The organism is Bacillus sp. FSL M8-0166 (genome assembly GCF_038008825.1).
GTDB lineage: Bacteria > Bacillota > Bacilli > Bacillales > Bacillaceae > Bacillus > Bacillus safensis.
Genome location: NZ_JBBOZZ010000001.1, coordinates 1,089,887 through 1,147,557, shown reverse-complemented (window position 1 = coordinate 1,147,557; position 57,671 = coordinate 1,089,887). Strand labels below are relative to the sequence as shown.

47 protein-coding genes (1 of these 47 cut by a window edge) are annotated in these 57,671 nt (G+C 41.2%); 46 read left to right on the top strand and 1 reads right to left on the bottom strand.

What is annotated here, in order from left to right; translation table 11 throughout:
• From NSS92_RS06185 to mutL, 46 genes are all read left to right on the top strand, one after another.
• Window positions 1–194 carry the end of an inositol-3-phosphate synthase gene (locus NSS92_RS06185; protein ID WP_267586297.1) on the top strand. It extends 889 nt beyond the left edge of the window, so the window shows 194 of its 1,083 coding nt (coding positions 890–1,083); its start codon lies beyond the left edge, outside the window; the stop codon is at window positions 192–194.
• Window positions 195–197: 3 nt separating this feature from the next.
• Complete coding sequence (locus tag NSS92_RS06180) at window positions 198–1,049, top strand: HAD hydrolase family protein (RefSeq protein WP_340867151.1); 852 nt, start codon at window positions 198–200, stop codon at window positions 1,047–1,049.
• Window positions 1,050–2,186, top strand: coding sequence for an aminoacyl--tRNA ligase-related protein (locus NSS92_RS06175; RefSeq protein ID WP_340867150.1), 1,137 nt, complete (start codon window positions 1,050–1,052; stop codon window positions 2,184–2,186).
• Entirely contained in the window at window positions 2,173–3,303 is a 1,131-nt protein-coding gene (locus NSS92_RS06170) for a nucleotidyltransferase family protein (protein WP_340867149.1), read from the top strand. The genes NSS92_RS06175 and NSS92_RS06170 overlap by 14 nt, the downstream gene beginning before the upstream one ends.
• A gap of 4 nt (window positions 3,304–3,307) precedes the next feature.
• Window positions 3,308–4,564, top strand: a complete 1,257-nt coding sequence (locus NSS92_RS06165; RefSeq protein ID WP_340867148.1) for an ATP-grasp domain-containing protein — start codon at window positions 3,308–3,310, stop codon at window positions 4,562–4,564.
• A complete protein-coding gene (locus tag NSS92_RS06160; RefSeq protein ID WP_340867147.1) occupies window positions 4,551–5,861 on the top strand; it encodes a type III PLP-dependent enzyme in 1,311 nt (436 codons plus the stop codon). Before NSS92_RS06165 ends, NSS92_RS06160 begins: the two co-directional genes overlap by 14 nt.
• Window positions 5,827–7,020 carry an acyl-CoA dehydrogenase family protein gene (locus NSS92_RS06155; protein WP_340867146.1) on the top strand — a complete coding sequence of 398 codons (1,194 nt, stop codon included), beginning with the start codon at window positions 5,827–5,829 and terminating at the stop codon, window positions 7,018–7,020. Before NSS92_RS06160 ends, NSS92_RS06155 begins: the two co-directional genes overlap by 35 nt.
• A gap of 25 nt (window positions 7,021–7,045) precedes the next feature.
• Window positions 7,046–8,041 carry a hypothetical protein gene (locus tag NSS92_RS06150; RefSeq protein ID WP_340867145.1) on the top strand — a complete coding sequence of 332 codons (996 nt, stop codon included), beginning with the start codon at window positions 7,046–7,048 and terminating at the stop codon, window positions 8,039–8,041.
• Window positions 8,010–8,564, top strand: coding sequence for a hypothetical protein (locus NSS92_RS06145; RefSeq protein WP_267586305.1), 555 nt, complete (start codon window positions 8,010–8,012; stop codon window positions 8,562–8,564). Before NSS92_RS06150 ends, NSS92_RS06145 begins: the two co-directional genes overlap by 32 nt.
• A 12-nt stretch (window positions 8,565–8,576) precedes the next feature.
• The gene (asnB, locus tag NSS92_RS06140) at window positions 8,577–10,544 is read left to right on the top strand and encodes an asparagine synthase (glutamine-hydrolyzing) (protein ID WP_340867144.1); all 1,968 of its coding nucleotides are present in this window, start codon (window positions 8,577–8,579) and stop codon (window positions 10,542–10,544) included.
• A gap of 62 nt (window positions 10,545–10,606) precedes the next feature.
• Complete coding sequence (locus NSS92_RS06135; protein WP_034281978.1) at window positions 10,607–10,879, top strand: YlmC/YmxH family sporulation protein; 273 nt, start codon at window positions 10,607–10,609, stop codon at window positions 10,877–10,879.
• Window positions 10,880–11,001: 122 nt separating this feature from the next.
• Entirely contained in the window at window positions 11,002–11,904 is a 903-nt protein-coding gene (gene dpaA / locus NSS92_RS06130) for a dipicolinic acid synthetase subunit A (protein WP_267586307.1), read from the top strand.
• Window positions 11,901–12,494, top strand: a complete 594-nt coding sequence (dpaB, locus tag NSS92_RS06125; protein WP_267586308.1) for a dipicolinate synthase subunit B — start codon at window positions 11,901–11,903, stop codon at window positions 12,492–12,494. The genes dpaA and dpaB overlap by 4 nt, the downstream gene beginning before the upstream one ends.
• 139 nt (window positions 12,495–12,633) lie before the next feature.
• Entirely contained in the window at window positions 12,634–13,653 is a 1,020-nt protein-coding gene (gene asd / locus NSS92_RS06120) for an aspartate-semialdehyde dehydrogenase (RefSeq protein WP_024427010.1), read from the top strand.
• Between the two features lie 92 nt (window positions 13,654–13,745).
• Window positions 13,746–14,960 carry an aspartate kinase gene (dapG, locus tag NSS92_RS06115; protein ID WP_034662253.1) on the top strand — a complete coding sequence of 405 codons (1,215 nt, stop codon included), beginning with the start codon at window positions 13,746–13,748 and terminating at the stop codon, window positions 14,958–14,960.
• A 30-nt stretch (window positions 14,961–14,990) separates the two neighbouring features.
• A complete protein-coding gene (gene dapA / locus NSS92_RS06110; protein WP_024427012.1) occupies window positions 14,991–15,857 on the top strand; it encodes a 4-hydroxy-tetrahydrodipicolinate synthase in 867 nt (288 codons plus the stop codon).
• A gap of 171 nt (window positions 15,858–16,028) precedes the next feature.
• Entirely contained in the window at window positions 16,029–17,696 is a 1,668-nt protein-coding gene (gene rnjB, locus NSS92_RS06105; protein ID WP_012010007.1) for a ribonuclease J2, read from the top strand.
• A 119-nt stretch (window positions 17,697–17,815) separates the two neighbouring features.
• Window positions 17,816–18,544: a ClpP family protease gene (locus tag NSS92_RS06100; protein ID WP_340867143.1), complete on the top strand. Its 729-nt coding sequence runs from the start codon at window positions 17,816–17,818 to the stop codon at window positions 18,542–18,544.
• A complete protein-coding gene (locus NSS92_RS06095) occupies window positions 18,541–18,777 on the top strand; it encodes a YlzJ-like family protein (RefSeq protein WP_008344712.1) in 237 nt (78 codons plus the stop codon). Before NSS92_RS06100 ends, NSS92_RS06095 begins: the two co-directional genes overlap by 4 nt.
• A 110-nt stretch (window positions 18,778–18,887) precedes the next feature.
• Entirely contained in the window at window positions 18,888–21,263 is a 2,376-nt protein-coding gene (locus NSS92_RS06090; RefSeq protein WP_267586309.1) for an FtsK/SpoIIIE family DNA translocase, read from the top strand.
• Window positions 21,264–21,428: 165 nt separating this feature from the next.
• Window positions 21,429–22,154, top strand: a complete 726-nt coding sequence (locus tag NSS92_RS06085; RefSeq protein ID WP_024427014.1) for a GntR family transcriptional regulator — start codon at window positions 21,429–21,431, stop codon at window positions 22,152–22,154.
• Window positions 22,155–22,256: 102 nt separating this feature from the next.
• Window positions 22,257–23,486 (top strand): MFS transporter, encoded by a 1,230-nt coding sequence (locus NSS92_RS06080; RefSeq protein ID WP_267586479.1) that lies wholly within the window; start codon window positions 22,257–22,259, stop codon window positions 23,484–23,486.
• 310 nt (window positions 23,487–23,796) lie between these two features.
• Window positions 23,797–26,913, top strand: a complete 3,117-nt coding sequence (locus tag NSS92_RS06075) for an MMPL family transporter (protein WP_267586310.1) — start codon at window positions 23,797–23,799, stop codon at window positions 26,911–26,913.
• Between the two features lie 145 nt (window positions 26,914–27,058).
• Window positions 27,059–28,339: an EF-P 5-aminopentanol modification-associated protein YfmF gene (gene yfmF / locus NSS92_RS06070; RefSeq protein WP_340867142.1), complete on the top strand. Its 1,281-nt coding sequence runs from the start codon at window positions 27,059–27,061 to the stop codon at window positions 28,337–28,339.
• Window positions 28,336–29,628 carry an EF-P 5-aminopentanol modification-associated protein YfmH gene (yfmH, locus tag NSS92_RS06065; RefSeq protein ID WP_267586312.1) on the top strand — a complete coding sequence of 431 codons (1,293 nt, stop codon included), beginning with the start codon at window positions 28,336–28,338 and terminating at the stop codon, window positions 29,626–29,628. Before yfmF ends, yfmH begins: the two co-directional genes overlap by 4 nt.
• Window positions 29,629–29,779: 151 nt before the next feature.
• Window positions 29,780–30,256 (top strand): MarR family winged helix-turn-helix transcriptional regulator, encoded by a 477-nt coding sequence (locus NSS92_RS06060; RefSeq protein WP_044330511.1) that lies wholly within the window; start codon window positions 29,780–29,782, stop codon window positions 30,254–30,256.
• Entirely contained in the window at window positions 30,234–33,353 is a 3,120-nt protein-coding gene (locus NSS92_RS06055) for an MMPL family transporter (RefSeq protein WP_340867141.1), read from the top strand. Before NSS92_RS06060 ends, NSS92_RS06055 begins: the two co-directional genes overlap by 23 nt.
• Before the next feature lie 28 nt (window positions 33,354–33,381).
• On the top strand, window positions 33,382–34,113 hold the full coding sequence (gene ymfI, locus NSS92_RS06050) for an elongation factor P 5-aminopentanone reductase (protein ID WP_267586314.1): 732 nt from the start codon (window positions 33,382–33,384) through the stop codon (window positions 34,111–34,113).
• A 73-nt stretch (window positions 34,114–34,186) separates the two neighbouring features.
• Complete coding sequence (locus NSS92_RS06045) at window positions 34,187–34,444, top strand: DUF3243 domain-containing protein (RefSeq protein WP_041109118.1); 258 nt, start codon at window positions 34,187–34,189, stop codon at window positions 34,442–34,444.
• A gap of 131 nt (window positions 34,445–34,575) precedes the next feature.
• On the top strand, window positions 34,576–35,367 hold the full coding sequence (locus tag NSS92_RS06040) for a DUF3388 domain-containing protein (protein ID WP_003211480.1): 792 nt from the start codon (window positions 34,576–34,578) through the stop codon (window positions 35,365–35,367).
• A gap of 23 nt (window positions 35,368–35,390) precedes the next feature.
• Window positions 35,391–36,290 (top strand): helix-turn-helix domain-containing protein, encoded by a 900-nt coding sequence (locus NSS92_RS06035; RefSeq protein WP_340867140.1) that lies wholly within the window; start codon window positions 35,391–35,393, stop codon window positions 36,288–36,290.
• Between the two features lie 76 nt (window positions 36,291–36,366).
• Window positions 36,367–36,948, top strand: coding sequence for a CDP-diacylglycerol--glycerol-3-phosphate 3-phosphatidyltransferase (gene pgsA, locus NSS92_RS06030; protein WP_046311022.1), 582 nt, complete (start codon window positions 36,367–36,369; stop codon window positions 36,946–36,948).
• 16 nt (window positions 36,949–36,964) lie between these two features.
• Window positions 36,965–38,215 carry a competence/damage-inducible protein A gene (locus tag NSS92_RS06025; RefSeq protein ID WP_340867138.1) on the top strand — a complete coding sequence of 417 codons (1,251 nt, stop codon included), beginning with the start codon at window positions 36,965–36,967 and terminating at the stop codon, window positions 38,213–38,215.
• A 178-nt stretch (window positions 38,216–38,393) separates the two neighbouring features.
• Window positions 38,394–39,437, top strand: coding sequence for a recombinase RecA (recA, locus tag NSS92_RS06020; RefSeq protein WP_267586317.1), 1,044 nt, complete (start codon window positions 38,394–38,396; stop codon window positions 39,435–39,437).
• A gap of 144 nt (window positions 39,438–39,581) precedes the next feature.
• Window positions 39,582–40,757, top strand: coding sequence for a serine hydrolase domain-containing protein (locus tag NSS92_RS06015; RefSeq protein WP_340867137.1), 1,176 nt, complete (start codon window positions 39,582–39,584; stop codon window positions 40,755–40,757).
• A 233-nt stretch (window positions 40,758–40,990) separates the two neighbouring features.
• Entirely contained in the window at window positions 40,991–42,553 is a 1,563-nt protein-coding gene (gene rny, locus NSS92_RS06010; RefSeq protein WP_003211958.1) for a ribonuclease Y, read from the top strand.
• Between the two features lie 89 nt (window positions 42,554–42,642).
• Window positions 42,643–43,437, top strand: coding sequence for a TIGR00282 family metallophosphoesterase (locus NSS92_RS06005; RefSeq protein WP_060699022.1), 795 nt, complete (start codon window positions 42,643–42,645; stop codon window positions 43,435–43,437).
• A 202-nt stretch (window positions 43,438–43,639) separates the two neighbouring features.
• Window positions 43,640–43,900, top strand: coding sequence for a stage V sporulation protein SpoVS (spoVS, locus tag NSS92_RS06000; RefSeq protein WP_003211281.1), 261 nt, complete (start codon window positions 43,640–43,642; stop codon window positions 43,898–43,900).
• 202 nt (window positions 43,901–44,102) lie between these two features.
• Window positions 44,103–47,147, top strand: a complete 3,045-nt coding sequence (locus NSS92_RS05995; protein ID WP_340867136.1) for an efflux RND transporter permease subunit — start codon at window positions 44,103–44,105, stop codon at window positions 47,145–47,147.
• A gap of 173 nt (window positions 47,148–47,320) precedes the next feature.
• On the top strand, window positions 47,321–48,385 hold the full coding sequence (gene tdh, locus NSS92_RS05990) for an L-threonine 3-dehydrogenase (protein ID WP_267586320.1): 1,065 nt from the start codon (window positions 47,321–47,323) through the stop codon (window positions 48,383–48,385).
• A complete protein-coding gene (locus NSS92_RS05985) occupies window positions 48,382–49,563 on the top strand; it encodes a glycine C-acetyltransferase (RefSeq protein ID WP_340867135.1) in 1,182 nt (393 codons plus the stop codon). The genes tdh and NSS92_RS05985 overlap by 4 nt, the downstream gene beginning before the upstream one ends.
• Before the next feature lie 149 nt (window positions 49,564–49,712).
• Complete coding sequence (gene miaB, locus NSS92_RS05980) at window positions 49,713–51,239, top strand: tRNA (N6-isopentenyl adenosine(37)-C2)-methylthiotransferase MiaB (RefSeq protein ID WP_024427027.1); 1,527 nt, start codon at window positions 49,713–49,715, stop codon at window positions 51,237–51,239.
• A gap of 1 nt (window position 51,240) precedes the next feature.
• Window positions 51,241–51,675: a RicAFT regulatory complex protein RicA family protein gene (locus NSS92_RS05975; RefSeq protein ID WP_047202216.1), complete on the top strand. Its 435-nt coding sequence runs from the start codon at window positions 51,241–51,243 to the stop codon at window positions 51,673–51,675.
• 255 nt (window positions 51,676–51,930) lie between these two features.
• Window positions 51,931–52,476: an outer spore coat protein CotE gene (gene cotE, locus NSS92_RS05970; protein ID WP_041084785.1), complete on the top strand. Its 546-nt coding sequence runs from the start codon at window positions 51,931–51,933 to the stop codon at window positions 52,474–52,476.
• Window positions 52,477–52,600: 124 nt separating this feature from the next.
• On the top strand, window positions 52,601–55,177 hold the full coding sequence (gene mutS, locus NSS92_RS05965; RefSeq protein WP_340867133.1) for a DNA mismatch repair protein MutS: 2,577 nt from the start codon (window positions 52,601–52,603) through the stop codon (window positions 55,175–55,177).
• 21 nt (window positions 55,178–55,198) lie between these two features.
• Window positions 55,199–57,094 (top strand): DNA mismatch repair endonuclease MutL, encoded by a 1,896-nt coding sequence (gene mutL / locus NSS92_RS05960; RefSeq protein ID WP_340867132.1) that lies wholly within the window; start codon window positions 55,199–55,201, stop codon window positions 57,092–57,094.
• 36 nt (window positions 57,095–57,130) lie between these two features.
• On the opposite strand, the gene bslA is transcribed toward mutL, so the two are convergent.
• Window positions 57,131–57,667 (bottom strand): biofilm surface layer hydrophobin BslA, encoded by a 537-nt coding sequence (gene bslA / locus NSS92_RS05955; protein WP_267586325.1) that lies wholly within the window; start codon window positions 57,665–57,667, stop codon window positions 57,131–57,133.
• Window positions 57,668–57,671: the final 4 nt, after the last annotated feature.

Here is a 57,671-nt window from a genome sequence, read left to right as displayed (position 1 = left end):
ATTCTCCGAATTCAGCTGGTGTTATCGCTAACGCAATGCGTGTAGCAAAAGCAGCTAAAGACATGAATCACAGCGGTGTCATACATGACGTCTGCCCGTTCTTATTCAAAAGCCCTCCAATTGGACAAGTAGATTCAGAATCATTGCGTCTATTCAATGAATATGTAGCAAATGCTGAGCTGAAAAAGGTGTGATCAGTGGAAGCAGAACTAAATCTTTGCGAGATAAAATTTGCCGCTTTTGACTTGGATGGAACATTAATTGATGACCGAGGCGAGCTTATTGGTGATGTCCATGGCGCAGTGAACATGCTGCGCCAAAGAGGCATTATTTCAATAATTGTCACAGGCAGAACCTATGATTCTTTCTTCTCTCTGAACTTAGATCCATCTTTACTCAATTTATTTCATCATGATGTTTTGCTGAATGATGGAAATGTGATTTGCCACCATCAAAAGAAAACATTTGACGTTAAACAATATCTAGATGCTGCTATATGCCGGCAGGTCATCTCATCACTTGATGGTCAAGCTGAATTTGTCATGGAATCACATGGAAAGCATGTGGCATCAAGTAAAAGCGCTAAGTTGAAATATTGCATGCTTTACACATTTCCACGAGAAAAAATAGATGTTGGTCATCAGAAAGAATTCAGATTTGACCGTGTGACAAAACTATTTATTTTACCGAAAGAAAAAATAGATATCGCTCATCAATTAAAAGATTGTCATTGTGATGTTGCAGATGCCCAGTTTTTAAATGCACAAGTGATATCCCCGAAAGGAATTTGTAAGGCAGATATGCTTGAACGTCATTTATTAGATTGTTTTGGAGAAAGTGATTTAAATCGTGTGATTGCTTTTGGAAATGGTCATAATGACAGACTGCTGCTCAAGAAGGCGAGGTGGGGGCTGGCAGTTCAAGATAGCCATCCATCGGCGATTGAGTTATGTGATGTTCATCTGGGGGAGTCTATTTATGACTATCTTGATAAAGTTTTACAACCATTAGAAGCACCAAAAGTGATCAATGAAAAGGGAGGAATTTAGTTGAGAACCCTTCAACTGCCTTTACCAGATGCACTAGAAGATACAATGATAGCGGATTTTGTGGAAAGAGTTTCTTTTCTATCTGCCCATATTTTGCACGTTGATCTTCTTGAAGAGGAATCGGTTATTGAAGTAACGGTCGATCATACGGGAGATACAGAGGCAATATCAGCTGCGTTTTTAAAGTTATCGTCAAATGTAGCTCAACTGCGGAGGTTTCGTGAAAAGGAAATGAAATCAAATATTCATTTAAAAAGTGAGCCTGTTCATTCGAAACTAAGCGGGGATGACCAAAAGAGAACCTTCTATGATGAAATTGAAATGGAACTCGCACACTATTTTGATCAATTATTCTTAAATATGGGGGCTTCACTTGGAGCCAAATTAAGAAGATACCCTTCTACGATGAGTAAAGAATTAATGGAAAAGTGTAAATACCATACAAATTTTCCGCAAAATATTTATTCTGTTTTTGAAATACCTCATGATTACCAAATTATTGATGACATTCGAGAAAAGCATCATGGTTTTCTGCCTGAACACTTCCAGCAAGCAGGCCGTTTTTTACAGCCGTGCATTTGTTATCACTGCTACGAGGAATGGGAAGGGAAGACCTATACAGACAATCAAATGATGACAGCAGCGGGGCAGTGTTTTAGACATGAAATTTCTTGGAAAGTAGATCCTCTAAGGAAACTAGAATTTAGTATGCGTGAAATTGTCTTTATCGGTGATAACGAATACATCAACGAAACAAGAAAAACACTTCTTGAACACACATGGCAATGTTTTCATCAGCTTGGCCTTAGTGGTAAGGTCACCACCGCAAATGACCCCTTTTTCTTTTATGATGATATGGATAAAGCGAATTATCAATTAATGGCGAACAGCAAATATGAGTTAGTAGCTGTGACAGAAAAGAAAGACGTTTCGATCGCTTCATTTAACGACTGTGGAGAGATGCTTTGTGAAAGGTTCCAGATCAAGGGAGAAGATGATATGCCGCTTCATTCAGGTTGTGCCGCATTTGGTATCGATCGATGGGTTCAAGTATTTTTACAAACTTACGGTCGAAATCGAAAGAATTGGCCGGATGAAATGCTTCATCTAAAGGAGGGGCAATATGCTGCAAAGTAATCTGACTCAAGAAGAGCACACAGCCCTCATTTTATCTACTCCTTTTTTAGAAGACAGCCAGATAGAAGAGATGAAAGAGCTTCTGCATCAGCAGCAAGACTGGAATGTCATTCTCGGAATGCTGCATGTTCATCGGACAGCCGGTATTGCATGGAAAAATATTAAACGTTACGCCATTCATTTAAGAAAAGATTTTAAAGCAACTTATTTTTTAAAGTCATTAGAGATTATGTATAAGGGGCAATTAGAAACGGCACGAGACAATATCACGTTAAACGATCAGTTATTCCAAGCACTTGATCAAAAAGGAATTGAGTATGCCATTGTAAAAGGAAGTGTGATTGGCCAGTGGGCATACGGCGATGTAGGGCTTCGCTTATTTGGGGACAACGATCTCTTTATCTCACAAGATCAGCTGCAAGAAACTGGACATGTATTAAAAGAATTAAACTATGTACAAGGTTCTTGGAATTATGAAACGGAGACAGTCACACCTGCGAAACGAAAAGACATTCTTTACCTCATCATGAACTCACATCAAACCTACACCTACATGAAGCCTACACCAAAATGCCGCTTTATTGATTGTCATAAAATCGATGTTCAGTTTTCAGTTGACCTCATGACAGGGAACCGGACAGATTCAATTGTCCAAGAAATGCTGTCTAGACGAATTCAAACGTCTGTTGACGAGCATCTTGTATGGTCATTAAAAGAAGAGGATATGCTGATTTTCTTATGTATTCATTTTTACAAAGAAGCGATTTATTTAAATGAAGTGGAGTCAATGAAAGATTTACTGCTTTATAAGCTGCTTGATATATATGGCATGTTTATGAGAGAAGACCTATTGGATGTGGAGTTGTTTGTCCGTCGAACGAAAGAGTATGGCTTTGAAAAGATGATCTATTTTGCTTTGCATTATGTGAATGAAGTCTTTCCTCATACGATTCCTGATCTTGTCATGGATGCACTTCAGCCTGAATCACTTGCTTATTTATCAGAAGTACTGGATGCAAATGATGTCGTTCATACCTGGAATCAGCCCATTCGCAAACGATTCTTTCACATTAATCGGTCTTTAGAAATACAAAAGCATTCTGTTCATAAGGAGTAGTGTGATGAAAGATCCGGCAGCGCTATTTGATTTTAAGGGAAGAAACGACGTGATATGGTTTGGGAATATGAATCAAGAACAAAGCTGGGATCAAACAAAGGCTTTACCTGTTATGACAGACCATGTTCAAAATGAACTGGTTCTTCAGCAAGAACAACAACTGCTTTTGATTGCTTCTAAGGATCATCATGTCATCATGCATCATCAGCCTGAACCTGCTTTTTTAGCCTATTTGGAAAAGCAAGGTGTTAAGCTTCCGCATATGGTTCAAAAAGAAGATGCGTTCAATTTAAAGGGACTCATTGTACCTTATCTTTTAGATGAATCGGTTGAACAAGCATCCTCGCTTGAAAAAAGAAAGATTTATGGCTCAAATTCAACACTCGTAAAGCGATTCAATCATAAGGTTTCGACTAGAAAATGGGCAGAAGAACATCAGTTTACCGTCACGTGTGGTGCTATTTGTCAAAATGCTGACGAGTTAAAACAGACGTATGAAGAATTAAGGGCGAATCATTTCTCAAAAATGGTTCTGAAAATACCTTATGGATCATCTGGTAAGGGACTTCGTATTTTAAAAAACGAGAGAGAATTCATGCAGCTAGTGACCTTTATTGAAAGAAGAAAAATCCAAACAGACCTCCTCTTAGAGGGGTGGCATCCAATTAAGCGATCTTTAAATGCCCAATTGCTCATTCAAGAGGAAGGATCACACTTACTTTCAATTACAGAACAGAAAATCAATGAGGACGGCATCTACTTAGGGACCGATTTTGCGCCTATTTATGAACAGGACAAAAAACGTGAATATGAAGTAAGCATGCATCGAATCATAGAGCTTCTATATGAAGAAGGGTATCGAGGCGTGGTTGGCGTTGATTCGATCATTGATATAAATGAACAGCTCATACCGATCATTGAAATAAATGCCCGGTTCACGCAGGTTACTTATTTACTCCCAATCATTTGCCGCTTTTTTTCAACCTACGAATATATTGAAAGCCGCTTTAAAAGATTCTCATGCAGTGCCGACCTGCCGTTTGAAGATGTGTTAACGGAGGTAACAGAAGCACTCGATCCGGGAAAAGATGGTGGGTTTTTTATTTATACTTTTGGTAAAACGAGAGCGGATGATATGTGGCACTATCGACTGTTTATATTGTTTTACCATATGAAGAAGGACAAGCAGATTCATATGCTGACAAAGTTTGATGATATGGAATTTTCAGCAGAAAGGGGGAGAGAATTTGCCAAAAAATGACTCTACGCTCTTAGAGAAAGCGAATGGTTATGGGACGCCGATGTATGTATACGATGGAGATGCATTAAAAGATCACTATGATCACATTACAGCATGGCTCCATCAATCAGCTGAGGTGTTCTTTTCATTTAAGTCCAATGGAAATGTCTCGATTGCGTCATTGTTACGTTCTTTTGGGGCTGGTATAGAAGTGGCTTCTGCAGGAGAGCTCCTTATGGCTGTAAAAGCAGGTTATTCCCCGGAGCATATCATTTTTTCTGGCCCTGGTAAGCAGAAGCAAGAGATCGATGTCGCTATTCAGCATGAGATCTATTGTATTATCGCCGAATCAAAGGAAGAGCTCATTTATATCGCTGAGTCTGCAAAGCATCAAAACAAACAGGCATCAGTAGGCATTCGAATTAATCCCGAATCCATTGAGTCACGAGCAAAAATCAAAATGGGCGGAGTTCCAAGTCCATTTGGGATAGATGAATCCAAACTGAAAGACGTATTTGACCTATTTCAGAAGTATGATCATTCGCTCTTATTTAAAGGGATTCATATGTATTTGGGAACTCAAGTTCTTGATGAAACATCGCTTTTATCATCGTTTGAATACACGCTCAACACAGCTGTTCGAATCAAGAATGAATTTGGACTAACATGCCAGATGGTTGATTTAGGCGGCGGGTTTGGAATTCCGTATTTTCAGCATGAGATACCTCTTCATGCTGAACGGTTATTTCAAAACGTAGCGGAATTAATTCGAGCGTACGAAACTGAGCTGGAATTTCCGAGGTTTATTATTGAGATGGGGAGATTCCTTTTAGCGGAATGTGGTGTTTATTTAACAACTATACAATATGTAAAAGAATCAAAAGGGCAGACGTTTTTAATTGCAGATGGAGGAATGCATCATCATCAAGCGATGACGTTTAGAGGCAGGCTGCTCCGCAATAATTATCCAATGCGGCTCATTAAACCTTCTAGCAAACCTTCGGCTGTAGTGAAACAATCGATTGTGGGTCCACTATGTACTCCGGAAGACTTAATTGGCCGGCAGGTGGAGCTTCCGCAAGGCGATGTAGGTGATCTTCTTTGTATTGAGAAATCTGGGGCATATGGACTTTGCTACAGCCCTACCTTATTTTTAGGTCATTCTTCTCCGCTAGAGCTGCTTTTGTTTGAAGGAAACGATTATGTCATTCGAGATAGAGGGACCCCGGATGATCTTTTATTGAAACAAAATAGATTATTCTTTAGACAAAGGAGGGATGAATATGACACTGGCGGAGCTTCGTCAAGAAACAATTGATCGTCTTGTTTTTCAATTTTTGGAAAGGGCGAGTCAGCTTGATGACGAATTTCAGTTCCCGCATCAAAATCTAGACGAGCTGATTGATTGTGGATTACATGTCGCCAATATGCCGAAACAAGACGGGGGTCTTGGGTATGGATTTGAAGAAACGGTGACTCTTTTGACACACATATCTAAAGGGTGCGCGTCGACAGGACTCATTATGGCGATGCATTACTATTCGCTCGGCGCATTCTCTGAAGTGCTTACAAGTGAGCAGCAGGCCGCAGTTTTTGAAGATATTCGGCGGTCAGGAGAGCTAATCGCTTCTGTTAGCGATCCGAATGTGATTTTTATTTATCAGCGTAAGCAAATGGACGGAATTCCGACCATTACCGCAGAGAAAACAGATGGCGGATATCTTGTGAGTGGAACTAAATTCACAGTGACTGGTGCACCACGCATTAAATATTTACCAATTTATTGTCAGTATGCGCCGTCATCATGTACATCTCAATATGGAATGACTGCGCTCTTAATGACATTACCGAGTGAAGGCGCTGCGATTGAGGAATCGTGGAATTATTCGGGCATGAGAGCATCGATGAGTCATCACATTCATTTTGACCAAGTGTTTATACCCGATCATCAGCTCATCGGGCGGGAAGGCTACGCGATAGAAGATACTGAAAATTTAATCTATTGGTTTCGTCTAGCTGTTACAGCTGTTTATTATGGCATTGCAAAAGCAGCATATGAACATGCCCTCGGTATGACATATAAAAGGAATGATCGAATTTCCAAGAAAAAATCAGCCTTTTTACCAGGCCAGCAATTTCGTATTGCAGATATGAAAATTAAATTAGATGTTGCGCATTCTCAGCTTATGGCTTGCGCTCAGCAAGCAGATCAAGAAAAGAAACAAAATCATTACTCAAGTGATTTATATACGAAGACGCTGATTACAAAACATTTTGTGACGCAAGCAGCAGAAGAAATCGTGCAGCTAGCTTCTCAGGTCGAGGGATTCTCTTCATTACAGCAAGGATCTTTGCTTGAACGTTTAAGCCGAGATGTGAAAGCGGCAAAATTTCATCCGCCTTCTGAAGATTTATTAAAAGAAGTGATTGCGAAAAAAGAGCTGGGCATTATCCCGTTAAAAAATCGCTGGGTATGATGGCAAGAAAAAGGAGGAGACATATGTGGCTACTGCAGCACCTATTTACAGGAACAATTACTTAAACTGTTCTCAATTAACGATTGCAGCCATGCTTCTTAGAAAAGGGATTGGAATTGATAGGATTTGGAGGCAGGCTGGCCTTGTTTATAGACCTAAAGATCAAGGGTTTGTTTTGATCGGTTCCTTTAAACATTTTCGTGAGGATATTCTCCATCATAATGGCATTCATTTAGAAGAAATTTTTTACACAGAAGAGGAATTAGACCTCTATATCAACCGTGTGTTTAAACAGCATCCAAGCACAGGGACTGTTTCTGTTTCCCTAGATATATTTGAATTACCGTACTGTCCATTTTACGAAAGAGAACATGGGTATCACACATTGGAAGTACTTGAGGTAAATGATGATCATGCAGTGGTCAGTGACCATGCTTACTCCTATCATGGCACATTGAGTAAAGACCATTTGATGAAAGCTGCCCGCTCTGTATATGAACATACACCTCGAACCGAGAATCGTTATAAGTGGATCAAACATGTGGAACTTCAGAAAGAACCGGATGTGCTGATGATATTAAAGGAGCACGCAGCCATCTTAGAAGGAGCACCGCCGCATTTTGATTTGCCTGGAGCTGTCACAGGGCTAGGCGCTATTTCAGTCATTCAAAGGGATTATATTGATAGTATCAAAGACAATGTAAATGGAAATTTATTAGACAATGTTTATTTTGAAGGACTAAAGGATGTGGCTAACTCCAGAAAACATATGGTGACATTCTTATCTTCTTATGAAAATGAGCTTTTACATCCCCTTATTCAAGCGTTTGAAGATGCTTATCAAAGCTGGACAGTGCTCGCCAATTTTACGGCTAGAGTAGGCCTCAGTAAAAATCCTCGCAGTATGATAGACAGGACGGCGAATCGGTTTCAAAAAACATTAGAAGTGGAGACCAGCCTGCTCACAGAACTAAAAGAGGTGATTCAAAATGAAGACTTATCAAACTCTCTCTCTTCATGATTATGTCAATAACAGAGGCATCACATATCAAAATGAATATGAAAAAGGCCAATTAACAATTGGCGGAGCTTCTTTGCCGGCTGAGTTAATTATGAACGTGCAAGATCCTTTTATCGAAGGGATTCCTTTTCAGTTCATATATCAAGATCAAGGAGACAATATTGAATTAGAGGGACAGTCTCTTCATTTTCCGCCACTTGAAGCAGAAGCGCTTCATGTCGTTGGCTGTTCATCCAATGGCAATCTTTACGAAGAGATTTCATTATTACGAGAGGGGAACGTTGTCTGTGAGACTCGGCTTTCGTTAACGGATGTGATTGAACGTGAACCTGCATTTCATGATCGAGCGGCATATGCATTTGATTATATTCATACGGTATCCGGCATTAATCATCATTTGACATCAAACCTATGGCTTGATTCGCTCACCTTTTCGCCAAAAGTAGTTTTTGATGAAATTCGCTTTCAAGATAATCCATTTATGCATATTTTCGCAATGACGATTCAGCAGTCAGATCATTAATGGAAGGGAGGCATGTCTATGTGCGGCATCGCAGGCTATTGTCATTTTAACCAAGCACCACTTGATCCTCATATCTTACTGAAGATGAAAAACGCACTTGCTGTGCGTGGACCTGATGATAGTGGTGTATATCAAGATGACTCAGTTGGTCTGGTTCATACGCGGCTTTCCATTATTGATATACAATCTGGGCCGCAGCCAATAACAAATGAAGATGATTCTATATGTGTGATTCTAAATGGAGAGATTTATAATTTCAAAGAATTAAGAGAGAAATTATGGAATAAAGGCCACTTGTTTCGTACGCAGACAGATACAGAAGTGCTTGTTCATGGCTATGAAGAATACGGAATTTCCTTTGTAGAGCAATTAAACGGAATGTTTGCAGCTGCGATATGGGATAAAAAGAAGAAAGCACTTTATTTGTTTAGAGACCGGTCTGGGATCAAACCGCTGTATGTTTCAGAATGCCGGGGAGGGCTTATTTTTGGATCGGAAATGAAGGCTCTTTTTCAGCATCCTGACATACAAACTGCTATTGAGCCGGAGGCTGTTCTTAGTTATTTATCCTTCCGTTATTCGATCGGCGAGCAGACTTTTTTTCAAGGAATTCAAAAATTACCCCCAGGTGTCATCTTAAGAATAGATGAATCAGGCATAACAAAAGAGACCTACTGGCAATATCCGCTCCCAGCTGATGGGATCGATCGGGGAGAACGTTATTATCAAAAGGAATTGTTTGAATTAATTCAAGATAGTGTGCAAAAACAGATGATGTCTGATGTGCCTGTGGGAGCTTTTTTGAGCGGGGGAGTGGATTCGACTTCGATTGTCGCTTTGATGTCCAAATACAAAAACGAGAATATTCATTGTTTTTCGACCAGCTTTGAAGAGGAAGGCTTTTCTGAAGAAAGCTATGCCAAACTCGCGGCAGATCAATACAATGTCAAGCTTCACTCACATCGAATGAGTGAAGAAGAGTACTTTCAATTATTGCCTGAAGTTGTGAAGCGAAGAGATCATCCTCTTTCTATTCCTCATGAAGTCGCTTTTTACCATATGTCACGGGAAGCAAAAAAGCACGTGACGGTTGTTTTATGTGGTGAAGGAGCGGATGAATTGTTTGCAGGTTATGGACGTGTCTTTAGGAGTCCAGCAGATTGGCGGAAAATTTTATGGCTTCAAAAAAACCGAAAACTGTCCTCCATCCTTTCTAAGGTATTATTTGAACCATCCTTTCAGCAGCAGGTGCATCAAATGATCCACCTTGAAGGTGAGATGGATCATTATAAAAAAAGGTATGCATGGTTTACTGCTGGCGAAAAAGAGCAGCTTTTAAGTCGTCACGCTGATTCAATTGATCCTCCTGACTCGCACATGAACCAGTTTATTGCCCATTGCTTTCAAAAGATGGAGGGTGCGTCGTATGAAAATAAACTCCTCTATTTATTTCAGCAGATTCATTTACCTAATCTGTTAGACCGGCTTGATATGATGACGATGTCACATGGACTAGAAGCGCGTGTTCCATTTCTTGATCATCGCATCATCCAATTTGTCAATGACATGCCCTTCAAATATAAGCTTCCTTATAAAGGACTGCCTAGCAGGCTGCAAGCCTTTTTTCAGTCGAGTCTCAAAACAAGTGAGGTACAAGACATTCCGAAATATATGTTAAAAAAGACAATGGAGCAAACGGTGGATAAGCGTATATTATATAGAAGAAAAATGGGTTTTCCGGTTCCAGTGTATCATTGGATGAGCAAAAGGATGAAAGAAATCGAAGAGAAGCTTCTTGATCAACAAAGCTTTGCAACAGAACTGTTTCAAAGAAAGCCACTAGAGCAATTTTTACGAAATCATTCGAATCAGAAAAACAAAAATGGAGCGGATCAAAAAGTCTGGATGCTTTACAACTTGGAATTATGGCATGATCACTACATGAAAGGGACGCAGCTTTCTCTCCAAACTAGTCATTAAAGAGATCCGGTCTATTCCTCTTGCCTGCTGCATATATGATACGGAAGGGAAGTGATGCGATTTTGAGGCTGAGTGAACTGTCGGGAAAAGAGATTGTCGATATTAAAAGAGCGGAGCGGCTTGGCGTGCTTGGACAAACTGACCTTGAAATCAATGAACAGGATGGTCAAATTACAGCACTCATTATACCTTCCGTGAAGTGGTTTGGCTTTCGAAAACAAGGAAATGACATCCGCGTCCCGTGGAATCACATTCAAAAAATAGGATCAGATATGATCATTCTCGATGTGCCTGAAGAACTTCAGCTGCACGGAGAAAAAGAGCACCCACAATAAAGGGTGCTCTTTTTCTTTTCTCTCTCTGATTTGTTCACAGGCTGAATCCTCTCCTCATATGCTGAAAGGGAGATTCAGAAAATATTACAGACTTTTTTAAATAAAGAAGGTGAACGGTCAGTATGTTGAGCGGTTTAACGGTTGCGGTGATCGGGGGAGATGCAAGGCAGCTTGAAATTATTCGCAAGTTGTCACAGCAGCATGCCAAAGTGTTTTTGGTCGGATTTGATCAGCTGGATCATGGATTTATTGGTGCTGAAAAGCTGAAAATGTCTGAACTTCCATTCGAACAAGTAGACAGTATGATTCTGCCAGTATCAGGGGCAACGGATGAAGGCGTTGTTGCTACTGTTTTCTCAAATGAGCAGGTCTTGCTGGAGGCAAAATATTTAGAAAGAACCCCTGCCCATTGTACCTTGTACTCAGGTATTTCAAATACGTACTTAGACAATCTGGCAAAGCAAGTGAACCGGAAGCTTGTGAAGCTGTTTGAGCGAGATGATATTGCCATATATAACTCTATTCCAACAGTTGAAGGGATTATCATGATGGCCATTCAGCAAACGGACTATACAATTCACGGGTCTCATGTCGCTGTTCTCGGACTTGGAAGAACAGGACTCACGATTGCCCGCACATTTCGGGCACTAGGGGCAGACGTAAAAGTAGGGGCGGCAGACACAGCACATTTAGCGCGGGCCTTTGAGTTGGGGCTTCATCCATTTTCAATGGACCGGTTAAAAGAAGAAGTAACGGACGTTGATATTATCATCAATACCATTCCAAGTCTTGTATTAGATTCGTCTGTCATCGTCAGCATGACACCAAAGACACTCATTTTGGATATCGCCTCCCGCCCAGGCGGAACAGACTTTGACTTTGCACAAAAGCACGGAGTAAAGGCACTTCTTGCACCAGGACTCCCGGGGATTGTTGCACCAAAAACAGCAGGACAAATCATTGCAAAAGTGCTTTCCGGGCTTTTATGTGAACTTGCGGAGGAAAAAAGGGGGATGGAATCATGACATCATTAAAAGGGAAAAGAATCGGCTTTGGTTTAACAGGTTCCCACTGTACGTATGAAGCTGTTTTTCCGCAAATCGAAGCGCTTGTAAAAGAAGGGGCAGAGGTGCGTCCAGTGGTGTCGTACACGGTGCAGAGCACGAATACGAGATTTGGAGATGGAGCTGAGTGGATCGAGCGGATTGAGAAGCTGACTGGATTTCAAGCGATTGACTCAATCGTTAAAGCAGAACCGCTCGGACCTAAGCTGCCGCTTGATTGTATGGTCATTGCTCCTTTAACTGGAAACTCAATGGCGAAATTTGCAAATGCCATGACAGACAGTCCTGTTTTAATGGCTGCTAAAGCAACCATACGGAATCATCGTCCTGTCGTTTTAGGTATCTCAACAAACGATGCGTTAGGCTTAAATGGTACAAATCTGATGAGACTGATGTCGACAAAGAATATTTTCTTTATTCCATTTGGCCAGGATGATCCATTCAAAAAACCGACCTCTATGGTCGCAAACATGGATCTGCTACCTCAAACAGTAGAAGAGGCGCTCCAGCATAGACAAATTCAGCCGATTTTAATTGGACCAAACGAATAATAGATTCACTAGAAAATCATGAAAGATTCAAAAAAGATGCTTCAAGCCTTGCTTTTCTATGGTAAAATAAAATGTAAAAAGTCATAGGATGGCCATCCGAAAGAAAAGAATCATGGATGGGTCGGAAGGAGTTTTACTGATGGGAAGAGGATTGCATGTAGCTGTAGTTGGAGCGACTGGAGCTGTCGGTCAACAAATGTTAAAAACACTAGCTGACAGAGATTTTGAAATGGATACACTTACTCTACTATCCTCAAAACGTTCTGCTGGAACAAAAGTGACATTCAGAGGTCAAGAGTACACTGTTCAGGAAGCAACACCTGAAAGCTTTGAAGGAGTGAACATTGCATTATTCAGTGCTGGAGGAAATGTTTCCAAGGCGCTAGCTCCTGAAGCAGTCAAAAGAGGTGCGATTGTTGTAGACAACACTAGTGCTTTTCGTATGGACGAAAACATCCCTCTTGTCGTACCAGAGGTAAACGAAAAAGATTTGCATGATCATCAAGGGATCATTGCAAACCCTAACTGTTCAACGATTCAAATGGTAGCGGCATTAGAACCGCTTCGTCAGGCGTATGGAATGAAAAAAGTCATTGTCTCTACGTATCAAGCAGTATCAGGTGCGGGACATGAAGCCATTGACGAACTATACAGCCAATCACAAGCCATTTTAAATAAAGAAGATGTAACACCAGAAGTCATGCCTTATCAAATTGCATTTAATGCGATTCCGCAAATTGATAAATTCCAAGACAATGGTTATACATTCGAAGAAATGAAAATGATCAACGAAACGAAAAAAATCATGCATATGCCAGAGCTGGAAGTAGCGGCAACATGTGTGAGACTTCCAATTGAAACAGGTCATTCAGAATCTGTCTACGTCGAACTAGAATCAAATGATGCAACAGTGGAAGACCTCAAATCAATTCTAAAAGATGCACCGGGAATTACGCTGCAAGATGATCCGTCTCAGCAAATTTATCCAATGCCTGCAGATGCTGTTGGGAAAAACGACGTATTTGTCGGCCGCATTCGGAAAGATTTGGACCGTCCAAACGGGTTCCATATGTGGATTGTATCTGATAACCTGCTTAAAGGCGCTGCATGGAACTCTGTTCAAATTGCAGAAAGCTTAAAAGCATTAAAATTAGTTTAACATTCAATGGATGATGAGGACGAACAGAAGAGAGTTAGGCATCTTTCGCCTGCTCTCTTCTGTTACGTCAGAATGAACTTGGAGTGAAAACAGTGAAAATAATTGTCCAAAAATTTGGCGGTACATCTGTCAAAGATGATCAAGGTAGAAAAAGGGCACTTGCACATATCTTATCTGCAAAAGAGAAAGGCTATAAGTCGGTTGTCGTCGTTTCTGCAATGGGACGAAAAGGCGATCCTTATGCGACAGATACGCTGCTTGGTCTGCTTTACGGTAGCGCGCAGCATATGACAAATCGAGAAAAAGATTTGCTTGTTTCCTGCGGAGAGAATATCTCAGCTGTTGTGTTTTCAAGTATGCTGAATGAAAACGGGCTAAAGGCTGTAGCGATGACTGGAGCTCAGGCGGGCTTTGTGACAGATAAGGAGCATACAAGTGCGAAAATTATTGACATGAAGTGCGAACGTCTGGAGGCAGCACTGTCTGAACATGATGTTGTCGTTGTCGCTGGGTTCCAGGGAGCCGCGAAAAATGGAGACGTGACAACAATCGGACGAGGAGGCAGTGATACGTCCGCAGCTGCTTTAGGCGCTGCATTGCAGGCAGACTTTATTGATATTTTTACAGATGTAGAAGGCGTTATGACAGCAGATCCCCGCATTGTTGAAAATGCAAAACCGCTGAGAGTCGTAACATATACGGAAATTTGCAACCTCGCATATCAAGGGGCAAAAGTCATTCACCCGAGAGCTGTCGAAATTGCGATGCAGGCAAAAGTACCAATGAGAGTCCGTTCAACATACTCTGATGATGAGGGCACACTCGTTACATCACACTACTCAGATAAAATGAGCCATGATGTGTACGACCGACTCATTACGGGTATTGCACATGTCAATGATGTGACGCAAATCAAAGTCCCTGCAAAAGAAGGTCAGTACAGTGTACAAACAGAGGTCTTCAAAGCAATGGCAAACGCACAAATCAGTGTCGACTTCTTCAACATCACACCGAGTGAAATTGTGTATACAGTGACAGGTGCAATGACTGAAAAGGCAACGTCGATCCTAAAAGATCTTGGCTATACGCCAATTGTGACAACAAATTGTGCGAAAGTATCAGCTGTTGGCGCAGGCATTATGGGTGTACCAGGTGTCACATCTAAAATTGTATCGGCTCTATCCGAGCAAAACATTCCGATTTTACAATCGGCTGACAGTCATACGACCATTTGGGTGTTAGTGAACGAAGAAAACATGAGAGCGGCTGTCAATGCCCTGCATGAAGTGTTTGAACTTTCAAGATAAATGTGATTGAATCATGATGAGGTGAAAAAAATGAATTTCGGCAATATCGCAACAGCTATGATTACACCTTTTGATAAAAAGGGCAACATCGATTTCCAAAAGCTATCAATTCTCATTGATTACTTGTTAAAAAATGGCAGTGACTCTTTAGTCGTTGCAGGGACAACAGGCGAATCGCCAACTTTATCGAATGAAGAAAAAGTCGCTCTTTTTCAGCAATCGGTAAAATTAGCAAATGGTCGTTGTAAAATCATTGCAGGAACAGGCAGTAATAATACAAATGCGTCTATCAAACTAACGAAAAAAGCAGAAGAAGCGGGCGTTGATGCAGTGATGCTTGTCGTACCTTATTACAACAAGCCATCACAGGAAGGCATGTATGCACACTTTAAAGCAATTGCCGAGTCTACATCTCTTCCTGTCATGCTTTACAATGTACCAGGAAGAACGGCTGCGTCATTAGCACCAGAAACAACAATTAAGCTTGCACAAATACCAAACATTGTTGCCATCAAAGAAGCAAGCGGCGATCTTGATGCCATGACAAAAATCATTGCAGAGACGCCAGAAGATTTCGACGTCTATTCAGGGGACGACAGCTTAACACTTCCGGCTGTATCTGTTGGTGCAAAAGGAGTTGTCTCTGTTGCGTCTCATATCGTAGGACTGGATATGCAGCAAATGCTGAAAAGCTATGCTTCAGGCCAAACAGCCAATGCAGCATTGATCCATCAAAAGCTGCTTCCAATCATGAAACAGCTTTTCTCAGCGCCAAATCCAACGCCTGTCAAAACAGCCCTTCAGCTGAAAGGACTAGACGTCGGATCTGTTCGTCTTCCGCTTTTGCCTTTGTCAGAAGAAGAGAGACTGGATTTAAGCAGCGTTTTAAACAGCTGATCAAAACAAAAGATTTCGTAAGCGGTCATTCTCAGATGTCCCTGAGTATGACCGTTTTTTATACATAAACACTTTCTTAAAATGTGACTTCATCTTGTTTTCTAAAATTAGATTCAGTTATAATAGCATTAAGCGATGATGGACGGGCTTGAGACTAGGAGGATAAGAATTTTGAAAAAGAAAAATACAGAGAACGTAAGAATTATTGCACTCGGAGGCGTTGGAGAAATCGGGAAAAACCTATATGTCATTGAGATTGATTCGGACATATACGTCGTAGATGCAGGTTTAATGCATCCAGAAAACGAAATGCTAGGCATTGACGTCGTCATTCCTGATATCTCTTACTTAACAGAACGTGCTGATCGGGTGAAAGCAATTTTTCTTACCCACGGACATGATGAAGCAATCGGAGGCGTATTCCATTGCTTGAGCAAATTGTCTGTACCAGTCTACGGAACGAAGCTGACCCTTGCGTTACTTCGAGAAAAATTAAAGCAGTATGGCTTCAATCAAAAAGCTGATTTGCGTGAGGTACATGCGAAATCAGTCATTACTTTTGAAACAACAAAAGTATCATTCTTTAGAACGAACCACAGCATCCCTGATTCAGTTGGGATCAGCTTCAAAACCTCTCTTGGTTCAATCGTATGCACAGGTGATTTTAAATTTGATCAAACCCCAGCGCTTAACCAAGCCTGTGACATCGGAGAGATTGCGAAAATTGGAAACAACGGCGTTTTAGCACTACTTTCAGACAGTGCAAATGCTGAAAAACCAGGCTATACACCTTCTGAGGCGCTCGTCCAAGACGAAATCTCAAATGCGATGTACAATGCTGAAAATCGTGTGATTGTTGCTGTGTCTTCATCTAATATTAACCGCGTGCAGCAGATCATTAATGCAACAAATCAAAATGGCCGTAAGCTTGCCGTTGCAGGAAAGAATATGATGACAACCCTTCAGCTGGCGATCAAGCTTGGTTATGTTACAGCAGACGAAGAATTATTTGTACCCGTTCAAGAAGTGAAGAAAATGGCGAAAAACGATGTGGTCATCCTGACCGCTGGAAGCCACGGAGAGCCTCTTGCTGCTTTAACAAAAATGGCGAAGCAAAATCACAAACAGCTTCATATTGAAAAAGATGACACTGTTGTGATTGCATCTACACCTCTTCCTGGACAAGAACTCACATACTCTAAAACAGTGGATTTCCTTACAAGAAGCGGAGCACAAGTCATTTTTGCGCAAAAACGAGTGCATGTATCTGGACATGGCTGCCAAGAAGAGTTAAAGCTGATGCTGAACTTACTAAAACCGAAGTATTTAATTCCGGTGAATGGCGAATATCGTATGCAAAAAGCACATTCTCGTATTGCTGAAGAAGTAGGCATGAAACGCAGTGACATTTTCTTAATTGATAAAGGAGATGTTGTTGAGTTTAGAGGACAGAATGTCAAAATCGGTGAAAAAGTTCACCAAGGAAACATTTTGATCGATGGACTTGGCGTTGGTGATATCGGAAACATTGTGTTACGCGATAGACGCCTATTGTCTCAAGATGGCATCTTGATTGTTGTCATCACGCTTGATAAACAAAAGAAACAATTAATTTCTGGACCTGAAATCATCACAAGAGGATTTGTCTATGTAAGAGAATCCGAAGAGCTCATTGTGAAAGCAACAGAAATGGTCAAAGGGATTGTCAAAGAGCAAACGGAAAACTCAATTGTTGAATGGTCAACACTGAAACAATCCATGCGCGATGTACTAAATCAATTCCTATATGAAAAAACAAAACGTAAGCCGATGATCATTCCAATTATTATGGAAGTGTGATGATAAAGCCCAAGGAGCATAAGCTCTTTGGGCTTTTTTGATGTGGCGTGAGGAATGCGGATGGAATATGGCCTACTTGTTCATAATAGGAGAAGAGTTTGAGGAAAGGATGGAGACAAATGGACGAAAAGAATGAACAGCAGCCTGCGCGAAAGCCAGAAGAAAAAGATAGCATTATGAGCAAAATACAGCAGCTTGGTGAAACAGCCGTTCCGCAGCTGCCGCAAGATACAAATATCCATTGCCTCACCATTATTGGACAAATTGAAGGCCATATGCAGCTTCCACCGCAAAATAAAACAACCAAATACGAACATGTCATTCCACAAATCGTAGCAGTTGAACAAAACCCTAAAATAGAGGGCCTTTTGATCATCTTAAATACAGTAGGAGGAGATGTAGAAGCGGGACTTGCGATTGCAGAAATGCTTGCTTCTTTATCGAAGCCAACTGTCTCGATTGTGCTTGGCGGCGGCCACTCCATAGGTGTCCCGATTGCTGTATCGTGTGACTATTCGTATATTGCAGAAACAGCCACAATGACCATTCATCCTGTGCGGTTAACAGGTCTTGTGATTGGCGTTCCGCAAACCTTTGAATACTTAGATAAAATGCAGGAAAGAGTCATTAACTTTGTCACAAGCCACTCCAACATTACAGAAGAGAAGTTTAAAGAGCTCATGTTCTCAAAAGGCAATTTGACAAGGGATATCGGAACAAATGTCGTTGGTCATGAAGCAGCGGAATACGGACTCATGAATGAAGTGGGCGGCGTAGGACAAGCGATTAAAAAGTTGAACGAACTTATCGGAGACAGGGCATCTCAAAACGAGGGGCTGATCCAATGATTTTATATACGCCTATGCCATATGAAGCCATTTACGCTGAGGAACAGGGAGAACGTAAACTCCAGCAAGTAAACATTCAAGGTGTGCCAGTGATGGTTGAAATGAAAGAAGATGAAGCAGAAATCGTTCAAGTCATGAGTACCAACCCAATGGATTTTCTCAATCAAGAGCTTGCACCAGGCAAGCGATTGAAGTTACATTTAGGCACCAATCAAACCGACTCATATGAATGATTCTATGCTATAATAAAGGGAAAACTTACAACAAGATGCAGCCAAAACCAGGCTGCTTTCTTTCTGATCTTTCGGTAGGTTATATTTTCTTTCGTAGTAAGGTGATGAGTATGGCTAAAAAGAGAAAACGGAAAACGAGAAAAAAACAAAATAAACAGCTAAAACTGAAATATGAATTAAATGGGTTAGTCTGTATTGCCATAGCGATCATTGCCATTTTACAGCTGGGCGTTGTTGGACAAACCTTTGTACATCTATTCCGATTCTTTGCAGGTGAATGGTTCATTCTCTGCCTTATCGGATTATTTCTTTTTGGTGTGACGATTTTCTGGAAAAAACAAATCCCAGATATTTTGACAAGAAGAAAAGCAGGTCTCTACTGCATCATTGCGAGTATCTTGCTTTTGTCACATGTGAAGCTCTTTCAGCATCTTTCATCTGCTGGCGTCATTGGCTCTCAAAGTGTGATTAGAAATACATTTGAGCTCTTCTTGATGGATATGAAAGGTGAAACAGGATCGCCTGATTTAGGGGGCGGCATGATCGGAGCCGTCTTGTTTGCTGCTTCTTATTTCTTATTTGCGCAAGCAGGCTCGCAAATTATGGCGATTGTTCTGATGCTGATTGGAATAGTCCTGATTACAAACCGATCTCTGCAGGAAATGGTGAAAAAAGTGACGATTCCTGTATCACAATTTATGGTGAAGCAGTGGAAAGCGTTTGTTGAAGATATGAAAGGAATCAGGCAGGCGAAAAAGAGCGCGTCCTCTCAGAAAACACCAGGTGAAAAGAAAAAACGTTCACGCATTCAAGAAGAAGACGAGGATGATCTGATCTTGATCGAAGAAGAAACGCCGTCTTCTGATAATAGCCAGCCGATTATTTCAAGCTTTGCAGACAGAGATGACATTCTCACTCCGCCGGTTCAAAAAAAGCAGGCGGCAAAAGAGACAGATCCTCTTCAAGAGTCTGTACCAAGTGCACCAGTTCAATCAGAAACAGCCGATGAACCAAAAGAGGCGCCGCCGATGACGTTTACTGAACTAGAAAACAAAGATTACGAATTGCCGTCACTTGATATTTTGGCAGAGCCCCAGCATTCAGGTCAGCAAACAGATAAGAAAAATATATATGAAAATGCAAGAAAGCTTGAAAAAACATTTCAAAGCTTTGGGGTTAAAGCAAAAGTCACACAGGTTCATTTAGGTCCAGCTGTGACCAAATATGAAGTATATCCAGATGTCGGTGTGAAGGTCAGCAAAATCGTCAATCTAAGTGATGATTTAGCCCTCGCGCTCGCGGCAAAGGACATACGAATTGAGGCGCCGATTCCTGGTAAATCAGCCATCGGCATTGAAGTTCCGAATGCAGAAATTGCCATGGTTTCATTAAAAGAGGTATTAGAATCGAAGCAAAATGACCGTCCAAATGCCAAGCTCCTCATTGGACTAGGCCGCAATATCTCGGGTGAAGCCGTGCTTGCTGAAATGAACAAAATGCCGCATTTGCTTGTAGCAGGTTCGACTGGAAGCGGAAAAAGTGTGTGTATCAATGGTATAATCACAAGCATTCTCATGAGAGCAAAGCCCCATGAAGTGAAAATGATGATGATTGATCCGAAGATGGTTGAATTAAATGTGTATAATGGCATTCCGCATCTTTTGGCTCCTGTCGTAACAGATCCTAAGAAAGCCTCGCAGGCACTTAAAAAAGTAGTCAGCGAAATGGAACGCCGCTATGAATTGTTTTCTCATACGGGGACAAGGAATATTGAAGGGTACAATGATTACATTAAACGAATGAACCAAACAGAAGAAGCTAAACAGCCAGAACTACCTTATATTGTTGTCATTGTAGACGAGCTTGCAGATTTAATGATGGTCGCTTCCTCTGATGTGGAAGATTCTATTACAAGACTTTCTCAAATGGCTCGTGCTGCGGGAATTCATTTGATTATCGCGACACAAAGACCTTCTGTCGATGTCATTACAGGTGTCATTAAAGCCAACATCCCATCCCGCATTGCCTTTAGCGTATCCTCACAAACAGATTCAAGGACGATCCTTGATATGGGGGGCGCAGAAAAGCTGCTGGGCAGAGGGGACATGCTGTTTTTACCTGTTGGTGCAAACAAGCCGGTTCGTGTGCAAGGTGCCTTTTTATCAGATGAAGAAGTGGAACATGTTGTTGATCATGTGATCACACAGCAAAAAGCACAATACCAAGAGGAAATGATTCCAAGCGAAGAAACGCAGGATCAGCTTGCAGCTGTGGAAGATGATCTATATGATGAAGCAGTTGAATTGATCATCGGTATGCAGACGGCTTCTGTTTCTATGCTGCAAAGAAGATTCCGCATCGGTTATACCCGGGCAGCTCGTCTTATTGACGCAATGGAAGAGCGAGGCGTAGTAGGCCCATATGAAGGAAGTAAACCGAGAGAGGTTCTCCTCTCAAAAGAACAATATGACGAGCTCTCTTCATAAGTGGAAGAGAGCTTTCCTGAAAATATAGTAAACGATAGTATGATTATGTTAACTGGATGTCAGACTATTTATTTATTTGCAAAAACATGATATAGTTATGTTCAACTTATCTCGGAATAGAGATTTCTCATCTTATCATTTGCATTGATTAGACGGAGGGAAAACATGTCGACCAAAACAGACAATCGCCATTTATATTTGAAAGTGATTGACCGTATTAAAGAAGATATTCAAACAGGTGTATATGCCGAAAAAGAAAAGCTGCCTTCTGAGTTTGAGCTCTCAAAGCTTTTAGGTGTGAGCAGAGCGACACTGCGTGAAGCCCTTCGTATATTAGAAGAAGAGAAGTATTTAATTAGAAGGCATGGTGTGGGAACTTTCGTCAATTCAAGACCACTTTTTTCGACCGGCATAGAACAGCTGACAAGTGTTACGAAAATGATTGAGCAGGTCAATATGACGCCTGGTACCATCTTTTTATCCTCGCAAGAAGGGGAGCCAACAGAGAATGATGTCATTCGTTTTCAGTGTGATGAATCTGATGGGATTTTTTCAATGGAACGCGTTCGAACGGCAGATGGACAGCCAGTTGTTTATTGTTTAGATAAAATTCCGGTCAAACATCTTCCCGCTTCTTTTACACATGAAGAAGAGTCTCTTTTTGAGCTGTTTGGAAGAGAACCGCACAGCGGGATTAAATATGCAGTTGCTGACATCGAACCAATTGGCTACCACGATCAGGTCTCACCAATTCTAGAGTGTGACCCTGAAACGGCGTTATTATTACTAAAACAAATGCACTATGATCAGGATGATCAGCCGGTCTTATACTCGCTCAATTATTTTCGAGCGGATAAATTCAGCTTTCATGTCATACGCAAACGATTTTAATAAGCAGTCGCTTCCATATGCGGCTGCTTTTTGTTTGCCCATACATAAAACTCGTCAAACTTGCCACACTAATCCGTAACAGTATATAGAATTGGGTGAATGATGTTGGGCGAGAAAACTGTCAGTAAAAAGAATATCATTGCATTATCATCAGTGCCTCTAATCATGACACTAGGGAACTCGATGTTAATACCAGTATTGCCAGAGATAGAAAAGAAACTCTCGATCACTTCCTTTCAAGTCTCTCTCATTATTACGGTATATTCGGTTGTAGCAATCTTATGTATTCCAATTGCTGGTTACTTATCAGACCGGATTGGGCGAAAAAAGGTACTGCTGCCGTGTCTTTTAATCGCCGGACTTGGAGGGGCTGTGGCAGCAGTCGCCTCAACGATCATGAAAGAACCGTATATGTGGATTCTATTTGGCAGGGTCCTTCAAGGTGTTGGTTCAGCTGGAGCGGCACCTGTCGTTATGCCATTCATAGGAGATTTGTTTCATGATGATGAAGAGGTAAGTGCAGGACTTGGCGCCATTGAAACCTCTAACACAGCGGGAAAGGTACTAAGCCCAATTATTGGGGCACTTCTTGCTTCATGGTTTTGGTTTGTGCCGTTTTGGTTCATTCCGTTCTTTTCAATCATCAGCTTTCTCATGGTGCTGTTCATGGTAGAGTCGGCAAAAAAAGAGGAGGACCCGCCTACATTTAAAGAATTTTTAAAATCAACAAAGACCATTTTTAAGCATGAGGGACGCTGGCTTTATGCCATTTTTGCTATTGGCGGTTTTATTATGTTTCTTCTTTTTGGTGTGCTTTTTTACTTATCCGATAACCTAGAGGCGGCTTATCAAATTAAGGGTGTCAAAAAAGGGCTCCTGCTAAGTATTCCGCTCCTTTTTTTATCAATCAGTTCCTACATTGCTGGAAAAACGATTGGAAAAGAAAAAGGAAAAATGAGAATCTTTTTAATCGCAGGTATGGCTTTGTTATCACTTTCTTATATTTTTTTATGGTGGAATCACAGCTTTTACGTATTGTTTATCTGTTTAAGTATTGGCGGTGTTGGCATCGGTATTGTGCTGCCTGTACTTGATGCGCTGATTACAGAAGGTATTGAAAAAGAGCAGTGCGGTACCATTACGTCATTTTATAGCAGTATGCGTTTTATCGGTGTTGCTTTAGGTCCTCCGATTTTTGCTTATCTTATGGATAAAGGGGACTCCATTGTTTTCATTCTCTCGACCATTTGCAGTCTCATTTCACTATTTTTGGTCCTCTTTTTCATCCAGCCAGATGAAGAGGATGAAAGTGAACAATTGAAAACGGTTTAAATATAGAAAAAAGATGGTATTTTGCCATCTTTTTTCTTTTTTATAAATTGACATGTAAAATTTTGATAGTTAAACTAATGTATAGTAATATTTTTAAATTATCCCAAATTGGAGGTGTTCATAAACATTCATTTTCTGTCTTTCTTTAGGCAGAAATTGAGCTCGCGTGCTGATAATGGAGATGTGTTTCTTCAACACGTAAGGACAATTAAATAGGTCATCCTACCATTTGAAGGAGACGCAGTCAGCACTTCAGACACGCTCAAATACAGCAAATTGATTGATGAACTAGAAGGAGCTTGAAGCAGCTATGTTGCAAATAATTAAAGCAAGATGGATTGTATTAGTGGTGTGGATGATAACAGCTGTGATTCTGTTTATTACTGCGCCCGATTTAGAGGAATTAACAAGAGAAAAAGGGCAATTAAAGGTTCCGGAGGGGACACCAACAGCTGAGGCACTTCACCTATTGGATAAGCTGTCAGATAAGAACGGGAAAAAAGATACAGGTGTGCTTGTGTTCTCCGAACAACATCTGTTCCCTGCGAAAGAGCAGGAATTAAAAAAAGCTTTAGCTGCACTCATGACACATGCCCCAGAACTCCACATTGACGGAATTACTTCATATTTTCATGTAGATCCGGACATTCAAAAACAACTTTTATCAAAGGATAAAAGTACACTTCTTGTTCCATTCAAATTCGACCACTACGAAACAAAAGCTGTGAAGATTAAAGAACAAATTGAGGAAGTTTTAAAGCCCTATCATGTCTCATATGAAATAACGGGTCAAAAATTTGTGGATTCAGATGTCATTAAAAGCTCTCAACAAGGTCTGAAGAAAACTGAACTTATTACAATGATTTTTATTTTCTTTATTTTAATAATTGTTTTCAGATCGATATTGGCACCTGTTGTTCCGCTCATTACGATAGGCATTTCTTACGCTGTCAGCCGGTGTATTGTGGCTTTTCTCGTAGAATATACGCAATTTCCTCTATCTAATTTTACTCAGATTTTTATGGTAGCCATTATGTTCGGTATTGGAACGGATTATTGCATCTTGCTGTTAAGCCGTTTTAAAGAGGAGATCGGTCAAGGCCGTGATGTCAAAGAGTCGATTATCGTCACGTATCAATGTGCAGGGAAAACGGTATTTTTCAGCGGCTTAGCCGTGTTAGTCGGCTTCTCAAGTATTGGATTTGCTAAATTCCAATTATATCAATCAGCCGTTAGTGTTGCCGTTGGAGTGGGTATTCTGCTGATTGCCCTTGTCACCATCGTTCCCTTTTTTATGTCTGTTTTCGGAAAATCTCTATTCTGGCCATCTAGAAGAGAAAACATTCGGCACCCGCAAAGTAAAATGTGGGAATGGGCTGGGCGTTTTTCATTTAAAAGGCCGCTGATCAGCTTAGGTTTAGTCGCACTTATTACGGTGCCTCCTATTTTGATGTACGACGGCACCCTTTCTTATAACAGTTTAAATGAAATTGGGAATAAGTATGAGTCAGTGTCTGCATTTAATACGATATCAGAGCAATTTGGCTTTGGTGAAGCGCTGCCGCTGAATGTGCTTGTCGAAAATGATCATAAGCTAGATAATCAAGAAAAGATTGTCATGATTGAAAAACTGACTCGTAAATTAAATGACATTGACGAAGTCAAAACAGTCCGCAGTGTCACGCGTCCTGTTGGAGACGGGCTGAGCCAGCTTTATGTTACCTCTCAAGCGAAAGAGCTGGGAGGAGAACTTGGCAAAGGTCATGAAGGAATCGGGAAAATTTCAGATGGCTTGACCGAAACAAATCTCGCCCTTCTCAAACAAAAACCAAAAATTGAAGAATCCGCTCAAGGCATTGACCACCTGATTGACGGAACAAAAGCAATCAAAAGCGGTATCGGAGAAGTCAGGGAATCCCTTATCTCTTTAGAAGATGGGGTGAGGCGCAGTAAGGAAGGCGTCGGCACCATTCGAAGTAAAATCAAAAAAGCGAAAAAAGAATTAGAACAAGAATATCGCAGCAGTGAAACGATGATTCAAGAGCTTGAGCGAGTGGTGAATACACTGGAACGCCATGCGAAATCGAATCAGCAGCTGATGACAACCATTAAGAAAGTAAAGAAATCTTATGAAAACCTATCATTTGAAGCACTAGAAAATCGTCTTCCAGAAGTAAAAGACATGGATGAATATAAAGAAATCAAGAAAGTATTCAAAGAAACAAAAGAAATGCTTGATCAAGCAGGGGATCAAATGAGTGTATATGAAGAAGAAGCCTCTCACTTTAAGCAAAAGATCAAGCAGGCAGATCAAGTGATTCAAACCTTATCAAGAAAGCAAAAAGAAGTAAAACGCCAAGTGCAATCACTCATGGATGGGCTTGATCAAATTTATGACGGTCTTGACCAAACAAATGAGGGCCAAAAACAATTGATTAAAGAAATGCCTAAAATTGAAGATGGTGCGGATCAGCTGACAGACGGTCAAAAATCCATCAAAAAAGGATTTAGCCAGCTTTCATCAAAACTCACATTATTAACAGATGGATTAGATGAAAGTATTGAAGGGCTTGAGCAGGTCAAAAGCGGCTTCACCGAGGCTGACGGCTACTTAAAGCAGCTTCAGCAAGCGCCTGATGAAGAAGTAACGGGCTGGTTTATTCCAGAAGAAGTGCTGAAACGCCAAGAATTTAAGCAAATCTTTCATACGTATATGTCTCCAGATCGTAAATTAACGACTTTTGAAGTCATCTTAAATGTGAATCCATACAGCAATGAAGCGATGGAAGGTGTCGCAAAAATTGAGGAAACGCTTGATCAATATTTACCTGTAAGTGGACTCAAAAATGCCAAATACGGTGTATCTGGCATCTCAAGCTTAAATGTGGATTTAAAAGAAACGTCTGACGGTGACTTTATTCGAACAGTCATCTTCATGTTAATTGGTATTTTTATCATTTTAATTATTTTATTACGGTCAATCGTCATGCCGATATACTTAACACTTTCATTGATTTTAACGTATTTTACATCGATCGGGTTAACAGAATGGATCTTTAAAACATTTTTTGGCTACGATGGTGTCAGCTGGGCTGTCCCATTTTTCAGCTTTGTCATTCTTGTGACGCTCGGGATCGATTATTCCATCTTCCTCATGGATCGTTTTAATGAATGGAAGGGAGAGCATGTACAAGCATCCATGATATCAGCGATGAGAAATATGGGTTCTGTCATTATTTCTGCAGTGGCTATTTTAGCGGGTACGTTCGCCGCTATGCTGCCATCGGGAGTATTATCACTTGTTGAAATTGCAACGGTCGTACTCATTGGACTTTTATTATATGCTTTTGTTGTATTACCGCTCTTTATTCCGGTCATGGTTCGTATTTTCGGAAAATGGAATTGGTGGCCGTTTAGAATGAAATAACGACTGGCGTCTCTGCTATGAGCAGAGGCGTTTTTATTTCCTATCCTTTCCTCTGATTGATATAATGTCTATTAAATGGCTGTTTCATGTATATATCAGCTATGTTCTAATACATAATAAATAGGATGAACAAAGGAGGTTTCTCATGACGTACTTACAAGAGAAGACACTGGACACACCTGGTCTTCATACTCATATTGTCAAAACAGAAAAATTTAAAACCGTGACAATCCTTTTTAAAATGCTTGCACCGCTATCCAAAGATGACGTTACCATGCGTTCTCTTTTCCCGCATGTGCTGTTAAGAGGAACAGAAAAAATGCCGAAAACAGGAGCATTGCGTGCCTATTTTGATGAGCTCTATGGAGCAACCATTTCTGCCGACATGGCAAAAAAAGGTGAGAATCACATCATTACCTTCCGCCTAGAAATGGCGAATGAAAAATATTTAAAGGATCAAACCCCTTTACTAGAAAAAGGGATTGCCTTACTATCTGACCTATTATTCCACCCGTATGTTGAAGATGGGGTGTTTAGTCAATTATATGTGGATCAAGAAAAACGCACTTTAAAACAGCGAATTCAGGCAGTTTATGATGACAAAATGCGTTATTCGAATTTAAGACTCGTGCAGGAAATGTGTAAAGGTGAACCATATGCATTGCATGTCAATGGTGAAATGGAAGACATCGACGCCATCACAGCTCACTCGCTCTTTGAAGCTTATGAGCATGCGCTTCAATCAAACCAGCTTGATCTTTATGTTGTCGGAGATGTTGACGAACAAGACATCAGCCGAATGGTCTCCCAATACTTTAAAACAAGTGAAAGAGAACCAGTCAAACAGCAGGCTGATTCAACAAGACCTCAAAATGAACCAAAAGAAGTCATTGATGAAGAGGACGTGAAACAAGGCAAGCTGAATATCGGCTTTCGCACACATACAACAATTGCAGATAAAGATTATCCGGCGCTGCATTTGTTTAATGGTATATTCGGCGGTTTCTCGCATTCTAAGCTATTCATCAATGTTCGTGAAAAAGCAAGTCTTGCGTACTACGCTGTGTCTAGACTTGAGAGCTTTAAAGGCTTGATGATGGTCATGTCTGGGATTGAAGTCGGCAACTACCAGCAGGCAGTAGACATCATCAAAGAACAATTTGAAGCGATGCAAAAAGGTGATTTTTCAGATGAAGCAATTGATCAAACAAAAGCAGTCGTCAAAAACCAGCTGCTTGAAACGATCGATACGTCTTATGGAACAGCAGAATATTTGTATCAGCATGCCGTTGTGCCAACTGGGGAAACCCTTGATTCCTTTTTAGAAGCATTAGACCGGGTGACAAAAGAGGACATCATCAAAGTGGGTCAGAAAATTGAATGGGATACGACCTATTTTCTTAAAGGAACGGAGGGTGCTTCATGACAGTGAAAACAATTCAATTCGATCAGCTGCAAGAAACGGTCTATCACGAAAAAATGGAAAGCGGACTTGACGTCTATGTGCTGCCAAAGCAAGGGTTTAACAAAACCTATGCGACCTTTACAACAAAATATGGCTCTGTCGATAACGAATTTGTGCCGCTTGGCAAAGAAGACATGATTCGAGTGCCTGACGGTATTGCGCATTTCTTAGAGCATAAGCTGTTTGAAAAAGAAGATGGAGACGTGTTTCATACTTTTAGTAAACAAGGAGCATCCGCAAACGCTTTTACAACGTTTACGAGAACGGCTTATTTATTCTCAAGCACCTCAAATGTCGAACAAAACCTTGAGACACTCATTGATTTTGTTCAAGAGCCTTATTTTACTGAAAAAACAGTCGAAAAAGAAAAGGGCATCATTGGCCAAGAGATTAACATGTATGATGACAATCCGGACTGGCGTTTATTCTTTGGTCTGATTGAAAATTTATATCAAGAGCATCCTGTGAGAATTGATATTGCTGGAACAGTAGAGAGCATTGCCCCTATTACAAAAGATCATTTGTATGAATGCTATGAAACGTTCTATCACCCGAGCAATATGCTTCTATTCGTTGTCGGTCCGGTTGATCCGAAGCAAATTTTAGATCAAGTCAGAGCGAATCAGGCGAAAAAGCCATTTACAGACCAGCCAGAGATCAAACGAAAAGACATCAATGAGCCTGAAGGTGTGTACCGGAAAGAATACGAACTTCCAATGAACGTACAAGGCTCTAAATGTATGTTCGGTTTGAAAACAAAGAATCCGCATAAAAAAGGAAATCAGCTGCTAAAGCATGAGCTTGGGATGAATCTCATTTTAGAGACGCTGTTTGGCAAAAGCTCCTTACAATATGAACAGATGTATGAAAAGGGCTTAATTGATGAAACATTCAGCTACGATTATACCGAAGAAGGCGGCTTTGGCTTCACTTCAGTTGGCGGGGATACAAATGATCCTGATCAACTCGCAAAAGTATTAAAAGAAACCCTTCTTCAAGCAAAAAGCCTCATGACAGAAGAGAAAATTGAGCTTGCACGCAAGAAAAAAATCGGCAGCTTTTTAAAAGCCATGAATTCTCCAGAATACATTGCGAACCAATTTACTCGATATGCATTCTTAGATATGAGCTTATTTGATGTTGTCACAGTGCTGGAACAAATTCAATTAACTGATATTCAGCAAATTTTAGATGAAGAAATTGATGAAGAACGGATGTCCGTTTTCAAAGTCGTCCCAAAAACAAAATAAATACAAAAAGACAAACTCATTTCAGCAGAGTTTGTCTTTTTTATGTTCAATTGAAAAAGCCGCTTTAATTACAGGATAATCATTGACAATTGTTTTGGTCATTAGTTAAACTCTTTAATAGTTAAACACTTAAACTAAAAAGGAGCAGCGTATGGAACAAAATAAAATTGCCCAGCTCATCCAGAGATATGCAGATGTCTATCTCATGATGGAAAAAAAAGTATCGAGTATGATCACGGAAAAGCTGGATAAAGAGCTGACACTTGATCAATATTACTCGCTTCGATACATCAATCTACATCCAGGGTGTACATCAACGGACCTGGCTAATGTATGTAATGTAAATAAAAGTGCTGTAACATCGATGACCAACCGTCTTTTTACGAAAAACTATATTTTTCGTGAACATGATCAAGCTGACAGAAGGAATGTTCACCTGTACGTCACGCCAGAGGGCAAAGATGTGGTCAGCCGAATGGAAAAGCAGCTTCAAGACCTGGTTCGATCTTATTTTGAAAAGCTTGAAGAAAAGGAAATGGAATCATTTATTCAAACATATGAAAAGATCTATCAAGTGATCATCGAAGAGGAGGCACAAAGTACTAATGAGAGCAATCATAAAGGGTAGATGGCTGATCACGATCCTGTGGGTCGTATTAGCGGCAGTGTTACTCATCACCGCTCCTAATATGGCGCAATTAACAAAAGAAAAAGGGCAAATTTCTGTACCAGACGGCTATCCGTCTTCATATGCCAATCAGTTATTAAAGAAAATGTCTGAAAACGGCGATACAGAAAAATCAATCGTCATTGTCTTTCAAGAAAAGAACATTGTGAAAGAAAGAGAAACATCTTTAAAAAAGGCAATGGACATTTTAGAAAAGGATCAAGATCTCCACATAGAGGACATCACTTCTTACTTTGAAGCCAATAAAGATATCAAAAAACAAATGCTCTCAAAAGATCAAACGACGCTCCTTGTTCCAGTTACATATGACTCAAACAAAATCAAAGCGTCCGACTTTAAAGAAAGAGTCAATGAAAAGCTGAAAAGCTTAAACCTGAAATTTGAAATGACAGGACAGCCGTTAATTGATGATGATGTCATCACAAGTTCGCAGGAAGGCCTGAAGAAAACAGAGTTCATTACGATTGGGTTTATTCTCGTCGTCCTTGTTCTTGTCTTTAGATCAGCTGTGGCGCCTTTCGTTCCGTTAGTCGCAGTGGCACTGTCTTACTTGGTGAGTCAATCGATCGTGGCTTATTTAGTGAAATATTTAGACTTCCCGCTCTCGACCTTTACTCAGATCTTTATGGTCGCGATCATGTTTGGAATTGGAACGGACTACTGCATACTGCTTCTCAGCCGCTTTAAAGAAGAGATCGCACACGGTAAAGATAAAATTGAAGCGATTCTGATTACGTATAAAACAGCAGGAAAGACCGTCTTATTCAGCGGAATTGCGGTTCTGATCGGTTTTACATGTATTGGTCTCGCACAATTCCAGCTTTATAAATCAGCTGTTGCAGTAGCAGTTGGGGTTGCTGTGCTCATTGTAGCTCTTCTCACGATTGTGCCGTTCTTTATGGCGGTTTTAGGAAAAGTGTTATTTTGGCCGATTAAAGGCGATATTGCCCATCCGCAGTCAAAAATGTGGGAAACAGCAGGCCGTTTTTCATTTAAGAAACCGCTTTTCAGCTTATTGATCGTAGGAATCATTACGCTTCCGCCCATTCTGATGTATAAAGGAACTCTTTCTTATAACAGCTTAGATGAAATCGGTAATAAATACGAATCGGTCAACGCATTCAATACCATTTCTGACAAGTTTGGACCCGGTGAAGCACTCCCGGCAACAGTGGTCGTGAAATCATCTGACCTTTTAGACAACAATGAAGGGCTGATTGCCGTCGAAAAACTCAGCCGTGCAATTGAACAAACAGATGGCGTCAGTAAAGTCAGAAGTGCCACCCGTCCTGTTGGTAAAGGGCTGAGTGATCTGTACGTGAAATCACAAGCCAAAGAACTGAACACAGGGCTTGATAAAAGCAATGAAGGCTTGAAAAAAATCCAAGATGCACTAACGACAATGAGTCAATCCATTGAAGATCAAACGCCGCAAATCAAATCCTCTGGAAAAGGCATTAATCAATTGATTTCTGGTACTGAATCTGTGCAAACAGGGATTCAAAATGTTGAAAAATCCTTAAGAAAATTGCAAAACGGCATCGACCAAAACAAAAAAGGTGTAGCAGCCATTAAAGAAGAAATCAAAGGTGCGAAAAAGGAATTAACGGCTCAAGTCGCACAAGTGAATCAGCAAGTTTCGCTGTATAAAAGTATTTCCAAAGAATTAAAGGCGGCATTAGCGCAAGTGGATACGTCATCCTCTGCCGCAGCAGATGTAAAAGCGTTAATAAAACAAGCAAATACACAATTTAGTACCCTTGAAAAGCAAATCCCGCAAGTAAAAGAAAATCAATCGTATCAAGCCATCAAAGCTTCGTACAATGAACTTTCTGCGGCCTTGCAAGAAGGAGCCAAACAGGCAGACAGCTATGCCAAACAAGCGAAAGAAGCTAGAAAGCAGCTTGAAGCAGCTGATGCCTTTATTGCAAAAGCTTCAGAGCAGCAAAAAGTCTTAACGAATCAAATTGATGAGCTCATTGCTGGTTTAGACGCAGTTGAAACTGGACTGGATCAAACGTCTAAAGGTCAAGGCCAATTAGCTGATAATATGCCAAAGCTTGCAAATGGAGCGGGCGACATCATTAATGGCCAAAAGCAAATGAAAGAAAAGATTGGCGGGTTTGGGGATAACCTGACCAAGCTGACAGACGGCCTGAACAAAAGTGTAAAAGGACTGGAGAAAATTTCGAGCGGCTTAATGGGTGCAGGTGACTACTTAGATGAACTGAAAAATGCACCAGATCAAGATATGGCCGGCTGGTTTATTCCAAAAGACGTCTTAAAAAATAAAGCATTTAAGCAAGTATTTGATTCGTACATGTCAGATGATCGCAAGATGACAAAAATTGATGTCGTTTTAGAAAAAAATCCATATGGAAATGAAGCCCTGTCGACGATAAAACAAGTGGAAGCTTCTGTCGAGCGGGCACTTCCTGAAACAAACCTAAAAGATGCATCATTTGGCGTCTCAGGTGTATCAAGTATGAATGCTGATCTAAAACAGCTGTCAGACCAAGATTTCAATAAGACAGTGCTTTACATGATGATTGGTATTTTCCTTATATTGGTGATTCTATTCCGTTCGCTTGTCATGCCGCTTTACTTGGTAGGTTCACTCATATTGACTTACTTTGCCGCAATCGGTATAACGGAATTTATTTTCACCCATTTCTTCGGATATCCTGGCATTAACTGGGCTGTACCATTCTTTGGATTTGTCATATTAATGGCGCTCGGAGTCGATTATTCTATTTTCTTAATGGAGCGGTTCAATGAATACAAAACAAAAGACATCCAGTTTGCCATGACCGAATCAATGAAAAATATGGGGTCTGTCATTATGTCTGCTGCTGTTATTTTGGCAGGAACATTTGCCGCAATGCTTCCATCAGGTGTGCTGTCTCTCCTGCAGATTGCAACACTTGTCCTCACAGGACTTTTATTGTACGCACTCGTTGTGCTACCATTGTTCGTACCTGTGATGGTGAAATTGTTCGGATCAGCCAACTGGTTCCCATTTAAACGAAAAGAATAGGTATTCTATATAGAAAGAAGGAATCAATGTGACGAGTCGTTGGGCGCTGATTACGGGTGCCAGTGGCGGGATTGGGCAGGCAGCAGCCAAAAAGCTTGCCCAAGAAGGCTGCAACCTAATGCTCCATTATCATAAAAATGAACAGGCAGCTGTGCGCCTCGCCGCTCATTTGGATGAGGCATATCACATTCAGACGCATGTCATTCAAGCAGATTTAGCTAAAACGGGCGGAGCAGATGAGCTTGTCAGCCGTCTGCCGCTCTGTCCAGATATTCTTGTTTTAAATAGCGGCATGAGCCATGTCGGATTGGTGACAGACACAGAAAAAGACGTATTAGCCAGTATGGTGCAGCTTCATGTCACAAGTCCATATGAGCTTACCCAATCCCTTTTACCTGCCATGATTCAAAAGAAAGCAGGCCATATCATTGCAGTCAGCTCGATATGGGGAGAAACGGGAGCATCGTGTGAAGTGCTGTACAGCATGGTCAAAGGAGCGCAAAATGCGTTTATTAAAGGATTAGCAAAAGAGCTTGCTCCAAGTGGAATTAGAGCAAATGCTGTGTCGCCAGGTGCTGTCAAAACAGACATGATGAATAGTTTTACGAAAGAAGACATCGCAATGCTGGAAGAAGAAATCCCGCTTGGCAGGCTTGCATCGCCTGAGGAAGTTGCAGATGTCATTTGGTTTCTCGCCTCAAAACAGTCAAGTTATATCACCGGTCAAATTTTATCTGTTAATGGCGGCTGGTACTGTTAAAAAACGTGTATAATTCTTCTCTCCATGACAAAAGCTATGGCTGTAATTCATCTTTTCGAATGGAGGAATCGACATGTCTGTACTTGAGAACTGGGACCATTGGAAAAACTTTTTAGGTGATCGCTTAAATCATGCGCAGGATAAAGGTTTAGAAGGTGAGACCATCAATAACCTTGCGTATGAAATTGGCGGATATCTAGCTAACGAAGTTGAGGCAAAGAACGAGCAGGAAAGAGTACTTGCTGACCTTTGGAGCGTTGCATCAGAAGATGAGCAGCGTGCCATTGCAAATATGATGGTCAAGCTAGTTGAAAATAATAGCTCGCACTAAACAAAAAGAGGGGTCGTTTGTGCCTCTCTTTTTATTTTAACCGTTTCACAACATTGTGCTTTCTAAAAATGTGAAAATGCTTTATGATAAAGGAAGGTAAAAATTTGCCACAATGAAGGGGGTAATATCATTTGGCAAAGCTCGAATGGTATTTTGAATATGAGATACAGGTAAACCGTCCCGGACTTTTAGGAGACATTTCTTCTCTAATGGGGATGCTTTCAATTAATATTGTGACAATCAATGGTGTTGATGTATCAAGACGCGGAATGCTTTTGCGCTGTGACCACACAGATCAAATTAAGCGCCTTGAATCAATTTTAAATACAATGGAAACGATAAAAGTAACGAAATTAAGACAGCCAAAGCTTCGTGACCGCTTAGCTGTTCGTCATGGAAGATACATACAGCGTGATGCGGATGATAAAAAGACGTTCCGTTTTGAAAGAGACGAGCTCGGTCTTCTTGTTGATTTTATGGCTGAACTCTTTAAAAAAGAAGGACATAAATTGATTGGGATTCGCGGAATGCCGCGTGTCGGAAAAACAGAATCAATTGTGGCTTCAAGTGTTTGTGCGAGCAAGAGATGGCTGTTTGTATCGTCTACTCTTTTGAAACAGACGATCCGAAGCCAGCTGATCGCAGATGAATACAGCCCAGATAACGTCTTTATTATTGATGGGATTGTGTCGACAAGAAGAGGTTCTGAGAAGCACTTGCAGCTTTTACGGGAAATTATGAGACTGCCGGCAACGAAGGTGGTTGAGCATCCAGACATCTTTATTCAAAATTCAGAATATACAATGGATGATTTCGACTATATCATTGAATTGCGTAATAGCGCAGACGAAGAGATTACATATGAACACGCTGAAGAACCACAAGTGTTTGATCATTCTGGTTTTTCTGGCTTCGATTTTTAATATGGTAATGGTAGGTGTTTGTTTTGACTGAATTGGGAAAACGGCTCGTGGAGGCCAGAGAGGAAAAAGGGATGTCGCTGGAGGATCTTCAGACAGTTACCAAGATCCAGAAGCGCTATTTGCTAGCAATCGAACAAGGAAACTATGATATTATTCCAGGTAAATTTTACGTCAGAGCGTTTATTAAGCAATATGCCGAAGCCGTTGGACTGAATCCTGAACAATTGTTCGAAGAATTTCGTAAAGATGTTCCAAGCACGTATAACGATGAAGTATCTGATAAATTATCGAATATTAAGCCGCAAAGAGAGCTGCCAAAGCCCGCCTCAAAAGTGCTTGAACTATTGCCGACAATTTTAATTATTGGAGGCATCCTTGTGGTCATCGCCATCATTTATGTGATCGTGCAGGCGGTCAATCATGATAGCGGACAGAAGAATAATCAGGCGGCCCCTCAGCAATCAGAATCAAAATATGAAGTATCTGAGGATTCATCTCTTGCAAAAGATCAAAAGAAAAAAGAAAAAGCTTCGTCAGATGATAAAGAAAAATCATCTAAAAAAGATGATTCATCAAAAGACGATGAAACTGTATCTTTAAAGGCGACGAATACAGAAGGCTCGACAACAACGTATGAAGTATCAGGTGCAGACGAAATGGAGTTAACCATTTCTGCCTCGCAAGCTTCATGGCTGCGCGTAAGAGACGAATCTGGAAAAGTGCTGAAGATGGGTGAACTAAAAGATGGCGAATCGTTTAAAACAGACCTGTCTGATCTTTCTCAGGTCGATATCCGTCTAGGCAATGCGTCTGGAATTGATATCAAGGTAAATGACGAGACACTTAAGTACGAATTAGACCCTAAGAACACCATGACACAAAACATTGTGATTGTGAATAAAGGAAAGGAAAAGTCATCTTAAGCAAGTAGATGACTTTTCTTTTGTTCCTACTATTATATATACATAAAAAAATTGCATTATTGGAGGATTGGATTTCATGTTTAACTTACCGAATAAAATAACTCTTTCTAGGATCGCCTTGATCCCTGTTTTTATGATCATTATGCTTGCACCGTTAGATTGGGGTGTTGCGCGCTTTGGCGACGTCAGCATCGAAGTGACGCACCTTGTTGGAGCGATCCTGTTTATTGTCGCTTCAACAACTGACTGGATTGATGGATACTACGCACGTAAGCTTAATTTGGTGACAAACTTTGGTAAATTTTTAGATCCGCTTGCAGATAAATTGCTTGTTTCAGCTGCTTTAATTATACTTGTTCAATACGACCTCACACCGGCATGGATGGCGATTGTGATCATTAGCCGTGAATTTGCTGTAACAGGTCTAAGGCTTGTTTTAGCCGGGGGCGGTGAAGTGGTGGCGGCGAATATGCTTGGAAAAGTGAAGACATGGGCGCAAATCATTGCGATTTCAGCACTTTTACTGCATAACCTGCCGTTTGAACTTGTATCATTCCCGTTTGGTGATCTAGCGATGTGGGTAGCGGTGTTCTTCACTGTTGTCTCAGGCTGGGATTACTTTGCTAAAAACTGGGAAGCTTTAAAGAATTCTAACTAAAAAGGACGTGTACGCTTTGAAGTCAGAGAGAAAAGCAGAAATTATTGCAGTCGGTTCCGAACTATTGCTAGGGCAAATTACGAATACGAATGCACAATTCATCAGCAAACAACTAGCTGAAATTGGTGTGAATGTTTATTACCATACAGCAGTTGGTGACAATCCAGAGCGTTTAAAACAGGCCATTCAGGTGGCGCAGGAAAGATCTAATTTTATTATCTTCTCAGGTGGTCTTGGACCAACCAAAGATGACTTAACAAAAGAAACGATTGCGAGCACGCTTGGTAAAGAGCTTGTACTAAATGAAGAAGCATTTGAATCGATTCAAGACTACTTTCGAAAGACCGGCCGCGATATGTCACCGAACAACCGTAAGCAGGCACTCGTTCTAGAAGGATCTGATGTGCTCGTGAACCGTTTCGGGATGGCCCCGGGTATGTTTATTCAAGAAGACAATACGTTTTATATGCTTCTTCCTGGACCGCCAAGTGAACTTCACCCGATGTTTGAAAACGAGGCAAAGCCGCTGATTTCTGAGAAACTTGGCTTAAAGGAAAAAATCGTGTCTGTTGTCCTGCGCTTCTTCGGAATCGGTGAATCGCAGCTTGAAACAGACCTAGAAGATTTAATTGATGCTCAAACGAACCCGACGATTGCACCACTCGCATCTGACGGTGAAGTGACGCTAAGGCTAACTGCTAAGCATGAGGATGAAAAAGAAACAGAGCGTCTGTTAAAAGAAACAGAAGCGCAAATTTTAGCGCGGGTAGGTGAGTACTTCTACGGATATGGGGATACATCACTTGTCCGCGAAGCGTCCAAAGCCTTGCACGAACACGGAAAAACAGTAGCAGCAGCAGAAAGCCTGACTGGCGGAATGTTCTCCGAATGGCTGACAGATCTCGAAGGAGCATCATCCATTTTGAACGGAAGTGTGGTTTGTTATACAAACCAAGTCAAACAGCAGGTACTTGGCTGCCGGGAGGAAACAATTTCTTCCCATGGCGCTGTCAGCAAAGAGTGTGCTTTAGAGCTTGCTGAAGGGGTTAGAAAGCTGACCGGAAGTGATATTGGCATTAGCTTTACGGGTGTAGCAGGCCCTGATACCCAAGAGGGTCATCCTGTTGGAAAAGTGTTCATTGGACTATCGACAAAAGACCAGACGGACGTGTTTGAATGGATGTTTACAGGCAGCCGGACGGGCATTCGAAAGCGCGCTGTGAAATATGGTCTGCATCACTTACTCAACTTATTAAAAGAGAGTTAATTTTGTTTTTTGTTAGGTTTACTCCTTTATAAAAGAGCGTTTTTTCTATTAGAAACCACTCTTTTCTTAAAAAATCTGCCGAGAAAAAAATCGAATATGTGTTCGTTTTTTTCTTGGCAAATGACGTAAAACAAGGTATAGTATAGATAGTGGAATTGATAAAGGAGGAAACAATAGAATGAGTGATCGTCAAGCAGCCTTAGATATGGCTCTTAAACAAATAGAAAAACAGTTTGGTAAAGGCTCTATTATGAAACTAGGAGAGCAAACAGATACACGTATTTCAACAGTACCTAGTGGTTCGTTAGCACTTGATACTGCGCTTGGAATAGGCGGATATCCCCGCGGCCGTATTATCGAAGTATATGGTCCAGAGAGTTCTGGTAAAACGACAGTAGCCCTTCATGCCATTGCTGAAGTTCAGCAGCAGGGAGGACAAGCTGCATTTATTGATGCAGAGCATGCACTCGATCCAGTTTACGCTCAAAAACTAGGTGTCAACATTGATGAACTGTTACTTTCTCAGCCGGATACAGGAGAGCAAGCACTTGAAATTGCAGAAGCTCTTGTCCGCAGCGGGGCAGTTGATATTGTTGTTATTGACTCTGTAGCTGCTCTTGTACCAAAAGCAGAGATTGAAGGAGACATGGGTGATTCACACGTTGGTCTTCAAGCACGTTTGATGTCCCAAGCGCTTCGTAAACTATCAGGTGCCATCAACAAATCAAAAACAATTGCCATCTTTATCAACCAAATTCGTGAAAAAGTTGGGGTCATGTTCGGTAACCCTGAAACAACGCCTGGTGGACGTGCGCTGAAGTTCTATTCGTCTGTTCGTTTAGAAGTGCGCCGTGCTGAACAGCTGAAACAAGGCAATGATATTATGGGGAATAAAACGAGAATTAAAGTGGTAAAAAACAAAGTAGCACCGCCATTCCGTATTGCGGAAGTAGACATTATGTACGGTGAAGGGATCTCAAAAGAGGGAGAAATCATCGACCTTGGAAGCGAACTAGATATCGTACAAAAGAGCGGTGCTTGGTATTCTTACCAAGAGGAACGTCTTGGACAAGGCCGTGAAAACGCGAAACAGTTCCTAAAAGAAAATAAAGATATCATGCTGATGATCCAGGAGCAAATTCGCGAACATTACGGCTTGGATAATAACGGAGTAGCGCAGCAGGAAGCTGAAGAGGCGCTAGAACAATTAGAATTAGAATAAAAATTAAATCAGTATGAAATGATAAAAAAGGCTGAGTGAAAAAACTCAGCCTTTTTTATTTTGCAAAAAACTTTCGCCAACTTTTTCAGTACTTCATCCGTCTAAAGTTATACAAAATGGCATTTATTTTGGGAGGAAAAAGTCATGACAAGCCCGACCCGCAGAAGAACTGGAAAACGCAGACGGACAAAACCAAGTCAGAGGGGAAAACTTGTGCTTGTTTTTTTAGCAGCGATGATTTGCTTAACGATGTGGAATGTGCTTCATCGAAATAGTGAAGAGAACAACCCGTTTCAAAAAACTGCAGTAGCTTTAGAAAACAGCCAGAAAAAAGAAGTCAAAAGGAAAACCGCTAAAAAATCAGAGGAACAAATCAAAACAGTGGACCGCAATCACAAAATCAGCAGTTATTTAAATGAGATCGGTTTCAGCGGAACAGCCATGATTGTTAGAAATGGAGAAATCGTAACAAATAAAGGTTTTGGGTATGCAGACAGTAAACGAAAAATTCCAAATAATCCTTTGACATCTTTTTATGTCGGTTCGTCACAAAAAGCGCTGATTGCAACCGCAATTTTGCAGCTTGAGGAAAAGGGGAAACTTCAGACAAGTGAACCGGTAAGCACGTATTTACCTCATTTCCCTAACGGACAAACGATTACTTTGAAAAATCTGCTGACACATACATCGGGAATAAACGGACATATTGAAGGAAACGGCGCAATTACTCCAGGCGATTTAATAAAAGACATAGAACGTCAGGGAATTAATCGTCAGCCGGGCGTATGGGGCTACAAAGATTCTAACTATTCTGTTCTTGCTTATATTGTTGCTGAAGTAAGCGGTGAGTCCTATGAACAATATATAACGAATCATATTTTTAAACCGGCGGGAATGACGCATGCAGGCTTTTACAAAACATATGAAAAAGAACCTTATCCTGCTGTCGGGTATAAGCTGAAAGGCAGCAAAGCGGTTACACCGTATATGCCCGATCTATCTCAGCTTTACGGTGCTGGAGATATTTATATGAGTGCAATAGATATGTACAAATTTGACCAAGCCCTGATAGACGGCAAATTGTATTCGCAGAAGAGCTATAAAAAGATGTTTACGCCAGGAAGCAGCTCCACATACGGAATGGGATTTTATGTTGCTCCCGGTAGCTATTCAAGCCATGGTGTCATGCCGGGCTTCAACATTTTGAACAGCTTTAGCAAATCTGGACAAACCATAGTTGTTTTGTTCTCGAATATACAAAATAACACTAAACTGGGCCAAGTGAACAATAAAGTATATCAGCTGCTGAATCAAGAATAATTCTGATCTGCTTTTGCAAACGCTAAGATGGCTAGCTTGACAAGTATTTCCGACACAATTACAATGGGAATGTATCACTTGTTTTTCTTAACATGATTGATAACTAATTTAAACTTGACAAGGGCAGTGAGGATCTCATTCCCTGTGAAGGCCCTGTATGTTGAGACACAAAACAATGTACATGCCGACACTTTATTTGTAAAACCAAGTTCATAGCAAGAGGAGGTGAAAATATGTCGCCTACGATGTTTACGATCATCTCCATTTTGCTGAGCCTAATCTGTTTAGTTGTTGGCTACTTTGTTCGTAAAACCATTGCAGAAGCAAAAATATCCGGCGCAAGAAACATGGCCGAACAAATTGTTGAGGATGCAAAGCGTGATGCGGAAGCATTGAAGAAAGAAGCGCTCTTGGAAGCGAAAGATGAAATTCATTCGTTTCGTGTAGAGGCGGAGCAAGAAGTTCGTGAAAGACGTAATGAGCTTCAAAGACAAGAAAACCGTTTACTTCAAAAAGAGGAAAATCTTGATCGCAAAGACGAATCTTTAGATAAACGGGAGTCCCTGTTGGAGAAGAGAGATCATTCTCTGAATGAACGACAACAACATATTGAAGAGATGGAAAGCAAAGTGGATGATATGATTCGTTTGCAGAAAGCCGAGTTGGAACGCATTTCAAGTCTAACTCGAGATGAAGCGAAACAAATCATTCTGGATCAAGTTGAAAATGAGCTTTCCCACGACATTGCAGTCATGACGAAAGAATCTGAAAACCGAGCGAAAGAAGAGGCTGACAAAAAGGCGAAAAACATTCTTTCACTTGCGTTACAGCGTTGTGCAGCTGATCATGTGGCTGAAACAACGGTATCTGTAGTCAATCTTCCAAATGATGAGATGAAAGGTCGTATTATCGGACGTGAAGGACGAAATATCCGTACGTTAGAAACGTTAACAGGTATTGACTTGATCATAGATGATACACCTGAAGCTGTCATACTATCGGGCTTTGATCCGATTAGACGTGAAACAGCGAGGATAGCTCTGGACAAGCTAGTCCAGGATGGCCGCATTCATCCTGCACGAATTGAAGAAATGGTGGAAAAATCACGCCGTGAAGTCGATGATTATATCCGCGAGATGGGTGAACAAACGACATTCGAAGTCGGAGTTCACGGTCTGCATCCGGATCTGATCAAAATTCTCGGCCGCTTAAAATTCCGTACAAGTTATGGACAAAATGTCCTGAAGCATTCAATTGAGGTTGCACATCTTGCAGGTCTCATGGCTTCAGAGCTTGGAGAAGATGCAAAGCTTGCAAAACGAGCAGGTCTTCTGCATGACATTGGAAAAGCCATTGATCATGAAGTAGAAGGAAGCCACGTAGAAATTGGCGTTGAGCTTGCGACGAAATATAAAGAGCATCCTGTTGTCATCAACAGTATTGCCTCTCACCACGGTGACCAAGAACCGACATCTATAATCGCTGTTCTTGTTGCGGCAGCTGATGCATTATCTGCAGCACGCCCTGGTGCAAGAAGTGAGACGCTTGAAAATTACATTCGGAGACTTGAGAAATTAGAAGATATCTCTGAATCTTATGAAGGTGTTGAAAAATCGTTTGCGATACAGGCTGGACGTGAAGTACGTATTATGGTGAAGCCAGATTCAATTAATGATCTTGAAGCTCACCGTCTAGCAAGGGATATTCGTAAGCGAATTGAGGACGAGCTCGATTACCCTGGTCACATTAAAGTGACAGTCATTCGAGAAACTCGCGCAGTAGAGTATGCAAAATAGAGCGGTGCGCTTAGCGCCGCTTTATTTTTTTGTGTAAATATGCAACACTGATAAGAAGATCATTCTAAAAGAGAAAGGGTTCAAAGCGCATGAAAATATTATTTGTTGGAGATATCGTCGGTTCACCTGGCAGAGAGACACTGAAAGAATACTTGCCAAAGCTGAAGAAAAAATATCAGCCGCACTTTACCATTGTCAACGGAGAAAATGCTGCTCACGGCAAAGGTCTGACTGAAAAAATCTATCATGAGCTGCTGCAAGCAGGAGCTGATGTGCTTACAATGGGCAACCATACATGGGATAAAAGAGATATTTTCGATTTCATTGATGACGCAGCCAATATGGTCCGTCCTGCTAACTTTCCCGAAGGCACACCTGGAAAAGGTCTTACGTTTATTAAAAAACAAGGAAAAGAACTGGCTGTCATCAACCTGCAAGGACGTACGTTTTTACCGCCAATTGACTGCCCATTTCAAAAAGTAGATGAATTAATTGCGGAAGCATCCAAACGGACACCGTTTATTTTCATTGATTTTCATGGTGAAGCCACAAGTGAAAAGCAAGCGATGGGCTGGTATACAGACGGCCGTGCATCATGTGTCGTTGGAACGCATACACATGTTCAAACAGCAGATAACCGCGTATTGCCAAAAGGAACTGCGTATATTTCAGATGTCGGAATGACAGGACCTTACGATGGCATTTTAGGTGTTGACCGAGAAACGATCATTAAACGATTCAAAACAAGTCTCCCAGTCCGTTTTGAAATTGCAGAAGGCCGCACGACGTTAAGTGCAGTGATCGTAGAAATTGACGAACAGTCGAAAAAAGCTGTCAAAATTGATCGAATTTTGATAAATGATGACCATATTTTCTTTGAATAAATGTTCACATATTTATTTCAGAAAAATATTAATCAGAAAGAAGGAATATGCGCCCTCTATCGTGAATATAGTAAAAATGGTAGGTAGCCTGCTATTTTTGAAAAACATTTTGGGGATGGATTTTCAAAAAAATAGCATCATCTAACAAAGATTGTTCTAATGAACACTCACTTATCCATTGTAAATTTAAGGGGGAGCAGAAATGGAAATTTTAAAAGTTTCAGCAAAGTCAAATCCGAATTCAGTAGCAGGAGCATTAGCCGGCGTTTTACGTGAACGCGGTGCAGCGGAAATACAAGCAATCGGCGCTGGAGCACTGAATCAGGCAGTTAAGGCTGTCGCCATTGCAAGGGGATTTGTTGCGCCAAGCGGAGTGGATTTGATATGCATTCCAGCCTTTACTGACATTCTGATCGATGGAGAAGAAAGAACAGCCATCAAATTGATTGTTGAGCCACGATAATTCTAATTTTATTATTTTCAACCTGCTTACATCATGTAAGCGGGTTGTTTTTGTTTACCACTATACATTTCTTATATAACATATTCAGTTCGTGAAATAGATAAAAATGACATATTAGAGCTTGCATTTTTTCACCCTGATGATAAATTAAGATTAAGTTGAATTTACTTCATCAAAAATAAATATTTAAGTAGGTGAAATAATGTTCGAAGCTTTTTTGAAAAGAGGAAAGCTTGTTTTTATTTTATTTTTTATCGTTCTCATTGCTGGCGGCTATTTATTCGCGCAGCTTCCTAAACGAGAACTGCCAGAATTCGAGGCGAATCTCGTCACGATTTCTACCGTTTTTCCTGGTGCGGATGCAAAACAGGTGGAAAGAGATGTCACCAATAAGCTGGAATCAGCCCTATCTGATATCAATGGTATAGAGAAAACGAGCTCGGTTTCTGCCATTGGTTTCTCAAATATTGTGATTGAAATTGAGGATCAAGCCGACTTTCAAAAGGTGGCAAGTCAAATTAAGAATGACACCACAAGTGCTGCGTCGTCTTTTCCTGATGGGGTGATGGAGCCGGAAGTAAAGGATGAATTCGGCAGCGTGCCGGTTGGTTCTTATATGATTGTGTCGAGTCAATCATCGGACTTAGCAAAGAGTCAGAAGTCGCTGCGTGAATTGAAGGAAAAAGTAGAGGACATCAAAGGGGTAGACAGTGTCGTAATTAAAGGCTTCAATGACAAACAAGCGGTATTAAACTTAGATTCAAATAAGCTGGAGGGTGAAGGGTTCAATGTAACTGATGTCACAAGTGCCATCAATCAGGAATTTGACACATCTCCACTAGGCGACATTCGGGCAGGCAAAGAGAAGGTGAAGCTGTCCATCGATACATATGACCGCTTAGATCAAATCAAAAAGATTGAGCTTTTCTCAAAAACGAAACGAGAGCTGGTCACAATTAGTCAGCTTGGCAGCTTAAAAGAAGTAGAAAAAGAGAAAAGTGATATTGTGTCGTATAACGGAAAGCCCGCCTATTCATTTACAGTGAATATGAAACCAGGGCTTGATATTCCTAAAATGTATGACAAAGTCAGTGATGTCATTGAGAAAGAAAAGCAGCTGCCAAATGGGGTGGAGTGGGTAGACTACTATTCACAAAAAAGTGAAGTGGATGCCATTTTCAATGATTTAATGAAAGAAGCCATTGTTGCAGTCATCGCTGTCATTATCGTCACCACACTTGGTCTTACAATTGGCGGGGCGTTTATCGTTTCACTCGCCATTCCGCTATCCATAACAATTGGAACGATTCCGCTGCCATTTTTACAAGTGGACCTCAATCAAATTTCGATTATCGGGTTTATCATTGCCTTAGGGATACTTGTCGATGATGCGATTGTCGTCAATGATAATATTTTAAGACAGATGAAAAAATACGAAAGTCCGCTTAAAGGAACAATTGCAGGGGTGAAAGAAGTCGCGGGGTCCATTTTGACATCAACACTAGCTGTTGTGTTTGCCTTCCTGCCGCTTGTTTTCCTATCAGGTGCAAACGGTTCATTTATTCGGGCATTACCGTCTGTTTTAGTAACGACTGTGCTTGCGTCTATGGTGATTTCGCTGACACTTGTGCCGGTCTATCAATATACTGTGAACTGGAAAAGAAAGAGTAAGAAGAGTCAAAAAGAGCCGGGATTCCTAGGGAAACCATTAAAACAGCTGGCTGATTTCTATGCGGACCGTGTGCTGACAAACATTGTGAAGCGGCCGCTCGTTATTGGACTAAGTGGTTTGCTCGTTGCAAGCCTAGCCTTTTTACTTATTTTCGTCACACCATTTGAATTTTTCCCTGCGGCGAATAAGAAAGAAGTGGTTGTCACTGTCACGCTTCCAAGTGAAACAACATTAGACAAAACAAATGAAACACTAAAGAAAATAGAACAAGAGATTAAGCAGCAAAAAGGCATTGAAGAAACAGCGATTTTTGCAGGGGGCGGTGTGCCGAACCTGTTTAATGAAAGTATTTCAAATGCAAGTGACCACACCGGTCAAGTTGTTGTGAGAGTAGACAATGATCAGATGACAAGTAAGGCATTGATAGATCGTATGACCGAGCCTTTGCGAGAGAAATTCAAAGAGGCTGATCTCTTTATGAAAACCATTGTTCAAGGGCCGCCAACTGGAGCGCCAGTGACAGTAACGGTTGCCGGTGACTCTTTTTCAAAGCTTATTGATGTCAAAGAAACGCTGACAGATGAAATGAAAGACAAAGGGGCAAGTTTGATTACGGACGATGTCAATAAGCCGGTGAAAACGATCTCCTTTGAATTAAACCGTGAGCGAATGGCAGAGGATGGGCTCAGTGCTCAGTTTGTCAGCAGACAGCTTGGTCTTGTGACAGAAGGGATTCCATTAGGTACCTTTAAACAAGGAACAAATGATATCGATTTAGTGGTGAAACAGGATATAGGCACACATCAAAATGGTTTAAAGCTAAAAGAAATGAAAGTGCCTGTGAAGACAAATGAAGGCGGTTTGCCTCAACTTGAGCCGCTTAGCCGATATGTAAAAGAAAAAGAAACAGAGCAATACGAAAGCATTCCACATGAAAATGGAGTTCCCACCATTACGCTGAAGGCGTACCCTGGAGCATCAGATTCGTTTAAAGATGATATGAAAGAAGTCGTCAATCAAGTGGGGAAAAGCGCTGCAGCAAAGGATTTGACCATTTCACAAGGTGGAGAAAATGAAAATCAGACCCAGTTCTTTATTGAAATTAGTCTCTTATTTGCAGTTGTTTTGCTTCTCATTTATGTGACCATAGCTTTCCAGTTCAATTCATTGATGCTTCCGCTGTTAGTTCTAGGAACGGTATACTTAGCTGTATCAGGAGCCATTATCGGACTGTTTGTCACACAAACACCATTCAGCTTTATGGCAACAATGGGAATTGTCTCATTGGCTGGTATTGTCGTCCGAAATGCGGTCGTCCTATTTGAATTTATTGAGCAGCGGCGCAAGCAAGGGTTTGATCAACAGACAGCTGTAATTGAAGCAGGGAGAGCAAGGATTAGACCTATTCTCTTAACAGCATTTACGGCACTTGTTGCACTAATGCCTGTTGCATTAAGTCATGATCCACTCTTTAAGCCGCTGGCAATCTGCATTGTATCGGGTGTCTTTTTCTCAACAATTCTGACATTATTCATTGTGCCAGCACTATATGTTGCCGTTTCAAAGAAACGCTGACGATGAAAGCAAATCTCCTTTCGATCGGAGATTTGCTTTTTTTTAGAAAAATATCCAAAAAAATATGTGGGGTGTTCATTTGTCTTTTTCTAGTAGACAGTGGTATTTACGACTAAAATAAGTCATGTTAAAATCTGATTGGGAGAAGTTTTTTAACAAAGGGGTTGTACGTCATGTGTGGAACGATGAAAGCAATTGTTAAAAAAGAAAGCGCTTACGGAGCGGTGCTGATGGAGATGCCGATTCCAGAAATCAAAGATCATGAAGTTTTGATCCAAGTGAAAGCCACTTCGATATGCGGAACAGACGTGCATATTTATAATTGGGATGATTGGGCTAAGGGAAGAGTCAAAGCGCCCTACATTTTTGGACATGAATTTACAGGGGAAGTTGTCAAAGTGGGGAAGCAAGTCTCACGAGCAAAAGTAGGGGATTTTGTATCGGCTGAGACGCATGTTGTATGTAATCAATGTTATATGTGCTTAACAGGGCAGCAGCATTTGTGCAGTGAAACGAAAATTTTAGGGGTAGACATTGATGGCTGTTTTGCTGAATATGTCAAAGTACCTGAACAAAATGTGTGGCACAATCCAGCCCAAATGCCAGTTGAGCTTGCCTCTATACAAGAGCCGCTTGGAAATGCTGTCCATACTGTACTGCACACACCTGTTTCAGGTAAGTCAGTGGCGATTTTTGGCTGCGGACCAATCGGTTTAATGGCAATTGCTGTCGCAAAAGCCTCCGGGGCTGTTCAAGTGTTCGCTGTTGATAAAAATGAATACAGGCTGGATCTTGCCCGAAAAATGGGTGCAGATCATATCGTAGATATTGGAAAAGATGATCCAGTGGCGATGATTAAGCAGCTCACGCGGATGGAAGGGGCAGACGTGATGTGTGAGATGTCAGGTCATCCAGCTGCCATTAATCAAGCACTCGAAGCTTGTGCAAATGGAGGAAAAGTCAATATACTAAGCTTGCCAGAACGACCAGTGACAATTGATATTACGAATCAAATTGTATTTAGGGGATTAACCGTGCAAGGGATCACGGGGAGAAAAATGTTTGAGACGTGGCGTCAAGTATCTGAGCTATTAAGAACGAATACCATTGATGTAAAGCCAGTTGTCACTCATACACTGCCATTTGAAGAGTTCGAAAAGGGATTTGAACTTATGCAAAGCGGTACGTGCGGAAAAGTCGTACTGATGATGCCATCATATCAAAGGGGGAAGAAATGATGAAAGAATTCACGTATTTACAAGATGAATTGGACACAATGAAGCAGCAAGGCACCCACCAAACTTTAAAAGAGATCGACTCAAAACAATCATCCACTGTTACATTAAATGAACAATCTGTCATACAACTCTCCTCAAATAACTACTTAGGCCTCACCTCACACCCAAGGCTGATGAAAGCAGCAAAAGAGGCAATCGATGAATTCGGTGCGGGTACAGGATCTGTGCGTACCATCGCCGGCACAATGACGATGCATGAACGTCTTGAAAAAAAGCTTGCTTCATTTAAAAAGACCGAAGCAGCTCTTGTATTCCAATCGGGCTTTACGACCAACCAAGGGGTCTTATCTAGTATCCTGACAAAAGATGATATTGTCATTTCAGATGAACTGAATCATGCCTCAATTATCGATGGAATCCGATTAACAAAAGCAGATAAAAAGGTATACGGTCATTCCAATATGGAAGAGCTGGAGAAGATTTTGAAAAAATCAATGAATTACCGCGTCCGCCTCATCGTTACAGACGGTGTGTTCTCGATGGATGGAGATATCGCGCCACTTCCTGAGATTGTCAGGCTCGCAGAAGCATATGATGCATTTGTGATGGTAGATGATGCGCATGCTTCGGGCGTGCTTGGTGAGAATGGCCGCGGGACGGTCAACCATTTTAAACTCGACGGCAGAGTGCACATTCAGGTCGGGACACTTAGTAAGGCTGTCGGAGTGCTCGGCGGCTATGTGGCTGGTTCAGCGGTTTTAATTGATTATTTAAAACATAAAGCAAGACCGTTTTTATTCAGCACCTCACATCCGCCAGCTGTGACTAGAGCGTGTGAAGAAGCGATTGAAGTGCTGTTAGATGAACCGGAGCGAATCGATACACTTTGGGAGAACGCCGCTTATTTTAAAGAAAAGGTCATCAGCCTTGGATTTCAAGTCGCCCCAACAGAGACACCGATTATCCCAATCATGATTGGAGACGAAGCACTTACTTTTCGTTTTTCAAAGGCTTTAATAGAACGAGGCGTGTTTGCTCAAGGCATCGCCTTCCCAACTGTAGCAAAAGGCAAGGCAAGAATTAGAGCCATCATCACAGCCGAGCACACAAAAGAAGAACTAGACCGGGCACTGACAATCATTGAAGAAGAAGCAAAAAAACTAAACCTACTTGATTAAGAGAGCGCAGGCTCTCTTTTTCTTTTTGTGAAAAATGGTTATGACTAATAGGCAATTTTCATAGAAGAACCGCATATGATTTATTTTCAATTCATCACAAAATAGTCTATACTGTAGGGTGGAACTTGGTTTGAAAGGAGTACAAATTCATGAATGAAGAGCAGAGAAAAGCGAGCGGACAAGTAAGTTCATCGGACAAAAAATCCGAGAAGGACTACAGCAAATATTTTGAAGCTGTGTACATTCCGCCTTCCTTAAAAGATGCAAAAAAACGGGGTAAAGAAGAAGTCGAATACAATCAATTTCAAATTGACGAGCAGTTTCAAGGGTTAGGGAACGGCCGCAAGTTTTATATTCGCACATATGGCTGTCAAATGAATGAGCATGACACAGAAGTGATGGCTGGTATTTTTATGGCGCTGGGCTATGAACCAACAAACTCAACTGAAGATGCGAATGTCATCTTATTAAACACTTGTGCTATACGAGAAAATGCGGAAAACAAAGTGTTTGGAGAGCTTGGTCATTTAAAAGCATTAAAGCGTGAAAAGCCAGATTTAATTTTAGGTGTCTGCGGATGTATGTCACAAGAAGAATCTGTCGTCAACCGTATTTTGAAGAAACACCCATTTGTTGACTTGATTTTCGGCACGCACAATATTCACCGCCTGCCAGAGCTGTTATCTGAATGCTACCTTTCAAAAGAAATGGTCATTGAGGTTTGGTCAAAAGAAGGCGACGTGATTGAGAACCTTCCGAGAGCCCGTCAAGGTAAAATCAAGGGCTGGGTGAACATTATGTACGGCTGTGATAAATTCTGTACATACTGTATCGTGCCTTACACGCGCGGCAAGGAAAGAAGCCGCCGCCCAGATGAAATTATACAAGAGGTCAGACGTTTAGCGGCAGAAGGATATAAGGAAATTACCCTTCTTGGTCAAAACGTGAATGCATATGGAAAAGATTTTGAAGATATGGAATATGGTCTTGGCCACCTGATGGATGAGCTGCGAAAAATTGATATTCCGCGTATCCGTTTTACAACAAGTCACCCGCGTGATTTTGATGATCACTTAATTGAAGTGCTGGCCAAGGGCGGAAACCTTCTCGATCATATTCATCTGCCAGTTCAATCGGGAAGTTCTTCTGTGCTGAAACTTATGGCGAGAAAATATGACCGTGAGCGTTACCTTGATCTTGTACGAAAAATCAAAGAAGCTATGCCGAATGCTTCATTAACAACGGACATTATTGTTGGGTTCCCAAATGAAACAGATGAACAGTTTGAAGAAACACTTTCGCTTTATCGCGAGGTTGAGTTTGATGCCGCTTATACGTTCATTTATTCTCCAAGAGAAGGAACGCCGGCAGCGAAAATGAAAGACAACGTGCCAATGCGTGTGAAAAAAGAACGTCTCCAGCGCCTAAATGCACTTGTGAATGAAATTTCCGCGAAAAAAATGAAGGAATATGAAGGGCAGATTGTCGAAGTATTAGTAGAGGGTGAAAGTAAAAACAACCCTGAGATCCTAGCCGGATATACAAGTAAAAGCAAGCTTGTGAATTTTAAAGCACCAAAAGAAGCGATTGGCAACATCGTCAAAGTGAAAATCACACAAGCCAAAACTTGGTCTCTTGACGGAGAAATGGTTGGAGAAGCTATCGAGGTGAATTAAAATGACACTTTATTCAAAGAAAGAGATTGTCGAGCGCGCAAGAGAGCTCGCTAAAATGATTTCTGAAACTGAAGAAGTTGATTTCTTCAAAAAAGCAGAAGCGCAAATCAATGAAAACACAAAAATTTCAACCATCATTAATCAAATTAAGGCGCTTCAAAAACAAGCTGTAAATTTAAAGCATTACGGCAAACATGAAGCCTTAAAACAAGTCGAAGAAAAAATCGATGCCCTGCAGGAAGAACTGGATGACATCCCAGTGATTCAAGAATTCAAAGAATCACAAACAGAAGTCAATTCCCTGCTTCAGCTTGTAGCGCACACGATTTCGAATCAAGTAACAGATGAAATCATTCTTTCAACCGGCGGTGACCTCTTATTAGGAGAAACCGGTTCAAAAGTGAAAAACTCATCACCAAGTTGCTCCATTAAATGAGAAAACCCCGCAGATGCGGGGTTTTTTGCTTTTATATTAACATTTTTTGAAAAGCACTACCCATTCTTTTTCATGCTTCATCGTCTCCAAATCTCTCACTCTCCAACTTTTCCAATTTTCAAGGCAAGTTTATGGGCGACCATGCATACACTGAAACAGAAATGAATTTAATTGAACATGAAGTTCAAAATCGTGACACACTAGACGAATGCCCAGCATAAGATAAAACGATCAAGAACAAGGAGGCATGCCGGAATGTCTGAATACAGAGAAATTATTACAAAAGCGGTGGTTGCAAAAGGGAGGAAATTCACCCAAAGCACACACACCATTTCTCCATCGCAAAAACCAACCAGCATCCTAGGTGGTTGGATCATTAATCATAAGTATGATGCTGAAAAGGTCGGTAAAACTGTTGAAATTGAAGGAACATTTGATATTAACGTATGGTACTCTTACGCTGACAACACGAAAACAGAAGTCGTCACAGAGCGTGTGAAGTATGTAGACATCATTAAACTGAGATATAAAGATAAAAATTTCCTTGATGATGAGCACGAAGTGATTGCGAAAGTATTGCAGCAGCCCAATTGCTTAGAAGTGACCATTTCTCCAAATGGCAATAAAATTATCGTTCAGGCAGAGCGTGAATTCATTGCTGAGGTAGTCGGTGAAACAAAAATTGTCGTAGAGGTAGATTCAAGCTGGAAAGAAAAAGATGATCACGAGTGGGAAGAAGAAGTGGATGAGGAGTTAGAGGATATTCATCCAGAATTCCTAGCAGGTGATCCAGAAGAGTAATGAATGACTAGGGCGCATATCCCCCTAGTTTTTTTGTGCCTGTTCTAGGAGAAAAAAGGTGATTTTTTATGCTATAATGTTAGATGGTATGAATTCGAAAGTAATATAGTGAGGGATTAGAAATATGGCAAGTTATACGCCCATGATACAGCAATATTTAAAGATCAAGGCAGATTATCAAGATGCCTTTTTATTTTTTCGCTTAGGCGATTTTTATGAGATGTTTTTTGATGATGCAAAAGAAGCCGCGCAAGAACTAGAAATTACGTTAACAAGCAGAGACGGCGGAACAATTCCAATGTGCGGCGTTCCTTATCATTCTGCTTCTGCATACATAGAACAGTTGATTTCAAAAGGCTACAAAGTCGCTATTTGTGAGCAGGTGGAAGACCCTAAAACGGCAAAAGGTGTAGTCAAAAGGGAAGTCGTTCAACTGATTACACCAGGTACTGTTATGGATGGTAAAGGATTAAGTGAAAACGAGAACAACTTTATTGCGTCTGTTACCAGCTTTCAAAATGGGTACGGTCTTGCGCTGTCTGATTTATCAACAGGTGAAAACATGGCGGCTTTCATCGATCGATTAGATGAAGTCGTGTCAGAAATTTATTCTGTCGGTGCCAAAGAAATTGTGGTGTCAAAGCAGCTGGATGAGGAAACAGTCAAAACCCTTAAAGAACGCTGCCAAGCGACCATTTCATACGAAGATAGTGATGTATTATTAGGGGAAGCTGAACAGCTCATTTCCCATCTTGATGAAAAGTTAAAAACGGCATTTTTAACACTATATGCCTATTTAAGAAGAACGCAAAAAAGAAGCTTGGATCATCTTCAGAAAGTTCAAGTGTTTGAGCTTGAACAAACGATGAAAATCGATCTTTACTCAAAACGAAACCTTGAATTAACAGAAACCATTCGTTCAAAAAGCAAAAAAGGCTCTTTATTATGGCTGTTAGATGAAACAAAAACAGCGATGGGCGGCAGACTGCTCAAGCAATGGATCGACCGGCCGCTCATTCGTCTTTCGCAAATCAACGAGCGTCAGGAAATGGTGCAGATTCTGATGGATCATTTCTTTGAGCGAGAGGATCTGCGCGAACGATTAAAGCAAGTATATGATCTTGAGCGTTTAGCGGGCCGCGTGGCATTTGGCAACGTGAATGCCCGTGATCTCATCCAGCTTAAGGAATCCTTAAAACAAGTACCGGATATTAAACAACTTGTTCATTCATTACCAGAGGAAATGGCAAAATCAAGAGCGAATGAGATTGATCCTTGTGGCGACTTGCTTGATGTATTAGAAGATGCACTTTATGAGAATCCGCCGATGACGATAAAAGAAGGCAATTTGATTAAAGATGGCTACAATGCAAAATTAGATGAATACCGTGATGCCAGCCGAAACGGAAAAGACTGGATTGCACGGCTTGAACAGCAGGAAAGAGAATATACCGGCATTCGCTCCTTAAAAGTCGGGTTTAATAAAGTGTTTGGTTATTATATCGAAGTGACACGCGCAAATACACATCTGCTGGAGGAAGGGCGTTATGAAAGAAAACAAACACTTGCCAATGCAGAGAGGTATATCACACCTGAATTAAAAGAAAAAGAAGCACTGATTCTTGAAGCAGAATCAAATATTAACGAATTGGAATATGAACTATTTACAGCTCTCAGGGAGCAAGTAAAAGGCTATATTCCTAGATTACAGCTGCTTGCAAAACAAATGAGTGAGCTGGATGCGCTTCAATGCTTTGCGACTGTCAGTGAAAAGCGCCGTTATATCCGTCCGGAATTCTCAGAGGATGACGTGGATGTCAAAGATGGCCGTCACCCTGTCGTTGAAAAAGTGCTGGATCACCAGGAATATGTACCGAATGACTGCCATATGGGAAAAGGCAGACAAACCTTACTCATCACTGGACCGAATATGTCAGGGAAAAGTACGTATATGAGACAAATGGCACTCATCTCGATTCTTGCGCAGATTGGCTGCTTCGTGCCTGCGTCAAAGGCGACGCTTCCAATCTTCGATCAAATCTTTACACGTATTGGTGCAGCAGATGATTTGATTTCTGGTCAAAGTACTTTTATGGTAGAGATGCTCGAAGCAAAAAATGCGATGGTGCACGCAACGAAAAACAGCTTGATTTTATTTGATGAAATTGGACGTGGGACAAGCACCTATGATGGAATGGCTCTTGCACAGGCGATCATTGAATTTGTTCATGATCATATTGGAGCTAAAACCCTATTCTCTACACATTACCATGAGCTCACGGTCCTTGAATCTCAATTAAGCGAGCTGAAAAATGTGCATGTACGAGCTGAAGAGCATGAAGGCACGGTCGTTTTCTTACATCAAATCAAAGAAGGTGCAGCTGATAAAAGCTATGGTATTCATGTAGCGCAGCTTGCTGAATTGCCTGATGCCATCATTAATAGAGCCCAGACCATCTTAACTGAGCTTGAGAGCGGATCACATGACGTGACCCCGAACGTATCTGCAGCACCAAAAGCAGAAAAGGCTGAAGAAAAACAGCAGCTATCTTTCTTTGAAGTAGAAGAAAAACCGCAGCCAAAAGCTGCCTTAAAACAGAAAGATCAAGCGGTCATCGACGAATTAAAGTCATTCAACTTAATGGATATGACGCCGCTTGAAGCGATGACAAAGCTGTATGAATTGCAAAAGAAATTATAATGTAAGGTGAGGTGAGCAGAAATGGCAAAGATTATTCAGTTATCCGATGACCTATCCAATAAAATTGCTGCAGGTGAAGTGGTCGAGCGTCCGGCTTCTGTCGTAAAGGAGCTTGTGGAAAATGCGATCGATGCAAAAAGTACAGTGATTGAAATCGATGTAGAAGAAGCAGGTCTTTCTTCTATTAGGATTATTGATAATGGTGTTGGAATCGATGCTGAAGATTGTAAGCTCGCCTTCCAGCGTCATGCAACGAGTAAAATCAAAGACGAAAATGATCTGTTTCGTGTTAGAACGCTCGGATTCAGAGGAGAGGCGCTGCCAAGTATTGCATCCGTCTCTCATCTAGAAATGAAAACAAGTACTGGTGAAGGAGCTGGGACACACTTAGCTTTGCAGGGCGGGAAGATCATTTCAGAGAAAAAAACCTCTGGCCGCCGAGGCACGGAGATTGTGGTCACCAACTTATTTTACAATACGCCAGCCCGCCTAAAATACATGAAAACCGTTCATACGGAACTTGGCAATATATCGGATGTGGTCAATCGAATTGCGCTAGCTCATCCCGAAGTATCAATCCGCTTGCGTCATCAAGGGAAAGTCCTGCTTCAGACGAATGGAAACGGGGATGTGCGTCATGTACTTGCAGCCATTTACGGGACAGCTGTGGCCAAAAAAATGCTGCCGCTTCACGTACAATCACTTGATTTTGAAGTGAAAGGGTATATTTCCTTACCAGAAGTGACGAGGGCATCACGGAATTATATGTCTTCTGTTGTAAACGGCCGATATGTCAAACATTTTCCGCTCGTGAAAGCGATCCATGAAGGATATCACACACTGCTTCCGATTGGCCGCCATCCAATTACATTTATTGAGATGAAGATGGATCCAATTTTAGTGGACGTGAACGTTCATCCTTCGAAGCTTGAAGTGAGACTAAGTAAAGAGCAGGAACTTCATGAGCTGATTAAACAAGGAATTAAGGAAGTATTTCAAAAGCAGCAGCTCATTCCAAGTGCTTCAGTGCCAAAAAAAGCACCAATGCCAGCTGTGAAAAATGAGCAGCAATCCTTAACCTTCGATGCAAAACAAGGAAACTCAAGCCCAGCAGAAAAACCGCTATCCTATCAGCCGGAGCCGCTCGAATCGGTCGTATACGAGACAAGTCATACCGAAGCATACGGAATACCTAAACAAGAGAAGACGGAAGCATCATCACCAGTATTTTATGAAGAAGCCTCATCTGAGCGTGATTATTTAGAGGAAACTGCCGCTTCACTTGAAGAGACGGTACTGCACGAAGAAGTGACAGAAACGATTCCTGAAAACGAACGCGTCCCTGTGATGTATCCAATTGGGCAAATGCATGGCACATATATTTTGGCTCAAAATGAACGAGGGCTTTATATCATTGACCAGCATGCAGCTCAAGAGCGAATCAAGTATGAGTATTATCGTGAGAAGGTGGGAGAGATCGAACAGGAAGTGCAAGAAATGCTCGTCCCCTTAACATTTCACTACTCAAAAAACGATATGCTGATCATTGAAGAGCATAAGGATATTCTAGCGAAAGTGGGTGTCTTCTTAGAGCCCTTTGGTTCAGGAAGCTACATCGTTCGGTCGCATCCGCAGTGGTTTCCGAAAGGTGAAGAGGCTGAACTGATCGAAGAGATTATAGAGCAAGTGCTTGATGAAAAGCGTGTTGATATCAAGAAACTGAGAGAAGAAGCGGCAATTATGATGAGCTGCAAAGGCTCAATCAAAGCAAATCGTCATTTGCGTCATGATGAAATCAAAGCCTTATTAGATGAACTCCGGCAAACGAAGGACCCATTCACCTGTCCGCACGGCCGGCCAATCATCATCCATCACTCGACATATGAGATGGAGAAAATGTTTAAACGGGTGATGTGATATAAAAAAAGCGCTCTAATCAGAGCGCTTTTTTATTTAGCAACCGCAAGGATCTGGCGGTGTGACCACAACTGGTCGTGTATTAATATCAATCGTATCTTCTGCATAAAATGTGGAACCGATGCTGAGTGCTCGGTTTTCTGCGCGGAACGTATATGTACCTGCAGCAGGAAGTACTTTATGTGAAAGCTTTAATGTATATTTGGAAATTCCAAGTAAATCCAATCTGAGCGGAATACGGACCGTTTGTCCATTGTTCAAAATGTAGCGGTCTTTTAATGCTTTACCGTTCATAATGTCTTTAGTCGTTGCTTGAAAACCCTTTGGCAGAGTGAACTCAACCGCACCAAGACTTAGAACAGAATTTGGGCTGTACGTCAGCTCAATGTCAGAAAAAGACCATTCCTGCTTACTTGCTCCTGTAATTTTTGCGTAAAGTGCAGCTGGTTTTGCATTGGTTGATGCTTTGCCTTCCTCTGTTTTGGCTCCTTCAGCAGATGCAGAAAGCGGTACTGACAGTGCCATAACCAATGTGAGCATCCCCATCATAAGAATCGTCCATGTTTTTTTCATTTCT

Bases quoted from the DNA above. Each gene is read 5' to 3' on its own strand.
- cotE (WP_041084785.1), top strand. From the start codon at position 51,931: ATGTCTGAATACAGAGAAATTATTACAAAAGCGGTGGTTGCAAAAGGG.
- NSS92_RS06080 (WP_267586479.1), top strand. From the start codon at position 22,257: ATGTTGGGCGAGAAAACTGTCAGTAAAAAGAATATCATTGCATTATCA.
- NSS92_RS06085 (WP_024427014.1), top strand. From the start codon at position 21,429: ATGTCGACCAAAACAGACAATCGCCATTTATATTTGAAAGTGATTGAC.
- NSS92_RS06060 (WP_044330511.1), top strand. From the start codon at position 29,780: ATGGAACAAAATAAAATTGCCCAGCTCATCCAGAGATATGCAGATGTC.
- yfmF (WP_340867142.1), top strand. From the start codon at position 27,059: ATGACGTACTTACAAGAGAAGACACTGGACACACCTGGTCTTCATACT.
- dpaB (WP_267586308.1), top strand. From the start codon at position 11,901: ATGACATCATTAAAAGGGAAAAGAATCGGCTTTGGTTTAACAGGTTCC.
- NSS92_RS05985 (WP_340867135.1), top strand. From the start codon at position 48,382: ATGATGAAAGAATTCACGTATTTACAAGATGAATTGGACACAATGAAG.
- bslA (WP_267586325.1), bottom strand. From the start codon at position 57,667: ATGAAAAAAACATGGACGATTCTTATGATGGGGATGCTCACATTGGTT.
- NSS92_RS06100 (WP_340867143.1), top strand. From the start codon at position 17,816: ATGGACGAAAAGAATGAACAGCAGCCTGCGCGAAAGCCAGAAGAAAAA.
- NSS92_RS05995 (WP_340867136.1), top strand. From the start codon at position 44,103: ATGTTCGAAGCTTTTTTGAAAAGAGGAAAGCTTGTTTTTATTTTATTT.
- recA (WP_267586317.1), top strand. From the start codon at position 38,394: ATGAGTGATCGTCAAGCAGCCTTAGATATGGCTCTTAAACAAATAGAA.
- NSS92_RS05975 (WP_047202216.1), top strand. From the start codon at position 51,241: ATGACACTTTATTCAAAGAAAGAGATTGTCGAGCGCGCAAGAGAGCTC.
- pgsA (WP_046311022.1), top strand. From the start codon at position 36,367: ATGTTTAACTTACCGAATAAAATAACTCTTTCTAGGATCGCCTTGATC.
- NSS92_RS06055 (WP_340867141.1), top strand. From the start codon at position 30,234: ATGAGAGCAATCATAAAGGGTAGATGGCTGATCACGATCCTGTGGGTC.
- yfmH (WP_267586312.1), top strand. From the start codon at position 28,336: ATGACAGTGAAAACAATTCAATTCGATCAGCTGCAAGAAACGGTCTAT.
- NSS92_RS06090 (WP_267586309.1), top strand. From the start codon at position 18,888: ATGGCTAAAAAGAGAAAACGGAAAACGAGAAAAAAACAAAATAAACAG.
- NSS92_RS06145 (WP_267586305.1), top strand. From the start codon at position 8,010: ATGAAGACTTATCAAACTCTCTCTCTTCATGATTATGTCAATAACAGA.
- NSS92_RS06170 (WP_340867149.1), top strand. From the start codon at position 2,173: ATGCTGCAAAGTAATCTGACTCAAGAAGAGCACACAGCCCTCATTTTA.
- NSS92_RS06075 (WP_267586310.1), top strand. From the start codon at position 23,797: ATGTTGCAAATAATTAAAGCAAGATGGATTGTATTAGTGGTGTGGATG.
- miaB (WP_024427027.1), top strand. From the start codon at position 49,713: ATGAATGAAGAGCAGAGAAAAGCGAGCGGACAAGTAAGTTCATCGGAC.
- rny (WP_003211958.1), top strand. From the start codon at position 40,991: ATGTCGCCTACGATGTTTACGATCATCTCCATTTTGCTGAGCCTAATC.
- NSS92_RS06165 (WP_340867148.1), top strand. From the start codon at position 3,308: ATGAAAGATCCGGCAGCGCTATTTGATTTTAAGGGAAGAAACGACGTG.
- asd (WP_024427010.1), top strand. From the start codon at position 12,634: ATGGGAAGAGGATTGCATGTAGCTGTAGTTGGAGCGACTGGAGCTGTC.
- mutS (WP_340867133.1), top strand. From the start codon at position 52,601: ATGGCAAGTTATACGCCCATGATACAGCAATATTTAAAGATCAAGGCA.
- NSS92_RS06155 (WP_340867146.1), top strand. From the start codon at position 5,827: ATGACACTGGCGGAGCTTCGTCAAGAAACAATTGATCGTCTTGTTTTT.
- NSS92_RS06045 (WP_041109118.1), top strand. From the start codon at position 34,187: ATGTCTGTACTTGAGAACTGGGACCATTGGAAAAACTTTTTAGGTGAT.
- dapA (WP_024427012.1), top strand. From the start codon at position 14,991: ATGAATTTCGGCAATATCGCAACAGCTATGATTACACCTTTTGATAAA.
- spoVS (WP_003211281.1), top strand. From the start codon at position 43,640: ATGGAAATTTTAAAAGTTTCAGCAAAGTCAAATCCGAATTCAGTAGCA.
- asnB (WP_340867144.1), top strand. From the start codon at position 8,577: ATGTCTATGTGCGGCATCGCAGGCTATTGTCATTTTAACCAAGCACCA.
- tdh (WP_267586320.1), top strand. From the start codon at position 47,321: ATGTGTGGAACGATGAAAGCAATTGTTAAAAAAGAAAGCGCTTACGGA.
- NSS92_RS06095 (WP_008344712.1), top strand. From the start codon at position 18,541: ATGATTTTATATACGCCTATGCCATATGAAGCCATTTACGCTGAGGAA.
- NSS92_RS06005 (WP_060699022.1), top strand. From the start codon at position 42,643: ATGAAAATATTATTTGTTGGAGATATCGTCGGTTCACCTGGCAGAGAG.
- mutL (WP_340867132.1), top strand. From the start codon at position 55,199: ATGGCAAAGATTATTCAGTTATCCGATGACCTATCCAATAAAATTGCT.
- dpaA (WP_267586307.1), top strand. From the start codon at position 11,002: ATGTTGAGCGGTTTAACGGTTGCGGTGATCGGGGGAGATGCAAGGCAG.
- NSS92_RS06015 (WP_340867137.1), top strand. From the start codon at position 39,582: ATGACAAGCCCGACCCGCAGAAGAACTGGAAAACGCAGACGGACAAAA.